At 41.1% G+C, this 57,671-nt stretch carries 48 protein-coding genes (2 of these 48 only partly in view); 19 read left to right on the top strand and 29 right to left on the bottom strand.

All coding sequences use genetic code 11. The annotated features are described in order from the left end of the window. Positions 1-414 carry the end of a WD40/YVTN/BNR-like repeat-containing protein gene (locus tag BUE31_RS27380; protein WP_234997918.1) on the top strand. 690 nt of this gene lie to the left of the window's left edge, so only the last 414 of its 1,104 coding nucleotides appear in the window; its start codon lies off the left edge, out of view; the stop codon is at positions 412-414. 302 nt (positions 415-716) lie between these two features. On the opposite strand, the gene BUE31_RS27375 is transcribed toward BUE31_RS27380, so the two are convergent. The 3 genes from BUE31_RS27375 to BUE31_RS27365 all read right to left on the bottom strand — a co-directional run bounded on the left by BUE31_RS27375 (position 717) and on the right by BUE31_RS27365 (position 3,485). After that, entirely contained in the window at positions 717-1,277 is a 561-nt protein-coding gene (locus BUE31_RS27375; RefSeq protein ID WP_073407039.1) for a dihydrofolate reductase family protein, read from the bottom strand. 243 nt (positions 1,278-1,520) lie between these two features. Further along, complete coding sequence (locus BUE31_RS27370) at positions 1,521-2,642, bottom strand: alpha/beta hydrolase (protein ID WP_083620409.1); 1,122 nt, start codon at positions 2,640-2,642, stop codon at positions 1,521-1,523. A gap of 171 nt (positions 2,643-2,813) precedes the next feature. Continuing rightward, on the bottom strand, positions 2,814-3,485 hold the full coding sequence (locus BUE31_RS27365; RefSeq protein WP_073407038.1) for an ABC transporter ATP-binding protein: 672 nt from the start codon (positions 3,483-3,485) through the stop codon (positions 2,814-2,816). 330 nt (positions 3,486-3,815) lie between these two features. On the opposite strand from BUE31_RS27365, the gene BUE31_RS27360 reads away from it, so the two are divergent. Continuing rightward, positions 3,816-6,689, top strand: a complete 2,874-nt coding sequence (locus BUE31_RS27360) for a M16 family metallopeptidase (RefSeq protein WP_073407037.1) — start codon at positions 3,816-3,818, stop codon at positions 6,687-6,689. Positions 6,690-6,776: 87 nt separating this feature from the next. Here the strand turns inward: BUE31_RS27360 and BUE31_RS27355 are convergent, their stop codons facing one another. The 12 genes from BUE31_RS27355 to prfA all read right to left on the bottom strand — a co-directional run bounded on the left by BUE31_RS27355 (position 6,777) and on the right by prfA (position 17,943). After that, a complete protein-coding gene (locus BUE31_RS27355) occupies positions 6,777-7,580 on the bottom strand; it encodes a hypothetical protein (RefSeq protein WP_073407036.1) in 804 nt (267 codons plus the stop codon). Positions 7,581-7,596: 16 nt separating this feature from the next. After that, a complete protein-coding gene (locus BUE31_RS27350; RefSeq protein ID WP_073407035.1) occupies positions 7,597-8,100 on the bottom strand; it encodes a heavy-metal-associated domain-containing protein in 504 nt (167 codons plus the stop codon). 72 nt (positions 8,101-8,172) lie between these two features. Continuing rightward, positions 8,173-8,559: an HYC_CC_PP family protein gene (locus BUE31_RS27345; RefSeq protein WP_073407034.1), complete on the bottom strand. Its 387-nt coding sequence runs from the start codon at positions 8,557-8,559 to the stop codon at positions 8,173-8,175. A 120-nt stretch (positions 8,560-8,679) separates the two neighbouring features. Next, the gene (locus tag BUE31_RS27340) at positions 8,680-9,360 is read right to left on the bottom strand and encodes a YiaD family glycine zipper/OmpA-like lipoprotein (protein ID WP_073407033.1); all 681 of its coding nucleotides are present in this window, start codon (positions 9,358-9,360) and stop codon (positions 8,680-8,682) included. Positions 9,361-9,627: 267 nt separating this feature from the next. Further along, entirely contained in the window at positions 9,628-10,458 is an 831-nt protein-coding gene (locus BUE31_RS27335; RefSeq protein ID WP_083620404.1) for a DUF6515 family protein, read from the bottom strand. A 165-nt stretch (positions 10,459-10,623) separates the two neighbouring features. Next, on the bottom strand, positions 10,624-11,961 hold the full coding sequence (locus BUE31_RS27330; RefSeq protein ID WP_073407032.1) for a sensor histidine kinase: 1,338 nt from the start codon (positions 11,959-11,961) through the stop codon (positions 10,624-10,626). Positions 11,962-12,082: 121 nt separating this feature from the next. Beyond that, positions 12,083-12,766 (bottom strand): response regulator transcription factor, encoded by a 684-nt coding sequence (locus BUE31_RS27325; protein WP_073407031.1) that lies wholly within the window; start codon positions 12,764-12,766, stop codon positions 12,083-12,085. Between the two features lie 6 nt (positions 12,767-12,772). Continuing rightward, complete coding sequence (locus tag BUE31_RS27320; RefSeq protein ID WP_073407030.1) at positions 12,773-13,657, bottom strand: hypothetical protein; 885 nt, start codon at positions 13,655-13,657, stop codon at positions 12,773-12,775. A 30-nt stretch (positions 13,658-13,687) separates the two neighbouring features. Next, on the bottom strand, positions 13,688-14,023 hold the full coding sequence (locus BUE31_RS31505; RefSeq protein WP_073407029.1) for a hypothetical protein: 336 nt from the start codon (positions 14,021-14,023) through the stop codon (positions 13,688-13,690). Positions 14,024-14,253: 230 nt separating this feature from the next. Then, entirely contained in the window at positions 14,254-15,198 is a 945-nt protein-coding gene (locus tag BUE31_RS27310; RefSeq protein WP_073407028.1) for an FAD:protein FMN transferase, read from the bottom strand. 227 nt (positions 15,199-15,425) lie between these two features. Next, entirely contained in the window at positions 15,426-16,808 is a 1,383-nt protein-coding gene (locus BUE31_RS27305; protein WP_073407027.1) for a S41 family peptidase, read from the bottom strand. A gap of 61 nt (positions 16,809-16,869) precedes the next feature. Then, positions 16,870-17,943: a peptide chain release factor 1 gene (prfA, locus tag BUE31_RS27300; protein WP_073407026.1), complete on the bottom strand. Its 1,074-nt coding sequence runs from the start codon at positions 17,941-17,943 to the stop codon at positions 16,870-16,872. A 284-nt stretch (positions 17,944-18,227) separates the two neighbouring features. On the opposite strand from prfA, the gene BUE31_RS27290 reads away from it, so the two are divergent. Beyond that, positions 18,228-19,556 carry an alpha-L-fucosidase gene (locus BUE31_RS27290; protein ID WP_083620401.1) on the top strand — a complete coding sequence of 443 codons (1,329 nt, stop codon included), beginning with the start codon at positions 18,228-18,230 and terminating at the stop codon, positions 19,554-19,556. 9 nt (positions 19,557-19,565) lie between these two features. On the opposite strand, the gene BUE31_RS27285 is transcribed toward BUE31_RS27290, so the two are convergent. From BUE31_RS27285 to BUE31_RS27270, 4 genes are all read right to left on the bottom strand, one after another. Beyond that, on the bottom strand, positions 19,566-21,209 hold the full coding sequence (locus tag BUE31_RS27285; protein WP_073407023.1) for a M1 family metallopeptidase: 1,644 nt from the start codon (positions 21,207-21,209) through the stop codon (positions 19,566-19,568). 189 nt (positions 21,210-21,398) lie between these two features. Further along, positions 21,399-21,977, bottom strand: coding sequence for a gliding motility lipoprotein GldD (gene gldD / locus BUE31_RS27280; protein WP_073407022.1), 579 nt, complete (start codon positions 21,975-21,977; stop codon positions 21,399-21,401). Further along, a complete protein-coding gene (locus tag BUE31_RS27275; protein WP_073407021.1) occupies positions 21,974-22,774 on the bottom strand; it encodes a shikimate dehydrogenase family protein in 801 nt (266 codons plus the stop codon). The genes gldD and BUE31_RS27275 overlap by 4 nt, the downstream gene beginning before the upstream one ends. Before the next feature lie 97 nt (positions 22,775-22,871). Next, entirely contained in the window at positions 22,872-23,582 is a 711-nt protein-coding gene (locus tag BUE31_RS27270; RefSeq protein ID WP_073407020.1) for a YoaK family protein, read from the bottom strand. Between the two features lie 359 nt (positions 23,583-23,941). Between BUE31_RS27270 and BUE31_RS27265 the strand changes: the two genes are divergently transcribed. The 4 genes from BUE31_RS27265 to BUE31_RS27250 all read left to right on the top strand — a co-directional run bounded on the left by BUE31_RS27265 (position 23,942) and on the right by BUE31_RS27250 (position 29,155). Further along, positions 23,942-24,283 (top strand): hypothetical protein, encoded by a 342-nt coding sequence (locus BUE31_RS27265; RefSeq protein ID WP_143167281.1) that lies wholly within the window; start codon positions 23,942-23,944, stop codon positions 24,281-24,283. A gap of 838 nt (positions 24,284-25,121) precedes the next feature. Next, complete coding sequence (locus BUE31_RS27260) at positions 25,122-27,692, top strand: phosphatidylglycerol lysyltransferase domain-containing protein (protein ID WP_073407018.1); 2,571 nt, start codon at positions 25,122-25,124, stop codon at positions 27,690-27,692. Between the two features lie 5 nt (positions 27,693-27,697). After that, positions 27,698-28,405 (top strand): AcvB/VirJ family lysyl-phosphatidylglycerol hydrolase, encoded by a 708-nt coding sequence (locus tag BUE31_RS27255; RefSeq protein WP_073407017.1) that lies wholly within the window; start codon positions 27,698-27,700, stop codon positions 28,403-28,405. A 15-nt stretch (positions 28,406-28,420) separates the two neighbouring features. Next, on the top strand, positions 28,421-29,155 hold the full coding sequence (locus BUE31_RS27250) for an AcvB/VirJ family lysyl-phosphatidylglycerol hydrolase (RefSeq protein ID WP_159440754.1): 735 nt from the start codon (positions 28,421-28,423) through the stop codon (positions 29,153-29,155). 29 nt (positions 29,156-29,184) lie between these two features. On the opposite strand, the gene BUE31_RS27245 is transcribed toward BUE31_RS27250, so the two are convergent. The 4 genes from BUE31_RS27245 to BUE31_RS27230 all read right to left on the bottom strand — a co-directional run bounded on the left by BUE31_RS27245 (position 29,185) and on the right by BUE31_RS27230 (position 33,782). Then, positions 29,185-29,814, bottom strand: coding sequence for a hypothetical protein (locus BUE31_RS27245; protein WP_143167280.1), 630 nt, complete (start codon positions 29,812-29,814; stop codon positions 29,185-29,187). A 77-nt stretch (positions 29,815-29,891) separates the two neighbouring features. Further along, positions 29,892-31,157: a BamA/TamA family outer membrane protein gene (locus BUE31_RS27240; RefSeq protein ID WP_083620399.1), complete on the bottom strand. Its 1,266-nt coding sequence runs from the start codon at positions 31,155-31,157 to the stop codon at positions 29,892-29,894. A 281-nt stretch (positions 31,158-31,438) separates the two neighbouring features. Further along, entirely contained in the window at positions 31,439-32,194 is a 756-nt protein-coding gene (locus BUE31_RS27235) for a phosphosulfolactate synthase (RefSeq protein WP_073407013.1), read from the bottom strand. A 184-nt stretch (positions 32,195-32,378) separates the two neighbouring features. Beyond that, entirely contained in the window at positions 32,379-33,782 is a 1,404-nt protein-coding gene (locus BUE31_RS27230) for a tetratricopeptide repeat protein (protein ID WP_073407012.1), read from the bottom strand. Positions 33,783-34,020: 238 nt separating this feature from the next. Between BUE31_RS27230 and BUE31_RS27225 the strand changes: the two genes are divergently transcribed. From BUE31_RS27225 to BUE31_RS27215, 3 genes are all read left to right on the top strand, one after another. Next, positions 34,021-35,562: an L-piperidine-6-carboxylate dehydrogenase gene (locus BUE31_RS27225; protein WP_073407011.1), complete on the top strand. Its 1,542-nt coding sequence runs from the start codon at positions 34,021-34,023 to the stop codon at positions 35,560-35,562. Between the two features lie 121 nt (positions 35,563-35,683). Beyond that, a complete protein-coding gene (locus tag BUE31_RS27220; RefSeq protein ID WP_073407010.1) occupies positions 35,684-37,318 on the top strand; it encodes a S8 family serine peptidase in 1,635 nt (544 codons plus the stop codon). 165 nt (positions 37,319-37,483) lie between these two features. Next, on the top strand, positions 37,484-38,467 hold the full coding sequence (locus tag BUE31_RS27215; protein WP_073407009.1) for a pyruvate dehydrogenase complex E1 component subunit beta: 984 nt from the start codon (positions 37,484-37,486) through the stop codon (positions 38,465-38,467). 131 nt (positions 38,468-38,598) lie between these two features. Here the strand turns inward: BUE31_RS27215 and BUE31_RS27210 are convergent, their stop codons facing one another. Then, the gene (locus tag BUE31_RS27210; RefSeq protein WP_073407008.1) at positions 38,599-39,279 is read right to left on the bottom strand and encodes a response regulator transcription factor; all 681 of its coding nucleotides are present in this window, start codon (positions 39,277-39,279) and stop codon (positions 38,599-38,601) included. Beyond that, a complete protein-coding gene (locus tag BUE31_RS27205; RefSeq protein ID WP_159440753.1) occupies positions 39,251-40,780 on the bottom strand; it encodes a sensor histidine kinase in 1,530 nt (509 codons plus the stop codon). The genes BUE31_RS27210 and BUE31_RS27205 overlap by 29 nt, the downstream gene beginning before the upstream one ends. 132 nt (positions 40,781-40,912) lie before the next feature. Here BUE31_RS27205 and BUE31_RS27200 point away from each other — a divergent pair, with 132 nt between their 5' ends. The 9 genes from BUE31_RS27200 to pgl all read left to right on the top strand — a co-directional run bounded on the left by BUE31_RS27200 (position 40,913) and on the right by pgl (position 51,411). Then, positions 40,913-42,106, top strand: a complete 1,194-nt coding sequence (locus BUE31_RS27200; protein ID WP_159440752.1) for a TIGR03435 family protein — start codon at positions 40,913-40,915, stop codon at positions 42,104-42,106. 331 nt (positions 42,107-42,437) lie between these two features. Further along, a complete protein-coding gene (locus BUE31_RS27195; protein ID WP_073407005.1) occupies positions 42,438-43,193 on the top strand; it encodes an ROK family protein in 756 nt (251 codons plus the stop codon). A 14-nt stretch (positions 43,194-43,207) separates the two neighbouring features. Beyond that, positions 43,208-45,214: a transketolase gene (gene tkt, locus BUE31_RS27190; RefSeq protein WP_073407070.1), complete on the top strand. Its 2,007-nt coding sequence runs from the start codon at positions 43,208-43,210 to the stop codon at positions 45,212-45,214. Between the two features lie 115 nt (positions 45,215-45,329). Beyond that, positions 45,330-45,779 (top strand): RpiB/LacA/LacB family sugar-phosphate isomerase, encoded by a 450-nt coding sequence (locus BUE31_RS27185; protein ID WP_073407004.1) that lies wholly within the window; start codon positions 45,330-45,332, stop codon positions 45,777-45,779. A gap of 110 nt (positions 45,780-45,889) precedes the next feature. Further along, complete coding sequence (tal, locus tag BUE31_RS27180) at positions 45,890-46,984, top strand: transaldolase (protein WP_073407003.1); 1,095 nt, start codon at positions 45,890-45,892, stop codon at positions 46,982-46,984. A 5-nt stretch (positions 46,985-46,989) separates the two neighbouring features. Then, positions 46,990-47,622, top strand: coding sequence for an HAD family hydrolase (locus BUE31_RS27175; RefSeq protein ID WP_073407002.1), 633 nt, complete (start codon positions 46,990-46,992; stop codon positions 47,620-47,622). Then, the gene (gene gndA / locus BUE31_RS27170) at positions 47,619-49,049 is read left to right on the top strand and encodes an NADP-dependent phosphogluconate dehydrogenase (protein ID WP_073407001.1); all 1,431 of its coding nucleotides are present in this window, start codon (positions 47,619-47,621) and stop codon (positions 49,047-49,049) included. The genes BUE31_RS27175 and gndA overlap by 4 nt, the downstream gene beginning before the upstream one ends. A gap of 34 nt (positions 49,050-49,083) precedes the next feature. After that, the gene (gene zwf / locus BUE31_RS27165) at positions 49,084-50,601 is read left to right on the top strand and encodes a glucose-6-phosphate dehydrogenase (RefSeq protein WP_073407069.1); all 1,518 of its coding nucleotides are present in this window, start codon (positions 49,084-49,086) and stop codon (positions 50,599-50,601) included. Positions 50,602-50,688: 87 nt separating this feature from the next. Continuing rightward, entirely contained in the window at positions 50,689-51,411 is a 723-nt protein-coding gene (gene pgl, locus BUE31_RS27160) for a 6-phosphogluconolactonase (protein ID WP_073407000.1), read from the top strand. Positions 51,412-51,554: 143 nt separating this feature from the next. Here the strand turns inward: pgl and BUE31_RS27155 are convergent, their stop codons facing one another. The 4 genes from BUE31_RS27155 to BUE31_RS27140 all read right to left on the bottom strand — a co-directional run. Then, complete coding sequence (locus BUE31_RS27155; protein ID WP_073406999.1) at positions 51,555-52,769, bottom strand: glycoside hydrolase family 88 protein; 1,215 nt, start codon at positions 52,767-52,769, stop codon at positions 51,555-51,557. Positions 52,770-52,783: 14 nt separating this feature from the next. Further along, positions 52,784-55,144, bottom strand: coding sequence for an MG2 domain-containing protein (locus tag BUE31_RS27150; protein ID WP_073406998.1), 2,361 nt, complete (start codon positions 55,142-55,144; stop codon positions 52,784-52,786). 122 nt (positions 55,145-55,266) lie between these two features. Further along, on the bottom strand, positions 55,267-56,469 hold the full coding sequence (locus BUE31_RS27145; protein ID WP_073406997.1) for a DUF4249 domain-containing protein: 1,203 nt from the start codon (positions 56,467-56,469) through the stop codon (positions 55,267-55,269). Positions 56,470-56,473: 4 nt separating this feature from the next. Then, positions 56,474-57,671: the 3' portion of a TonB-dependent receptor gene (locus BUE31_RS27140; protein ID WP_073406996.1), read on the bottom strand. Its footprint extends 1,571 nt past the window's final position; only the last 1,198 of its 2,769 coding nucleotides appear in the window; its start codon lies beyond the right edge, outside the window; it ends in the stop codon at positions 56,474-56,476.

Genomic DNA, 57,671 nt, shown 5'->3' with positions numbered 1-57,671 from the left:
ACCGATGATGGTGAAAACTGGGATCGTGTGATTAGTGAAGGGGGTGCTGGCATTGCTGTGGAACGTATAGATGGAGGATTTGCTGCTATAGCCTACAACACAATAACCCAAACAAACAGCATACACATTTCACTGGATAGTGGAAAAACCTGGAATGCCATAGGCGAAGAACTTCAACCTTCCTGGAGTAGTTTATTAATGAAAAAAATAGGCTTACTTAAATCTTCATCGGGTATTTCATCAATCAAACAAATGGGTAAATATTTAATATGTGGTTGCTCAGATGGTATATTCCGATCATCTGACATGGGCAAAACATGGAAAAAACTGTTACTTCCTGCTATAGAAAATTATGGCTTCGATTTATCTGTTTCAGGCAACGTGATTTATGCCATACCAAATAAAGGATGTTAAAAAAATCCAAACTCAGAAATAATGTGTATTGCTGATTTTTAATCATTTGGTAATTATTATTAACCATATTATTTCTGTAGTATGAACAACAAGCTATCAATCTCTTACTTTATTTAATTATTGCTCCGCCCCTCTGCTAACGCACGCGTGTCGCGTGTGCACATAGACAAGTCGCTCAATATAAAAATTAGCGAGTATTACGTGATACGCATATGGTAACCTGGCACGCAGAGCACACGCGACACGCGTGCGCTAGCGATGGGACGGATTATAAAAACATCATGTATGTTGCAGGTTTTTCTTCAACTTTTCAAATATCTGAGCGCGACGCACCCCGACTTAAAAACCGTTGACTCAACAAGTTTCAATTGCAAATTCTCTTGCAGGTTGATCCCATCAAACAATCGTCTCCCCTCTCCTATAACTATCGGGTGAACCAGAATATGATATTCATCAATTAGGCCAAGCGCTGCAAGTTGTGAAGGAATGGTTACACCACCGGTTAAAATATTTTTGCCTTGTCCTTGTTTCAATTTAAGCACTTCATCCTGAAGGCCTGTGCGGACAATTGTCGTTTTTTCTCCTTCAGGGCTATCTAATGATTGTGAGAAAACAACAATTTTGTCGACGGCGTTAAATGCCTGGGCAAATTCGTAATCTGAGTTTCCTTGCTCGGAAGGGTCGTTCGCCACATCGGGCCAATAGGGAACCATCAACTGATAGGTTTTACGCCCGTATAGGAATGTGTCAGCATCCCGCGTGAGTTGTACAACATACGCAAACGTTTCTTCATCGGGATAGAATTTAGTATGGTCGCAGCAGCCATCTAAGGTGGTGTTGATTGCGTAGATTAGATTTCTCATTTGATTGCTTTTAGTTTCTTCAAAATAATAAATTTCCAAAATAGTATTCGTTCCAATGAAAACATGAAATTACTGATTATCAATAAATTATATCGACAAATTCAAAAACATCAATTTTGTATCGCCTGATTATCAGCTACTTGCATTTCGATCAAAATTAAAATACTGATAATGAGCGTGCTTCACAGCGTTCCGGGTGTTCCGTGTGAAAAGTGGAACGCTTTAGTTAAGCAAAGTGCTCCATCATTTCATACCCTTCGCCGGGCGATAATCTTTCCAAAGCCATTCCAGTGCTTCCGGAAGTGTTTGTTTTCTTACTTTATTATCAACGTGCCCGGCGTTGCGGGCAAAAATAAACTGGTATGGATAGCCTTTAGCAGCAAGCGCCTTTGCCATATTTTCATTTGCAAGCACCCAATCATGCATGCCGTCGCGCATTACGTTTGGATTAAAGAGGTCCCGATCACCCACTTCCATCCAGATTCGCAATGGTTTTGGGCGGCTTTTCGGGATGATAGTTTCATGAAATCCCCAGGCGCCTTGCGGTGTTTTCGGGTTATAAGGCCATTGCTGGTTTATGTAGGTACCTGAATAGTTGAGCACGCGGTGATACAACTCCGGATGGTACCATGCCATGATCAGGGCGCATGATCCACCCGAACTACCACCCATGGTGGCGCGACCGGCAGGGTCTTTTGTTAGTTTTACCTGGCACTTGCTTTCCACAAGCGGCAGTATTTCATTTTCAACAAATTCTGCATATACGCCGCTCATCGTATCATATTCCAGGCCCCGTTCGCTGCCCTGGGCATCGCCGCTGCCATTACCGATAGAGATGGCGATCATCGGCGGTACTTTGCCTTCTGCAATCAGGTTGTCTAATACAGTGAAAAGCAAATTGTCAGGCCCATCGGCGCCAACTATGAACGGCGCTATGGTGCCGGCAACATACTGTTTTGGAACATACACTGCCACCTGACGGGAGTAGGGAGACGGATGGCTTGTAGTGACGATTAATTTAGCCGGGTTTGCCGGATCCGGAGTGCCAAATGTATTTGGTTCCCGGGCAATACCGGGATAAATTTTGCTATCCTTTGAATATATGGTAAAGCGGTATACAGTCCCCTGAGGTACGTTAGCCTGTACCGTCGATTCTGGTGCAGGATCATGTGCAGGACCGATAATAAAATTCCCATTGGAATTGGGTGAGGGATTAACGCCATCCGGTAATTCCGTGACCGATACATAACCGGGCGCATGCGGGTCGCGGGTTGGTGGCTGGGCCATGGCTGAGCTTATACCCCATATCATATAAAATAACGCCCCTAACGCTATGGTGCGATTAATTATTTTAGGTAGCTTCATTTATTTTGATTTAAGGGAGGCGACCGGGATGCCTGCGTTTTAAATTTAGGGTTTATAAGCAAATATCGCAAATTAACCTGCGAGCTCCTTTAAATCTTGCGAAAAATGGTTCGGGATGCGTCCATTAAGGCACCAAAGCGAATAGCCGTTGGTTATTCGCTTTTTTGCAGACTATTGTTTTTTTATCGATACCGGAATATCAGGCAACCGGATAACCCGGTGACTATATTTGGCATCATTTTCAGAATGGGTAACCATTATGATAGTCGCCCCGTCTTTATTCAGCTCGTTCAGTAAGTCCATAACTTCTTTGCCGTTGTCATGATCTAAATTTGCTGTTGGCTCGTCTGCAAGTATCAATTTAGGACTGTTCACCACGGCCCTTGCCAATGCAACCCGCTGCTGCTGCCCACCCGATAATTGCCGTGGATAAGTTTTCCGGCGCTGATCGATATGCATTTTATCCAATATTTCCTCGGTCCTCTTTGCACGTATTGAAGTTGATAAACCGGTGTAGATCATAGGAAGCTCTACATTTTCAAATACGGTCAGATCATCGATCAAATTAAAATTCTGGAATAAAAAGCCGACATTTTGCTTACGCAGGGCTGCGCGTTTACGCTCATTAAAATGGGTTACTTCAACGCCGTTGAAAACATAGCTTCCGCTATCGGGATCGTCAAGAAATCCTAAGATATTCAGCAGGGTTGATTTCCCGCAGCCTGATGGGCCCATGATTGCCACAAATTCCCCTTCATCAACTTCGATAGACATTTTGTTTAATGCCACGATATCCAGCTCATCGGTATGGTAGCATTTTTCGATATTAGAGATCTTTATCATATGCTTCAGATTTTAGAGGGTTAAAATCATTATAAAGCTGACGTTATTCTGTCTTCTATTCTTTTTTTAAATCTACGAAGTAAAATAGATAAATACTACAAATTCAGGTTATTATAATATCAAAATCACCCTTAAAGGGTGATAAAAAATATAACATACAAGTGCGTTGAATAATTCTTTTGGCAGTTTTTTAATTCAATTAAAATTAATTCCCTCAAATCATCTACGAAATGGTTCGAAAACTACTTGTAACCAAAAATAATCAACCATTACAATTTGTAACTAAGGCATTCGTTTTGCATCTTAGCAGAATATCCCTGATTAAAGAAGATGAAATTAAACTATAAAATTTCTGTAGCGGCTTTGGCCTTGCTTATGGCATCTGGCGGAGCGTTTGCTCAGGTCAAAAAAAGGCCCGTTCCATCACCCAAAAACAAACCGGGAACTGCCGAGCAAAAGCATATTGTTAATACCAATGCCGCTGTTTTACCGGTTGACCCTGAAGTGATAATCGGCAAGCTCCCCAACGGCTTAACCTACTATGTTCGCAAAAATACAGAGCCCAAAAACCGGGCTGAATTGTACCTGGTAAACAAGGTTGGCTCAGTGCTGGAAGCAGATGATCAGCAAGGGCTGGCGCACTTTACCGAGCACATGGCTTTTAACGGTACGCGCGATTTCCCAAAAAACGACCTGGTAAGCTACCTGCAGAAATCAGGAGTAAAGTTCGGCGCCGATCTGAATGCTTATACTTCATTTGATGAAACTGTTTATCAGCTTCCTCTGCCCACAGATAGTGTTGTGGTGTTTGAAAAAGGCTTTAACATACTGGCTAACTGGGCAGCCTACCAAACATTCGACCCTAAAGAAATCGACTCCGAACGCGGTGTAGTATTGGGCGAAAAGCTGGCAAACGGGAAGAATGCACAGGAGCGTTTAAGTAACCAAACATACCCGGTATTGCTTAATAACTCACGCTATGCGTTGCGTATCCCGATAGGTAAAGAAGACATATTAAAGACTTTTAAACCCGAAACAATCAAAAGCTTTTATCATGATTGGTATCGCCCTGATTTGCAGGCGATAATTGCCGTAGGTGATTTTGATCCTGAGCGTGTTGTGGAACTTATCAAAAGGAACTTTTCTTCGCTGCAAAACCCTGCTAACGAAAAACCTCGGACTATTTATTCAGTTCCTCCTACACCAGGCACGGTTGTTAAAATTGCAACAGATAAAGAATTTCCATATACCCTGGCCGAAATTATTGTAAAGCATCCGCAAACAACTATTAAAACGGCGGCTGATTTTATGCAGAGCATTCGCATTCAACTATTTAACCAGATGCTGGGTGACCGAATTAGCGAATTAACTCAAAAACCAACACCTCCATTTGTTTATGGGCAAAGCAGCTACGGTGCGTTTATTGGCCGGCAGGATGCATTTACTACTATTGCAGTAGCTAAACCTGGTGGCCTTGAAACTGCCATTAAAGCCGCAGTTGCCGAAACTGAGCGTGTACGCCGTTTTGGCTTTACTTTAACCGAATTGGAAAGGGCCAAACAAAGCGCATTATTAGGAATTGACAATGCTTACCGCGAAAGAGATAAAACCAGGTCGGCTAATTTTGTTGGCGAGTACCAGCAAAACTTTATAACAGGCGATGCTATCCCCGGCTTGTCATTCGAATACAATTTTTATGTGAACAATATCAATAAGATCAGCCTTGAACAGATGAATGCTCTGGCCGGTAAATTTGTAAGCGACCAAAACAGGGTTATAATTATTGAAGCACCAGATAACGAGAAGGACAAATTGCCAAATGAAAAAACTATATTGGATTGGATAGGCTCTGCCGGTAAGGGCGTAACTGCATATGTTGATAATACCAGCGACAAGCCACTACTTGATAAGCTGCCAACTGCAGGCAAGGTCACCGACTCAAAAGCAGATAGCCTTATCGGGACTACTACATTAACGCTTAGCAATGGCATAAAAGTAATATTAAAGCCAACCCAGTTTAAAAATGACCAGGTGCTGATAAACGGCTACAGCTTTGGCGGCACATCACTGGCGAGCGACGACGACTATACTTCGGCAGAACTTGCAGGCGGCATTATAGGGAGCAGCGGTATAGCTGATTTTACGCAGATCCAGTTAAATAAGATCTTAAGCGGCAAAAATGTAAGCGTTTCACCATATATCAGCAATGTTGCACAAGGGATAACTGCAGGCACAACACCAAAAGATTTTGAAACTGCAATGCAATTAATTTACCTGTACTTTACGCAACCTCGCAAAGATGCTGACGTGTGGCAGGCAAATATTAGCCAAACAAATGCCCTGCTGGCTAACCGTGGCCTTAACCCGGGCAGCGTTTTCCAGGATACAATTTCTTCTACGCTAAATAATCATAATTTCAGAGAAATGGTGGTAACGCCGGAAAGGCTTAACAAGGCCAGTTTGGATAAAGCTTATTCTTTTTACAAGGACCGCTTTGCTGATGCCAGCTCATTTGTGTTCACTTTTGTAGGTAATTTTGACGTTAATGTATTAAAGCCTTACATAGAAGCATATTTAGGCAGCTTACCATCAACCAACAGAAAAGAAACCTATAAAAATTTAAATATTTTTCCTCCGGCTGGTCAAATCACCAAAACGGTAAATAAAGGTATTGGCGAAAAAGGCAGTGTGCAATTAGTATTTAGCGGCGCTTATGATTATAATGATGCCAGCAACATACAAATAGATGCCCTCGAAGAAATTTTGCAGATCAGGTTGTTAGACAGGCTGCGTGAAAAAGATGGAGGCACTTATGCTCCTGGTGTTAGGGCTAATTATAAAAAGATCCCGAATAGCAGGTATAGCTTTACAATTTCTTTTGAATGCGCACCTGCTGATGTTGATAAACTAACAAGCGATGCGCTTGACGAGATAAATAAATTAAGGCAAACCGGCGCTTTACAGGCCGATATTGACAAATTTGTTGCCGAGGAAGCGCGCTCAACGCAGGTACAATTAAAGGAGAATGTTTTTTGGGCCGGATATTTAGGTGCCGCATCACAAAACCAGGATGACCCTGACGCGATATTGCGCCATGTTAGCAACCTTAGCAATATAACCACGCAAAGCACTAAGGATGCCGCCAACAAATATCTGAGCGGTAATAACTTGATTAAATTTATTTTACTGCCCGAGAAGAAGTAAAAACAATAAAACAACCTTGCAGCTAATAACTGCAAGGTTGTTTTGTTAACAAGCAGGTTGCGATAACAAAAGTTACCCTACAGGCCTTTACAGATTAAACAAATTATACTCCACCCTTACCAGGTACATATCCTTTGTATTTCGCACCATTGAATTATAAATGGGAATCCGGTATGAAAAGTCGACTCTAATGGTACTGTTAAAAATTAGCTGAACAGCAGGGGCCGCATCCAGGTAACTTTGCCCATAACCGGGGTTTATCTTTCCTAAAAACTCAGCGTACAGATTTAAGTTTGTCTGGCTGTAGCTTTTATACGCTTTTGGCAAAAGCAGGTACCCTGATGAAAGGGTATAGCCAATTGCATCTTTAGCATTTGCCACCGGGATATTATTATTCCCTCCGTTATCCCATGCATGTAAATAACTTACTGAGCCAGAAAGCGCCAATTTATGCAAAAGCTGGGTAAAAACCACACCGCTCTGCAAACCAGAATTATCGCCTTCCAAAGTAATTTCCTGGTTAACTATCGGGTTGTTAATGCCTGATAGCTTTGCAAAAAACGCCCCGCGGAAATGCTTCTGCACTGAGTCGACAGATAAAAAGCGGTATTTGGCATAAACACTGCCGCCCTCAAAATGCTGCTGGTTTTGGTAATAATCAGAAACATATAATGATCCATGCACCATTAAGTGTTTGCTGGCTCCGTACATTAATTCAAGCGTACTCCGGTTTTTGTAAGTAGGATTAAAATAGCCCTGATTCTCCAGCCTGATGCCAAGAGAATGGGTTGCCATATTGCTGGCAGGTTCGGTATTTACATACAGCTCCTGTGAAAATACAGGGCAAGCCATGCCTGCAAGGCATAGAGCCGTCAATATAAAATGCTTCATAAATTATTTATAAAGCTTATATAGCTACGTGATAAAGCCTGCCTGTGGTTGATTTATTCACATCGGCTATTTGGCCAAGGTATTTTTTAGATACTGATTTTGGTGCAAAGCCTTTGTCGACTATGGTAACAGCAACCTGGCCTTCGGGCTCTTTGCTGGTTCCGTTCATTACCTGGAAGGTATCGCCGCCGTAGCTAAAATGATTGTCGGCAACTTTTACATTGGCAAAATCAAAGGTAGCTTTAAGGCTGTTCACAAAGAATCCGGCATCCTGCACTTTTTTGCTAATCAGGTCGAAATTTACCGGTTCGCCGCTTTTAAAGGTTAGCAGATAGGTATTCCTGATCAGATCAGTTTTTATTTCGCCGATAAATGGAAGTGTTTTTAAAGCTTTTTCAGTGGCTTTGGCACATAATGCACAGGTAAGTCCGCTAACCTGTAATTCAGCTTTTGTAAATTGAGCTTTGGCAATTCCTGTAGTAAGCACCAGCAGGATCATAAATATTTTAAGAGTTTTCATGTCGATCAAAAATTAAAGTTAAAAATTATAAACTAATTATTCATTGCTGCAAAGGCAGCACATTAATATTGATCAGATCAAGAGCTTGCAGGTCTTTAAAAATGTGGGAATATTATTTAAAGGCGGATCGGGCAGATCTTTGTATACTAAATCTGACAGGGACCCTTGTTTTGCAGTAAGGTAAGCACCAGCATAAGGTAATATTGGCAGATCCAGGCTGAATGTTTTGGCTAAATAAGAAGTTGCCTGGGCCTGGTGGGTATCTTTTACTTTTACCTCAAAGTGCTTATCATGACAACACCTCATTTTTCCGGCTAACAGCTTACTACAGCTTTTAGCCGGTGTATTTATATTTACAGAATATACAGAATTAAAGCAGTAATGCAGATTAAGCGCAAAGCCCGTTACTGTAACTAAATACAATAGGGTTAATATAAATGCGCCTGATCTTTTAATCATAAACAAAAATAACGTTTAACTTATTGATTACAAACATTTTTAAGCCATATAAAACAATAAACCCTGCCGGGTTTAGGCAGGGTTTTACTACATTTTATAATTAATTGCTAAAACGCCAGCTTATTGACCGGTTGTTTTAGCCTCTGTTTTCATTTGATCATTAGCTACAATAACAATTTCTACACGGCGGTTTTGTGCACGACCATCAACCGTGTTGTTATCGCCAATTGGCTCTGTTTCACCTTTTCCCTGTACAGTTAATCTTGAACCGTTTATATTATCAGCAGTAATTATTGATTTTACGGCCTGGGCTCTTCTTATAGAAAGATCCATATTGTGGGCATCAGACCCGGTATTATCTGTATGGCCAACAATAAGAATATTGGTTTCCGGATTATTTTGTAAGGAATTAGCAAGATTTTGCAGGTTAGTTTGAGCAGCCGCTTTTACGTCGGCCTTATCCGTATCAAACAATATTCCTGAACTAAAATTTACAATAATACCCTCACCGGCTCTTGTAACAGTAGCTCCGGGAACTGTGTTTTTAATTTCCGCAGCTTGCTTATCCATCTTATGGCCTATTAAAGCACCTGCTGTACCGCCTACTGCACCGCCAATTATAGCACCTAATGCGGTATTCCCGGCAGCTTTACCTATCAGAGCACCTATAACACCGCCACCGCCTGCTCCAATGGCCGCGCCTTTTTGGGTTTTAGTTAAAGAATTACAGCCTGCTCCTAAAATGCCTGCCATTGCCAAAGCTATACTGAATGTAGCTATTTTGGTTTTTAAAGTTTTCATAATTTATTATATATATGTGTGCCTACTTGCAAAGTAAATGCCAAAAAGAAGAAATGAGACAAATAATCCGTTTGTTTCCCTATTGGTTAAATTAATTACTCTGGCGAAATATTTTTTAATGAACAGCCCGCTGGTGTCTAAATAATTTGAATATTAAGCATCGAATACGCCCAATATTTGATACACTTAATAACTTTACAGGAATATAACAAAAATAAAAAAGGCCCCAATCACCAGGGCCTTCAAATTTCATACAGATATCAGCTGTTAAATACCTTTATCATCAGTTGGTAAGCTTGCTATCCGGTAAGCTACGTTTCCATCAGGACCGGTTACTTTTTCGTAATAAATATTATTAGGAGATACGTAATATTTTTTTCCGTTTAATGATACCTTGCGGCAATCATCAGGCAGTTGATTTACAATATCGCCAACCTGGGGCGCTGTAACGGCCGCATTTGGATCAGTAACCTCATCACCTGTATTTAAAACACCATCTTTACCGGCTACTACATAAATCTTTTTGCCTTTATCATCAGCACTTTCTTTGTAATAAACGCCATCAAGCTCGTAATACTGTACACCGTCAATTTTTATGGGCTGAGCATCTTTCGGCAAATCAGGAACACCTGCGCCAACCGGAGGTTCGGTAACCTGGTAGCCGCCATTATCATAAGGGCTGTAAAAAACGCCGCCATAATAATAATATAGTGATGATCCCCAGTAAAAAGGATAGTAACCAAAAGGTAAAACACCTAAATAAAAGCCCAGGTGCGGATAACCATAGTAACCTAAGCCGGTACGGTAAAATGCGCCTCCATGGTAACCAGTTGTGCCACCCAGGTAACTACCTGTACGGCCCCTGTAACCAACTGCGGCCATATTACTGCGTGCACTTACGCTGGCTCCATTTAAGCCTGTAGCCGTGCGCGTTACGCCAAAGCTACCGCTGCGAAAGCCGCCGCCGCCACCGCCACTCATCCTGATACCGCCGCCGCCATGACTTGCACCACGCTGTGCGCTGGCTGAAGTAACCAAGAGCACAGAAAGCATCCCTGTTAAAAACAAACCGGATGCATATTTATATAACCTTTTCATATTTTTATTATAACTAATTAACAGAAATTTTCTACTTTAAGTATATAGCCCTTTTAAAATAAATTCAACCATTATTAGACAAAGAAACAGTGCAATGGTTTAATGCATTGATCAAAAATATTCATTAATCAATCAAATTCCTAATTACCTGTTTTCTAACGCTTTTCAGGCTTTAATTTCAATAGCTCCTGGCGGAAAAATAAGTTTAAACGCGCTGCCGCTTCCTTTTTCCGACTTCACCTCTATCCTGATATGATGAAACGCGGCTATTGATTTTACAATAGGCAGCCCCAGGCCAAAGCTATCCTGTTGAAGGGATTGCCTGAATTTTTTAAACCGGTTAAAAATGTAAGGAATATCTTCCGCATTGATCCCGATGCCCGTATCAATTATGCTAACCGTGAAAGTGTTGTTCTCTCGGGCAGCAGCTATCTTTATCTGACCATTGGGATTGTTATATTTTATGGCATTATTAATAAGGTTAAAGAAAAGGTTAAACAGCAGAAATTTATTTACGCTAACTAAATACCAATCGGTAGGCAAGGTTGCTTCATAGCTGATATTTTTATCCTGCAAACGGATAGAGATCTCATCATAAACATCCTGCAGCATTGCAGATAGTGAAATATTATCCTCCTTTAAAAACTGCTCATTTTCAATTTGCGAGATCAACAGCAGGGTTTTGGTGATACTTTTTAAGCGGTTCAGGATCTTTTGCATCTCCAGCAGCCGGGCTTTAACCTCATCAACAATATCTTCCTGCTCAAACATGTTCTCAATTTTTGATTGCAGAATAGATATAGGCGTCATCAGCTCGTGCGAGGCATTTGAAATAAATTCCCTTTCTTTCTGGAAAGTGCTTTCAATAGTTTCAATCATTTTATGGATACTGAGATCCAGGTGCTGAAAATCGGAAGTGGTTGTTTTTACCTCTTTAAAGGGGCCAAAATTTGGGAATTTGTGGCCTACCAGTTTTGTTCTGATAATTAAGCTCAGGGGCTTAAGTACATAATTTGAATAAAGCTGGTCGGCCAAAATAGTAAACAATATCATTCCTAATAAAACCAGGAATGCTATATTTTGCAGCGGCCGGGTAGTTTCAGTAATGGCATCAACACTGATGGCAATTTCAAGCAGGTATTTTTTATTGTCGGCTTTAAAGTTGTGGCTCAGTATGCGGTATTCAATAGTATCACCCTGCAGTATGCGCTTTTCATTTTTAATAGTATCAATATTCCCTGGCAGTGAATCAACATCAAGGCTAACATAATCTTCTTTAAGCGGAGTGTAATAACTGGCATCGCTCTCGCCAGCCTGGATGTAACTTTTTATGCCCTGAGTTTCTACTATCCGAAGTAGCTTATCTTTTTGTTTCCTAAGTTTACTATCGGTGTAGGTTTGGTTAATATTTTTGATCAAACTGGGCAAAAGCAACACAAAAATGGTTACAATTACCAGTTTGGAAATGGTATTAAACAGCGTAAGTTTGGTTTTAAGCTTCATTGTAGATGCAAGATATCAAGAGTCAAGAATCAAGATATGGGGAATCAAGATATGGGAGTCGGAAAATATCCGCTTTAAATTCTTGACTCTTGACATCTTGATTCTTGACTCTCTTCTTTTTCTAACTGTTTATTTTTATTTTATAACCTAAGCCACGCACGGTTTCAAGCCAATCGGGCGAAGCATGGGCATTTAGCTTTTTGCGGATATTTTTAATGTGCGCATCAATATAGTTAGAGTCGTAATCATCATTTATAATACTTCCCCAAATATGCTCGCTCAATTGCGAGCGTGTAAGCGTACGGTTTTTATGCAGAATTAAGTAAGCTATAAGATCAAACTCCTTTTTGGTTATGGTGTTTACCTCGGTATTATAATAGGTAATGGTACGTTCGGTTAAATTTATTAAGAACCCGCCCAGGTCAACAAGGCTTTGATTTAGTCCAAAGCGCCTGCGGGTTATGGCCTGCATACGGCTTTGCAGTTCTAATAAAGAAAATGGTTTTGGTAAATAATCGTCAGCACCCAGGTCCAACCCTTTTATGCGGTCGTAAACTTCGGCCCTGGCAGTCAGGATAATGCATATGGCCTCGGGGTTGCTTTTTTTAGCTTCCTTAAGCAGGTCAAGGCCATCATAATCCGGCAGGCCAAGATCAATCAAAATAAAATCGTAAAGATTAACAGCAATTTTTTCAGAGCCTGATGTTCCGTCAAAGCACACTTCGCAGATGTAGTTGTAATTGGTCAGAAAAATCTCCAACTCGTCTGCCAGCGCCTTTTCATCTTCAATTATCAAAACATTCATACTTGTTTAAAAAAATAGGTAATAAAATGTCAGGTTAAAAAAAACCTCGTGCCTGTTTTTTAATTCACCCTCCACATTAACCGGGATGGAATACTTCCACGATGCTTCAAAAGTATAATGAGGCCTGTTATAAGCAATAGGCAACTTTATGCTGTAATTAAGCGCGTTAAACCTTCCATTATTATAGGGATGCAGAGGCGATCCCTCCAGTGATTCGGTTATAGCGTATAAGGCAAACCTGTCCGGATGATCACTTGAAAATTTTTGAACAAAGTTCTGTGTGCCAAATATAGCGCTGATAGTAGGATTGAACGATAGGTAGTCTTTATCATCAAAAACGCTCCAGCTGGGCTCAATATACTTTGAGGTACTGAAGGTTAGAAAAAAGTCGCTTGATTTGCCAAAAAGATAATCAGAAGTAATACTTGTTTTCGCTATTTTCCAATCGAAGCTGTTTTTAAAATTTATATCGTTTGAGGAGGCTGATTTTATTACATCGGCTGCAGCTTTTGCAAACAGGAATCTTGAATAGCTTAGGGTACCGGATACATTTTTGGTGTATTTATAAAAAAAGCCTGTTCCAACGTCAAATTCATCAACAAGGGGATTGTACCCTAATACTTTTACTGCCGAACCGTAAACAAAAAAGCCTGATTTTGCATTGTAAACAAAATCAGTACTTATAAAAGGATATTTAATAGGCCCGGTACGCCCGAAAAACTGCACATCGCTGCCATAATTAACCCCAACAGAAACAGACTGTTTCCTGAAAACAGTATCAGTATCAGCCACCGCATATGTTGCACGGCCTTTATATAGCAATGGCTTTAGCGTAGCCGCATTTACAGCAGTACCAATTATAAGCAAAAGCAATACAAAATAGTATTTCATTAATGTTTAGTAATGTGAGGGTTGAGTTTGTTAGTTGCCATTTCGTCTTGGTATTTCAGGCGGTCTTTCCAAACCTTCCGGCCTCCGTTGTCGTTTTGGCTTTATTTTAGGTGTTGCCTGGTTGTCTCCCGGTTCAATTTTCTCTGGCTTCGGCTGTTTTTTTGCTTTGGCTACTTCTTTAATCTTCTTTTTGTCTTCCTGTTCCTGTTTTTTTGTTTTGGTAGTATCAATCAATATCTTATTCAAAGACAAACTTATCTCCAATTTATTACAAACAAAATCAAAATGGTTATTTTTTATTTTAGCAGACGATAAACGGGGTGCAAATATTAATAACAGGACAATATACGCAAACCACTTTATCATTGAAGAGTAGGAAATGTTAAAATTCTTTTCAAATAGTATTCAATTAAACTTTTGGCCATTTAATTATCTGCCCGGCGGACAGTAAATAAATAGCATTGCGCGCTACGAAATCTAAACTGATCGGAATTATATAATTGAGGTTTATTTCAATAGTATTATGAGTGTTAAATATACACCAACATGGATTAAATTTAGCTTTTATTTATTCATACTGAAATGAAAAACAAAATTTAATTGATGTTTATGTTTTTTGAGGTATAAACACGGTCATGATCATCAATTATCACGGCGCCTATTTGGTTTAATTGATTTATTAAATATAAGCCTGCATTAATGCCTATTGCCAGCACAGGCGTCGCCATGGCATCCGCCAATTCGGCAGTTGTGCTTATAATGCTTACACTTTTAATTTTGCTTACCGGAAAGCCTTTTTTAGGCGTAAATGAACCTAAAAGTTTTTTATCAATTATAGTAACATACTTTTCGTTATTTACAGAGGTTGCCACAGCCATATTGCTGATAGCAATGTTTGCAAAAGATTGTTTTTCCTGTGATGGGTCAGCTGTTGCAATGGTCCAGGGTTCATTATCGGGCTGAGCACCCCAGGTAAGTAAATCGCCGCCGGCATTAATAACACCGCTACTTACTCCCTGTAATTGTAATATATATTTTGCCCTGTCGGCAGCGTATCCTTTACTGTTTGAGGCAAAACCAATGCGCATACCTGTCTCTTTCAAAAAAACAGTTTGTTCAATTGCATTAAGCTCAACACTTTTATAGTTCACATTGCTAACCCCGGCTTTTACAGCTGTATTGCTATTTTGAACCGTATCAAAGTTTGAATTGTCTTTATCGGCAGTGTAATAAGTAATATCAAATGCCCCGTGGGTAAGTGCAGATATTTGCAGGGAGCGATCAATTAATCTGAAAATTTCGGCGTTTGCTTTTACCGGCTTAATACCGGCATTGCGGTTTATTTCATTAATGCAGCTATCTTCACCAAAAGCGCTTAATAGTTTTTCAATCCTGTTGATCTCGGCCACAGCATCATCAAAACGATCTTCGGCCCATGATGGGTTATTGCCAACAATACTAATTTCAAACTGATCACCCATCAACCGCACTGAACGCCTAAAAATGATTGAATTATGAGAAATGGTCTTTATTGCTAACATACGCTTACAATTTAAAAAAGCATTAAAAATAACTTCAGCTAACCCCCCTTTTATACAGCATTTTGTTTGATAAATGCAGAATATGGCTAAAGTTTACGTTGCTAAAGTAACGGGGCTTTATGAAAATGAGATGAAATGGCAATTTGGATAATCGTAAAACAGCGATTATATGCCACACAATAAAGTAAAAAGACTTAAGGATGACAAGAGCAGAGACGGAAACTTATTTAGTTTACTTTTTCAAGCACACTGTTTATCAGCTCATGTTTGTTATCTGTTAGCTTAACCTGTAAATCGGGCCTCAGCAGGTTGTCTTTTAAATCGCCGCTTGGCCTTATCCATTGTTTTACGCCAAAAAGTAAGTTTATTTTAGTGTTGGGAAGCTTGGTATTATACAGTTCACCAAAGCCATTTGGGTGCCCTATCCTGGGTGTTTCGCCGGCTATTACAGCCAAATGGTTGTCTTTTATCCATGTTGCCATCATCATGGCGCTGCTAAAGGTACCGTTGCCTACTATAATAAACACTTTTCCCTTAAATCGTTTATCGTTATGCTCAGGCGGAAATGTGGTATCTGACGAAAAGTGAAATACTTTGCCTTCGGGCGCGGCCTTATAATAATCATCCGCCTCAACCTTCCATGATTTTAAAAGGTTAATGTAATCCTGGCTCTTCTTAAAATTTGAGCTGAACCCGCTATAAGGTTTATCATTAAATCCATCAATCAACATCCGGCCTACAACAGACTGCCCGCCGCTGTTTTTGCTGATATCGATAAAAAGGTAATCGGGCTTGTCTTTGTTTACCTGTTCAAACACCGCTTCAATCTTAGCATGGATAGAATCCAGTTGTTTTGGCGGGATATTAAATGAGCACGCGGTAATATAACCGGCGTTGTCAATTTTTTGATAGGAGATCTTTTCATCGCAGGCTGAGCCCCAGCCTGTTTGCCGGTTCAGCTCATCCTCCCAGGTTTTTAGTGAAACGCCCGCTACTATAACGTTCCGGCCAGCCGCTGTTTTAATAGCATAACTGCTCTGAATGCCCGGCAATGTCCAGGTATACAAGTAGCCGAATTGCAGGAATGCCTTTTCCAAGCGTTGATCGGCATAACCCGAAGAGAATAAGGCGCATTGATCAAGCAGCTCTGTAATTGGTTTATTATCAATTCTGGTTATGATGTCGCCGGGGTTGATCCCGGTCCCCGTAGATAATACCTTTTCAACCCGGTAAGCGCTTCCTTGTCTTGAAAGAGTGATCGGCAAAAACACATCCTCCTTCTGATAGCTTGCCCAAAGCAGTTTTTCGGGCAAATCAGCCCGCGCGTGTTCATCACATAAGCGTGCAATAACCGGCTTAATCATTTTTAAAAAGGCGGTCGCTGTAAGCGAGTCGGCTAGTTTTTTATCGATGGCTTCAAAAAGCTGGTCGTATTGCGCCTTGCTGAATTCCGTATACGGATCAACATGTACGGTGTACAACTGGTTTTTTAAATACGCGAGATCGCTCTTTAACTCAGTTGCAGAAAATTTAGAGTCGTTATGATTTATCTGCCCGTAAGTACACAGCGCAGCCAGGGAGATCAACAGCAGGGATGTAAGTTTTTTCATTGCGTAGTAGACGCTTAATTTACAAAAAACGTTGCATCACAAATCCGGATGGCTTCAAAAATTACGCTACCGTTCCTTCTTTCAGCTTCTCGGCGTTTTCAGCAAATTGCAGGGCTTCCATTATGTCCTGTAAGTCGCCGTTCATAACGCCAACCAGGTTATATATGGTTAAGCCTATCCGGTGTTCAGTCAAGCGGCCTTGCGGGTAATTGTAGGTACGTACTTTGGCAGAACGGTCACCGGTTGATACCATTGTTTTACGTTTTTTGGAGGTTATTTCCAGGTGCTTTTGCAGCTCCATTTCATAAACTCTTGAACGCAATACCTGTAATGCCTTATCGTAATTTTTCAATTGAGATTTTTGATCCTGGCACTGTGCAACAATACCCGATGGTATGTGTGTTAACCTTACCGCAGAATACGTTGTGTTTACCGATTGCCCACCCGGACCGGATGCGCAGAACAGATCCTTACGAATATCACTCACCTGCAGATCGATATCAAACTCATCCACTTCCGGTAATACCACTACAGTAGCTGCCGATGTATGTACGCGGCCCTGGGTTTCCGTATCAGGTACGCGCTGTACGCGGTGCACGCCCGATTCATATTTTAAATTACCGTAAGCGTCTTCTGCATTAACATTGAATACAATTTCCTTGTAACCGCCTGATGTACCTTCGGTATAATCAACAAGCTCAGTTTTCCAGCCGCGTCTTTCGCAATAGCGCATATACATGCGGTAAAGGTCGCCGGCAAAAAGGGCAGCTTCATCACCACCTGTGCCACCACGAATTTCAATGATTGCATTTTTTGAATCCTCGGGATCTTTCGGGATCAGCATCAGGCGGATGGTTTCTTCCATCTCATCCTGCTTAGTCAGCAACTCGTCAAGCTCCATCTTAGCCATCTCGCGGAATTCTTCATCCTTTTCGGTAGCTAAGATCTCCTTGTTGCTTTCAATATTGCTCATGATGTTGCGGTAGATGTTGTACTGATCAACAACTTTGGCAAGGTCTTTATATTCTTTATTCAACTGGGCAAAACGCTTCATATCAGCCATGGCATCAGGGCTGCTCAGTTCAGCTTCTACATCTTTCCAGCGTTGAAATATTGCTTCTAATTTCTCTAACATAATTTTGACCGCTTATTTTATTGACTGCGGTAATTCTGCTGTTTTTACTATGATTGGCTTAAACGATAAGCAGATCTTAAAATCCTGCTATCCTATTAATCCCATAAATCCTAGTTTAAAAAGCCCACAAAAGTACGGAATTTTGGTCGATTATTTTTCATTGCCGTGTAAAGAGAACCGCTGATTAAAAATGATTAAGGGATTTCGCTGATTTTCTATCCGAACCCATAAATAAAAACTTACTAATATTGCATGGTCTATTTATGAATCAAAATACCGTCGTGATGAAAAAAACAATGCTGCTGATCCTTTTTTGTTGGTTATCTGTTTATTGCCGAGCTCAAACGCAAACTGATCCTAAAGCCATTAAAGAGAAAATGGAATGGTTTGCCGATGCCAAATTGGGCATTTTTATTCATGCGGGCATCTATTCGGTAAATGGTATTGATGAATCATGGAGCTTTCATAATAAAAAGATCAGCTATGCTGATTATATGAAACAGCTTAGCGGGTTCACACTCAAAAAATATGACCCGGCAAGTTGGGCTGACCTGGTTAAGGAAAGTGGCGCCCGATATGCGGTTATTACTACCAAACATCATGACGGGGTAGCTATGTACGATACGAAACAGGATAACTTGAGCATAGTAAAGGCTGCGCCCGCTAACAGGGATATGGTAAAACCTTTTTTCGAGGAATTGCGCAAACGGGGCATTAAGTGCGGCGCCTATTTTTCATTAATTGATTGGTCACATCCCAACTATCCGGGTTTTTTAAAAGATAGTTCGCGTTATGCAGTGCAAAAAGATTATGACAGATGGAATAATTTCAGAACCTTTTTCCAGGGGCAGATCACCGAAATAAACAATATGTTTAAGCCCGATCTGTGGTGGTTTGATGGCGATTGGGAGCACAGCGCCGAAGAGTGGGAGGCGGAAAAAGTACGGCACATTATACTTTCTAAAAACCCCGCTGCAATTATTAATGGCCGTTTGCAGGGCTATGGAGATTATAATACACCTGAACAAAATTTCCCCGTTACCCGGCCGCCATTTAACTGGTGGGAGCTTTGTATGACGATTAATGATAACTGGGGCTATCAGCAGGCAGATCAGAACTGGAAGACACCTTACGAGATCATAACCATTTTTGCAGATGTGGTTGCCAATGGTGGGAACCTGCTTTTAGATATAGGCCCAAAAGAAGACGGAACTATTCCCGACCAGGAAGTTAACGTGTTGAAAGAGCTGGGGGCATGGAATAAAAAGCATGCAGAAGCTATATTTAATACTACAGGAGGAATCCCGGCCGGGCATTTTTATGGCCCTACAACTTTATCAAAAGATTCAACCACGCTTTATTTATTTGTAGCGGGCAAAACAAGCGGACAACTGATGCTCAAAGGGCTGGATTGTAAAATTGACGAGATCTCGGTTCTAGGTAATGGCGCTAAGCTAACCTATAAAGTTGTAGGTAAAATATCATGGAGCCCTGTGCCCGGATTGGTATATATAGACCTGCCCGATGGAGTACAGGATAAGTATATGACGGTTTTAAAGCTAAAGCTGGATAAGCCGGTAAAGTTATATCGCGGGCAAGGTGGGCTGAAGTAAATCATAACCCTAATTACCCTCGCTTACCGCAAATGTTGCCAGCAAATTCACATTAGGGTCTGCGTTTACATCTGTCGGCTTTGCAGCAACTTTAAACTGAGCTGTGGTGATCCTGTCTTTTAGGCTGACAGTATGCAACTGTTTATCTATGGAAATCTCTATCGGCACTTCATATAAGTAATCCTGCTTTTGAGTAACCATTAGTTCAACCATGCCTTTGGTTGCATCGTATTTCCAGCTAATCCCCAGATCGGGATGGCCGGGGGTGTAAACCCATTGTTGAAAAAACTGTTTCAGATCCTTTCCACCGGCCTGCTCCATTATTTTTTGCAGACCGCTTGTATAAGCGTTACCGCCATTGTATTTAGCATAATAGTTCCTGATGCCATTCCAAAATGCCTGATCACCTAATTTTCTGCGGAGCATGTGTAATACCCAGCCGCCCTTTTGGTAGCTATTGGCGTTTAGCAATTGCATGTAATTGTCTTTTACGGCAGTATCAACAATAGGCGTATGTCTCCTCTTTTCGAAGCCGAAAACAGTTTCCCGGTCTTCAACTAAACGCTTTTTTAAGGTGTCCGCACCATATTTGTTTTCAAGGTAAAGGTTGGTCATGTAGGTGGCAAAGCCCTCGCTCAGCCAAACATGCCCAAAGTTTTTTTCGCTGGCAGCATCGCCAAACCATTGGTGGGCAATTTCGTGCGCCATTAGCTCTTCAATCCCTTTTGTGGTGGTGGAGTTTTCAAAGTAGAAGATGGCCCCAGCATTTTCCATACCGCCAAATATGGTTTTTGACTGCACGTTGGCCAGCTTTTTATAAGCAAAAGGACCAACATGCTTTATGTAATAAGGCAAAATTTCAGTTGCAACCGCATAGTTTTTAAAACCGGCATCCTTATTTTCCGGGAATACATAGGTGTATACAGGAATGCCATCTGCATCTCCGGGATGATCTATCGCAAAATCCGCGATGCCAATTACCATTACTTTGGTTGGAAGCAATGCGGTTTCTTTCCAGTGGGTAAGCTTAAAATGGTTTGGCAAAACGGTTTCTTCAACCTTTAAACCATTTGAAACAACACCATAATGATCTGGCGCGGTAACTACAAAATCAACCTGCGCCTTATCGCCCGGATAATCAGCACAAGGAAGCCAGTTATGGGCACGATTAGGCCAGTTATCACCAAAAAAAGTACGGTGCCCAAATTTATTGGTTGAGATGATGAGCCCATCGGCAGGAATGCCACTGTAAGCTATTGTATAGCTATGGATGCTGTTATTTGCCGCGCCTGCCTTAATGGTAATAGCTTCAGCCTCCTGTATAAAGGGAACAGCTTTATCATCTTCGGTTACGGAAGACACCAGCATGCCTTTACCGTTGTTATTTGTTTTTTTATTATTTCTTACATGCTCACTGCTGGCATTACCGCCTGAATCAGCTTTGGAGCCCTTTTGTTTAACAAGATCAAGCTGAAACGAATTTACATCCTTCAAAAACTTGATCCGCACTTTAGCCTGACCTTTAATGGTATCGTTGGCATCGTTAAGCTGGATAGCGAAGCGGTAGTGCTGCACATCAAAAGTTGGCGTCTGTGCCTTGGCTAATAAGCAGCTCATCAATCCAAAAGCAAAAAATAAAAAGGCTTTATACATGGCGGTAATATTTAAATTCTAAATATAAAAATCTTAAACAATTCTGATATCAAATAGTGATCGCAAGGCTATCCCTTTTCATGCAATGGCGTAACACACCCCTTCACCCCTCTCAAGAGGGAAATCGCACTACTCCATGCTTTTTAGAACCCCACTTTCCTTCTTCCGGACTTTCGGACTCTCCACCCCTCACTTCCACTTAAAGCTCTTTATCATCAAATCCACATCCTTTTTCACAAAAGTAAGCACAGGCTGGATGGAATCAAGCCGGGGCTCAGAATTAAAATAAAGCGCTCCTCGAATGTAATTTTTGGTGCTGTCAGTCAAATAAAACTGTACGGATGATGCCGCGTTGCCATCAATAGTATAATAAATGCCGTAAACCTTACGGTCGGGATAACTGATAACACCCTCGTCAATACCTGTTGCTTTTACGGTGTGCTTAAAGCTTAGCTTATGGGCATCTTCCACCAGTTCATTAAATTCTTTTTTCGACAGGATATGCTCATAGCTCAGGTGCAGCGTTCCTTTAAACTGCGGAAATTGCATATTTAACCAGCAAGGTTTTGCTTTAGGGTTTTTATCGGGCTCAATTACTGCATATTTTGGATATTGAAAAGTGAACGGACAACCCGATATATAAGGCTGATAAGCCTTTTCCGGGAAAACAATGCGGTAATATCCCCTTGGCTTTGGCGAAAAATCATGATTACCACTACAAGCGGCAAAAAGCAGGATGGCTAAAATGGGCAATACAATTTTTTTCATGGATGGATGTGTTTGTCTGTCCATATTTCCCAGCTCTTTTCGGCTTGCAGGATTAACATTTCGTAGCCGTTTTTTATTGCCGCTCCCTGTTCTTCGCCTTTTTTTAAAAATAAGGTTTTTTCGGGATTATACACCAGGTCGTAAAGTAAATGATCTTCGGTTATGGCTTCATACGGAATAGGGGGGCATTCATTAACATTAGGCGAAGTTCCCAACGGGGTTGTATTAATGATAAGGGTGTGCAGCTTTATATGGTGCGGTTTAATATCTTTAAACAAAAGATTGTCGCCAAGCGGCTTGCGTGTAACCACTTTATATTTAATACCAAGGTTCTCCAATACACACTTCACTGCTTTTGCAGCACCACCATCACCCAAAACCAATGCATGGTCATGCGAGTCTTTTAATAACGGCTTTAATGACATTTCGAAACCATAAATATCAGTATTGAAACCTTCCAGTCTGAAATCATGATCTTTTATGCCTAACTCACCTGAAAATGCAGCCTCAACCGGGCTTTCGGCGCTTATACGGATACAGTTAACAGCGCCGGCATTTTTTGCATCATGTTCAATCCAGTCAAGATATTTGAGCACCTCTATTTTGTGCGGAACGGTAACATTAAGCCCGCAGATGTGGGGATGGAGGTCTAACAGATCCTGCAGATCTTTTATATTTTCAAATGGATAAAGCTCATATACCGCATCAGTGATATTTTCCTTTTCAAACTTTTCAGTAAAGTATTTTTTTGAAAAAGAATGTGAAAGTGGATAGCCGATAAGCCCGTAATGTTTCATGCTGTAATATTAAGAATTCGAATCAAGAGTCAAGAACCAAGAGCCAAGAAAAATAGCAGTGAGAGGCAAAACTCATTAAAAGAAAAAAAATACCCGGTTATGGCAGGTAGAGGACCTTTGCTTTTTGCCTCCGCCAGCAAATAGCAAACGCTACGCTTAGCAAACCGGCTGGGATAAGAAGGGCATAGTCATGCAGCTTTAAAGTAGTTAAAGCTGCTAAAATAGCCCCGGTTAAAAAGCTGAGGCAAACCAGGCCGAATAAACGGGCTTCGCGAAATGAAACCGGGTCATAACCCGGCATAGTTCCCCTAAAAAATGCTTCCGCAAACCTGCGCAGGTTACCGGTGGTCATCACGGAGTTATAAGTCCATGATTCCAGCCTGGTAAAACTTGAATTTTGCATGGCAGCAACCAGTGATATTGACAGCACTAATAAAATATCAGGAAATGATGCCGATAAAAACGAGGCGGTGATAAGGACAATAATTTCAAGCCCCAGGCAGGTAAGTGCGGGTTTGGGAAAATGTTTCAAAACAGATGGAAAATGCATTCTGTAAGCGATAAACACCCCGGTTAAGAATGCTAAAATAGCCGGAATATGCCGCATGCTCTGATACCAGTTCCCGGTTGCAATATCAATTCCAAGGAACACGATGTTCCCTGTCATGGAGTTCGCAAAAACGCGGCCATGGCCCACATAAGTAAAAACATCCAGAAATCCGCCGGAAAGCGTGAGCAATACCGCTACCTCTATTGAATTATCGGAATATACCTGTACCGGATTGTCAGCCTTTGGTTCTAAAGCCATTATGCAATTTTCATTAATAGTTTTCTGAAAAGGACGAAAGGATCATACGTGCCTGTCATCTAACAGGATGTAAAAATATCAAGAAAACAGGCAATTATGATTATTGATTTATCTTATTATCCCGTTTTGTACTTTCTTTCCCGCAGGCCTTCGACCTGCGTAATAAGGAGTGTTTAAGTTCTGAAAGCCATTTCCATGGCAAAGAGGTTGAAGTTTGCACACCATTGCTATTAATAACTATATTGCTCTATCACTTATATCAAATGAAAAAAACAATCTTCCTTTGACTATTCGTGTTTGCCCTTACAAAAAGTTACGGGCAGGCACATTCTGCCTCCGCCATTAAACCTCCTGCCTACATGACTGGCAGCTTTGAAGATGATTACCAGATCCGTTATAAAATAAATGATACGCTTTGGCTGCAATTGCCTAATACCCGTTTTCACATTATTAAATGGAACCCGGAGAAAATGTACCTTATTGCAAAAAATGATGCTAAAAACCCGGGCGAGGGAAATCTTTATACCCGGATAGATTATATGACCTTTGATAATATGGGCGCATGGAAGTGGGGCTATTGCCTTACTGCCTACAACGCCGCAACTGATGCTATTGCCGAGGCAACCGCCGCCGCCGACAGGGGTAACCCGATGAAAGGTTGCAATGGCTATCCTTTTTCAAGGATGAAGAGGGTGAAATAATTTTCGAAGGCTTGTTTTTTTAACCCTCCTATTTTTGCTGAAGATGCTCCTTTATTTATAGGCTTTGAGGGCCTTTTTGCAGGATTGAATATTAATCAGGCATATTCTATAATTTAACTATAGGTATTAAATAATGGCGTTTATATTTTGAAATGTAATTTTTGTTTAAGAAATTTAACTCAGTAATTAATATTACAGTATTAACCACAAAATTTTAAACCGAAGAAAAATGAAAAAACCAAGTCTAAAACCTTCAACCTTTCAGAAAGGAGAAATGCTTACAAGAGAGCAAATGAAAAATGTTATGGGTGGTGGTATTACTCCCCCTATACTGTGCTTTAGATGCTGCCCAAGTGATCCGTGTTCTCCCATCCGTCATATGTGTCCGGAAATACTATGCGGAGAAATATAAGCAGGCAGGAAAGGCTGTATTAAAAACAAAAGAGCAAAACATGTTCCGGAACTTTTAATACGGCCTTCTTTATATTACAGGCTCTAATATTCTATCAAAGTTTTGAAATGTGGCATGACACCCCAGCAATTAGCCCCAATTTTTAGATTATAAAAGATATCGCCCCAAAGCATGCCCATTTAGGCTTATTAGCATTTTAACCATAAAACTCTTTTACAGGTGTAGCACAAGCACCGTGTTATCCGTAATGTATTTCATCTGTTTGTAAAATCTCACCTTTAAAGTTACGTGGAGGCACTGTGTGTTGTTATATTAAATGAATGTAACGAAAACTTTACCAATTTTGAGGAAGATTTAAAATAGGGGTTGCCTTTGAATGGTTAGGTGGCCTTTCAAACCATTAAATAAAGTTACGTTTCTGAATACATGTTTAAAAAGCTTTTTATAAAACCCAGGCTATACCTGAGTGAAATTACTGGTGTACTGTTGCTGATTCTTGCTATTTATTTTATCAGAAGCCAGGGAGAGGAGCTTAGAAATGTAGGCAATTATATTCGCTCTGGTAATCCTTTGTGGATTATTACCGGAATTATAATTACGGCTTTGTATATCTGTTTACAAGCCCTTATGTACCAGGCCAGCTTTCGGGCGCTTCAGCTAAAATTAAGCCTGTGGAAATCAACTGTCCTGTTCTTAAAAAGAAATCTTATCAGTATTTTCTTACCTGGAGGAAGCATAACTTCGCTAGCCTTTTTTACGAAGGATATCCAAAAAGAAACCAGCGAAGAAAACCGGACCCGGATCCATTTTGCAAGTACTATATATGGTTTTACAGGTATTGTTTCAATAATTATCCTTTCAGTTCCGGTTTTAACCTATTTAGCACTAAGCGGCGATAGCTGGAAAAAGGCTAACCAGGCAGTTGCTATTATTATTTTCCTCCTGATATTAATGCTTTATGTCTTAACTTCTTTTTTTAGAAAAGGGTGGGTATATCGTTTATTAAGCCGGTTTATACCAAAAATAAGTACGGAATTTAAAGATCATCCTGATTTTAAGTTATGGTTCTCCCTTGTGAACATTTATGCCATCTTAATAGATTTTGCCGGTGTAGCACACCTCTACATCGCCATGCTGGTTATGGGGGCGGATGCAAGCTGGAAGATAGCGCTGATAGGCTATGTTATAGCAACCTTAATACTTGTTATTTCTCCGTTTTTAAGAGGAATTGGGGCCATTGAATTTTCTCTTACCGTAATATTAAAACATTATGGGTATTCCACTTCAGAAGCATTGGCCATAACGCTTATTTATCGCTTGTTTGAGTTTTGGCTGCCGGTATTTGCAGGCATTGTTAGCTTTATTCTCAGAAAAGGAAATATGATACTTCGGGTGATCCCGGCACTTTTACTTTTGGGATTAGGCTTGATCAATATTATTTCAGTTTTAACCCCATCTCTGGGGTATCGGGTACGGTTGTTAAAAACCTTTTTACCGGCTGATACCATTTCAGCATCCAATTACCTGGTATTTATAGCAGGCTTGCTTCTTATTATCACTTCAACATTTCTTTTTAAAGGATTAAAGAACGCATGGCGGTTTTCTATTTTGCTTTGCGTTTTATCATTAATTGGTAATATAACCAAAGCCTTTGATTACGAAGAGGGAATACTAGCCCTTATTGTGTTACTGGTGTTATGGTTTACCAAAAAACAATATTATATAAAGCATAGTATCCGCCTGCAAACCATTGGGATAGAATCCTCTATATTGATATTCAGCGGAATTATTATTTATGGGGTTACCGGTTTTTATTTTTTAGATAAGAGGCATTTTGGCATCGACTTTCATCTTCTGGACTCAATCAAGCACACCTTTTATAATTTTGTTTTGCTGGATGTAAAGGACCTGGCTCCCCAAACAAAATTCGCCTCTGTTTTCTTAAGTACCATCCGCATTAGCGGGACTTTATCACTCGGTCTTATTTTTTTTACGGTGCTTAAACCATACTTTATTAGCATTGAACATGATGATGAAGATTTTATTAAAGCCGAGGGCCTTATCAAAAAGCTGGGATCATCGCCTGTAGATTATTTTAAAACTTATGAAGATAAGCTATTGTATTTCGGCAAGCGGCGTGAAGGCTTGATCTCCTATCGAATGGCAGGTAGTTTCGCTGTTGTACTGGAGCAGCCGGTTTGCGCAAACAGACAGGACGAGATGACGCTGCTGGAAGAGTTTGAAGAGTTTTGCATTGAATCGGGTGTGCGATCAGCCTATTACAGGGTTGAAGAAGAAAGCCTGCGCCTTTTTCATTCCCTTGGAAAAAAATCGCTCATCATTGGACAGGAAGCTATAGTTGATCTTGATAAGTTCACTTTAGAAGGCAAGAATAAAAAGTCTATGCGGAATGGTTTAAACAGCCTTCAAAAAAACGGGTTTAAAACCAATATTTATCACGCACCCATCAAGGATGGCTTGCTTCAAAAGCTGGAATACGTTTCTAACGATTGGCTTAAAAGTACCAACCGTGAAGAAATTGTATTTACACAAGGAATGTTTGACTGGGAAAAGCTAAAAAACCAAACCATTATCACGGTAGAAAATGATGATGAACAAGTTTTTGGCTTTTTAAATATAATCCCTGATTTTGCCCCCAATGAAGCAACATATGACCTGATCCGAAAAAGCAGCGAGGCCCCGGGCGGAGTAAACGATGCACTTATTATAGCCTTAATAGACTATTGCAGGCTTAATAATTATAAATACCTTAACCTGGGTTTGGCGCCCTTATCCGGCATTGACCAGGCAAAAGACCTGCCTGAAAAAACGCTAAAGTTTGCATACGAAAAGCTTCAGCAATTCAGACACTACCGGGGGCTTAGAGATTTTAAAGAGAAGTTTTTGCCTGCATGGCAAAATAAGTATTTGATCTATGAAAATCATTATGATCTTATCAGTCTGCCAAATGTGCTTAATAAAGTAATGAAACCATAATTTCAATGAAGCGCATAAGACTCTTAATACTGTTATTGCTAACCGGGACATTATGCGCCGGTAACGTTAACGCAATTATTCCACATCATGATGGCTCAACGATCATTGCGGATCTTCCGGTAATTATTACTAAAGCCAAAATAGATAAGGAAGATAAACTGGTTCTTTTTATTTCAGGAGATGGCGGGTGGAATACCTTTAGCCAGAAACTTGTTGATTGCTACGCTTCAAACGGATTCAATGTTATTGGATTGAACAGTTTAAAATATTTCTGGAAAAAGAAAACTCCCCAGGAAACTGCTAATGACATTGCTGAACTGTTGAATAAATATGCAGGCGAATGGCATAAAAAGAAGATTGTAATATGTGGGTTTTCATTTGGTGCGGATGTTGCTCCTTTTATTTACAGGCGATTGCCGGATGATTTAAAAAATAAAATAGTTTTAATCCAGTTAATTTCGCCCTCTTCGTTTACAGATTTTGAAATTCACGTTATGGACCTACTTGGCTCACATAACTCTGTACGCTCAATGAATATTGCTTCAGAAGTTAAATTAATGGATGTGCCTGTAGCGTGTTACTATGGCGACCTTGAAAAAGAAAAGCCGCTAAGTGAACTCAAAAAAGCTGATTTTAAGGTAATTATTTTGAACGGAGACCACCATTATGCAAAAAGCTATCCGGAAATAGCAAAAATAAGCCTATTATTATAAATGCTTTTGCGTGTTATGCTTAACGTGTATAAATATAGGTGGAAAGAAATTTTTACATGCCTGTTTATCCTGTTTTTTTTTAGCAGTTGCGGCCTTTTGCTAAAGAGGAGGACTGTAGCAAACAGGGGGATTGAAACAGAAGAATTTGGGCTCCCGCTAATTATTTATCACCCGTCAAACCCAATGGCCTCAAAAATGATCGTGCTGCTTTCTGGCGATGGGGGCTGGCTTGGTTTTAATGATACACTGGCGGTTCAGTATACAAAAAGAGGATACCATGTTGTAGGTTTTAACTCCAGGACGTATTTCTGGCATCAAAAAACCCCGGATGAAACCGCGAATGATTTTATCCAGGTGATCAGAAAATACAGTGAAGAGTGGAAGTCAAGGAGAATTGTTTTGAGCGGTTTTTCTTTTGGTGCAGATGTTGTTCCGTTTATATATAACAGGCTCCCTGCTGATTTAAAAATTAAAGTCAGCCAGCTTCAGTTACTGTCGCCATATTTATCCTCTGATTTTAAGGTTCGTTTAACAGATCTGATTAGCACCGGTGATGACAACAGGACCTATAAGGTAAAGGACGAAGTGGAAAAAATAAATATCCCGGTCTACTGTTTCTACGGAGAGCTGGAAAACCCGAAACCACTGGCCGATATCATGATGAAGAACTTTTTTCTTAATTTCCTTCCCGGAGACCATCATTACCAGAACAGCTATACGCAGATTGTTTCGTCAATGCGAAAAAGATAACAGCCCAAAGTATTTAAATTTTTAGGTAGCTATTTCAAATTCACCTTCATACCTATTCGGTAAGCTAAACCACGGGGGTTTACATCTTCGTTATTAAAAGACATGTGCACACCGGTAAACCCGGTGCTGGTATATAAGCTTGCATTGCGGCTCAGTTTTAGCAATAAACCAAATCCGCCAAATGTGTAAAGGCCCTTATCTGTTACATTACGGGTAGCTTCAATATGCTGAGGGTCCTCCTGTTCATACTTTATAAAAGTTGAGTATCCAACATCTGCAACCGCAAAAGGAGATACGGTCCATTTAGGAAAAGGCATGTAACGAAAATCGGCCAGAACCGGGAATATTTTCATATGCCAGAGGTTATAGCCGTTATCTACATGCAATCTGCCATAATCATAAGCAATGCCCAGCCCCATAGAGAAGCTGGTTGTTGGGTTATACACCACAAATGCATACCCGCCATTAAAATGGCTGTGGTGCACTGTTATGAAGTGCTGATATTCAGCAATAACAGAAAGTTTTTTATACCAGGGCGAATCTGTTTTAATACTATCGGTAAACTGCTCTTTTAAAGGATTTGCCAAACAATTGAATGAAACGGAAAGAAAGATTAGTAAAAGTAATATTCTATAGTAAAGTTGTAAATGCTTAATCATCGTATATGTTTTTATGTTATTCTTTAATTATATAATCTGAAAGTTCTTCATCATTGCGGCTTATATTACCCGGGCGATCAAAATACTTCATTTAGCCCTATAAACAGTCCTTTTGCACCATAGTTGCCTACCCCGTAGTCTATGCAAATATTTGAACGTGTATACTTGTTAAGTAACAGGCGAAGGCCTAGTCCTTCCCCTGAGTTCCATTTTTCAAATAGGGTTATTCTCTGCTGATTACTGCCGGTTTGAATGTTTACAAATACGACGCCGCTTAATAATTTATTTTCAGTGATCGGGTACCGGTACTCCAGCTCGTTAAAATAAAAGGAGGTGCCTTTAAATCGTCCAATGGTATAAGGCCGGCCACCTCTTTCTTCCGCATCAGTACCGGTACCCGGTAATTCAAGATACGGAATAGATCCTTTTAACAAGTAATTGCCCCAGAGCCAAAAGGCTAAAACATGTTCAGGGTTGGTGCTTGATAATGACCAGTATTTTTTAAATTCTGTTTTCAATTGAGCCGCGCCGTGTTCGCTCCCCAGCGCTTCTGAATTTATGCGAAGGACAACATCCGCATAAATGCCCTTATAAGGCCTGTTAGGATGATCCAGTGAATTGTACTGCAGGTTAAATAATATCCCATTCGCCCAATATCCCCCTAGTGGATAATTGTTTCTTACGCTATACGCGATATTATGGCTGCGCCTTCTTGCAAATCCTTTTGGTGGTTTATCAATATTTTGATACCCATCAACAATGAATCCCATTCCTGCATAAAAATCATCAAATAATTTATGGTACACCTTTTCATACAATTTCACATAGGTAAACTTGATAGATAGAATATCGGGACTATTATCAAGTGGCAATCCATTGAGTACGAAATTATCATCGCTTTGCCGGGCATGGCCGGTTCCTACTCCGTAATCCAAAGCAACTGTTCTTCCAAACTGGTAACCACCCTGGAAATTCCACCTGTTATGATTGCTAAAAGCATTGTGTTTAAACTCGGCCGATGCAAGGCCATTGGTTGAAACAAAGACATTTGTATTGAAAATGGAAAAAGTTGTGTTGGCCGGATCGCCAAAAATTTTGCCTTCGGAGAGTACAATTCCAAACTCCAAACCATAACTTGGGCTGTATCCAACAGAGGGCAGAAGCGAGAGATTAGAATGTGACTGGGCGGTATCGCTATAACTTTTAATCTTAAAAAAAGATCTGATAATATCTTGTATATCTTTCGTTTTGTACAGCGAATCGACCGGCGCCTTTTTAACGCCGGCAAATGCTACCTGATTGAAAAAACAAAACAGCAACAGCATGTTTCTGCTAAGATGCATACAAAAATAGTGGCTTAATAGGGCGCGAAGATAAATACATGATTAGTAGCTTCAGTGAAAACATTTGGCACCTTTATTACTTCAGCTATCTTTATTTCTCCGCTTTTTTACAGCTACAAAATCTTAAGTAACTGTAAATCTTGTATTTAAGTCGAAGCAGAAATTAAAAAGCAGCTTATAGCTGCTGGTTGTAAAAAATTACTTATTTAAAAAATTACCGGGAGATGACGGCCGAAAGGTGGTCAGAAGGCCTTTTATAAATATGCGGGCACAATTCTATCTTACAAAAAATGATCAAAAGTATCACTCCTGATGCCAAGGCGAAGCGTTTCCAGCGGGATCACATCAGCAGGGGCTATATTGCCTAAACTTACATTGGCGCCAATTAATTTGATGAACCAAACCTGCTGCGCTTTTTGGGGAGCCTCCCAGATAATGGTCTCTTCGGGGATCTGGGTAAGGATCTCATCAACCAAACCCTGCCTAACCTCTCCCGAATCGCGGTAGATGCCAACATTGCCGCTTTCGCGTGCCTCGGCAATTACCTTCCATGAGCCGGCCTCAATTTCGGCCTTCATCAAATTGATCCATTTATAAGGGGCAAAGATCTTTTGCACATCTTTTGAGCCAACTTCGGATATTACAGTAGTTAGCTTTGAAAGCTTTTGAATATACTCACATTTTATATCATGCTCCAAAGTGATGGAACCATCCGATACCTCGGCGTAATCCATTTTAAATTTATCAAGCAGGCGGCAATAATCATCAAACTGATTCCTTACTATCATCGCCTCAAATAATGTACCTCCAAAATAAACAGGAAGCCCGGCATCACGATATATCTTTAACTTTTCTGTAAGGTTAGGGGTAACGTACGATGTAGCCCATCCCAGTTTAACCATATCAGTATAAGTACCCGCAACTTCCACAAAATCTTCAGCCTGGCGCAGGCTAAGCCCTTTATCCATAACCATGGTTATGCCGCTGTTACGTGGTTTTGCTACCCGTTCGGGAAGATTATTGATCTGATAATTCATAAAATACTCACAGGTTATAGACTATAACTAAAAGTTTTAACGGCGCAAAGGTCGTAAAAAAAGCCAAAATTGGTAGAAATTTTGGCTTTTTTTAGAGATTAGAGGTTAGTGATCAGAGATTAGTTGTTCCGGATGATTCGAAATCAAGTTTTTTTCCTAATCTCTAACCTCCAGCCTCTAATCACTATTTAGTATACCTATTAATAATATCCACAATCACTTTGTTCTTCTGCAGCTGTGGTAAATAATCAAACAGGATGTAATGTTTTTCCGGGTCTGACGCCAGGGCCATTTCAAGGTGGCTTAGGGCTTCGTTGTACTCGCCTTTAGCAAATAAATAGGCAACCATACGATAGTAAAGCTCGGCAGCATCGGGATTGTTTTTTATAGCCTGTGATATTACTTCAATGGCATCAACCAGCCTTTGCTGTTCATATAATATTGATGAATAGTCAAGCCACGCATCCACATCAATAGGGTTAAGCTCCACTACCTTTTCATAGGCTTGTTCGGCTTCGGGCAGGTGGCCCAGCTTATATTCGGCGTCGGCAATAGCAAACCAGTAATCGGCATTGGCAATGTCCAGGTCCAGCGCTTTTTTGTAGAAGTGCAGGGCTTCAAAATATCGTTCTTCAAAATCAAGCGTAACGCCTATCCCAAACCAGGCATCAGCCAGCTTAGGGTCCATTTTAACCGATTTTTTGTAGAAAGCACGCGCATCGTCCATCTGCTCCAGCTTTTCGTAGCATTCGCCTATGGCACAATAAGTATCGGCATTAGGCTGCTCATACTCAAAGGTGTGGCGATATACTTCAATAGCCTCGGCATATTTTTCAAGGTTCACCAACGCATTGCCTTTATTAAAATAGGCTGATGCAAAGCTGTCCTTAATTAATATGGCATAATCATAAGCATCAATAGCTTTTTCAAACAAGCTAAGCTTGGTAAATGCGTTGCCTAAATTATACCATGCGGCATAGCTGTAAGGCTCGTTATCAATATATTGCTGGTAAAACAAAACGCTCTCCTGCTGATTGTCAAGCACATCGTAGCAAAACGCCAGCTCATACAAAGCATCCTGGTTCTCCATATTTTGCTCAAGGCAAAGTTTAAGGTAGGTTATGGATGTTTCATAATCGCCCATGTTTTGGTACACGTAGGCAATATGCAGCAGCACCTCGTCGGTTTCTTCGGCAAGGTCAAGCGCTTTTTCATAATTTTCCAAGGCTTCGCCGTAGCGTTCCATGCTTTCATACATGTTACCGCGGATAAGATAAATATCAGGGTCTGACGCTTCCAGCATGGCGGCTTTTTCAAGCGCTTCAAATGCCTCGGTAACCTTGTTGGTTATCACTAAAAGCTGGGCCTGCTTTATCAGGAAAACGGCAGCAAACGGATGCTGGTTACGTGCATATTCTGCAACCTGTAAGGCTTTCGGCGGATCGTTCTTTTCGATATAGTAGTCGATAATGTTCTCAAACGCCTGGGCATCAAAAAAGTACTGATCATGATTACGAATCATCTCTTCGTACCGCTCTACCGAAAACTTTGGGTCTTCGGTAAAACCAAATTCAAATTCTTCTTCCATTCAATTTTGTTTCAGAACACATACTCTGTTGAAGCCTTCAAAATCGCTCTTAGGGCCTAAACCGAGATTAAATTACAAGTAATAAACATCCATAATACAAATTAGTTATCAACATCCAAACATTGTTAACAGGGATAATTGCAAAGCCTTGATAATTAATGTGAATCATTTTGCCGGCAAAGCGTGGGTTGATAATAATTTGCCTTAAAGATTTTTACCTTTGGCAAAAGTAACAATTATGAGCCTTAATATTTCAGATATTCTTAATCGTTTACATATAAACGACATAAACGATGCCTTTAGTACAGGTAGTAACTGGGTAAGCAGCCCTGATTCTGCTATAAAAGATATAGTATCGCCAACTGACGGTAAAAAAATAGCATCGGTAAAATTTGCTACGGCAGATAATTACAACCAGGCAGTTGAGCAAGCGCAAAAAGCATTTATTAACTGGCGCACGGTACCCGCACCAAAACGTGGCGAAATTGTGCGCGAAATAGGAAATGCCCTGCGTGCTAACAAGGAAAGCCTGGGTGCGCTTGTATCCTATGAAATGGGCAAAAGCCTGCAGGAAGGTTACGGCGAAGTACAGGAGATGATTGATATTGCCGACTTTGCCGTTGGCCTTAGTCGCCAGCTATATGGCCTTACCATGCACAGTGAGCGTGTGCAGCACCGCATGTATGAGCAATACCATCCGTTGGGTATTGTGGGGATCATCTCTGCATTTAACTTCCCGGTAGCCGTGTGGAGCTGGAATGCTATGCTGGCCTGGGTTTGCGGCGATGTTTGCATTTGGAAACCATCAGAAAAAACACCGTTAACGGCTATTGCCTGCCAGCATATTGCACAGGAAGTATTTAAAAAACATAATATTGACGAAGGCGTATCATGCCTTGTTATTGGCGACAGGGAAATTGGTGAGCTAATGGCTAATGACCCGCGTGTGCCGCTTATTTCTGCAACCGGCTCAACCCGCATGGGCAAGTCGATAGGTGCTGCTGTAGGTGCAAGGCTTGGCCGGAGTTTGCTGGAGCTTGGCGGCAACAATGCCATTATCATCAGTGAAAATGCCGACCTGGATATGTCATTGATAGGTGCGGTGTTTGGCGCAGTGGGCACGGCCGGGCAGCGTTGTACCAGTACCCGCAGGCTCATCATCCACGAAAGTGTTTACGATGCCTTTAAACAAAAGCTGGTAAATGCCTACAAACAGATCCGCATTGGCGATCCGCTTGATGAAAATAACCACATGGGGCCGCTAATTGATAAAGATGCGGTTAGCCTGTACCTTGATTCAATTGAAAAATGCAAAGCTGAAGGTGGTAAATTTGTTGTTGAAGGCGGCAAGCTTGAAGGAGATAAATATGCATCAGGTTGTTATGTAAAACCCTGTATAGCCGAGGTTGAGAACCATTACAAAATTGTACAGCACGAAACCTTTGCACCCATCCTTTATTTAATAAAATATAAAACGCTGGATGAAGCCCTCGCCCTGCAAAATGGCGTACCACAAGGCTTATCATCAGCTATAATGACAGGAAATTTGCAGGATGCGGAACAATTTTTATCATACGCCGGTTCTGATTGCGGAATTGCGAATGTTAACATAGGCACATCCGGTGCAGAGATAGGCGGCGCATTTGGCGGCGAAAAAGAAACAGGCGGTGGCCGCGAGTCGGGCTCAGATGCCTGGAAAGTTTATATGCGCAGGCAAACAAATACTATAAACTATTCAAAAACGTTACCCTTGGCTCAGGGAATTAAATTTGATCTGTGATTAGGTTGAAGGTTGTAAGGGTTGTAGTTGTTGTAAAGGTTGAAAATTAACTATACTTTACACGCTGCAATTTTTAATATTGCAACTTTTACAACCCTTACAACTTCTACAATTATATAAAATGCATAAATTACGTAAGTACGCTTTAGGCTCCCTGGTATGCGGAGCAATGTTTCTAAGTCTGAATGCCACAGGGCAGCAACTACCTAAGCAAGCACCTGATCCGCCAAAGAATTGGCATACGCTTGATTTAAAAACTGATGGTTTTTATGGTATCAGCCTTAAACAAGCTTACCTGTTTATAAAAGGCAAAAAAAGTAAAACTGTAATAGTTACTACTATTGACAGTGGTATTGATACTTCGCAAACCGATTTGAAAAGTATTTTGTGGGTAAACCCCAAAGAAATCCCAAACAATGGAATTGATGACGATAAGGATGGTTTTGTTGATGATGTGCATGGCTGGGACTTTTTAGGCGGCAAAGGCGGAAAGGTTGATTTTACCGAAACTACTGAAGAAGTGAGGCAGTATCATAAGCTTAAGGGTAAATATGCAACTATCACCACTGCACCTGCAGGCCAGGAAAAGGAGTTTGCATTTTGGCAAAAAGTAAAGACCAATTACGATAGCACCATGAGCAAATCACAGGCCGAGGTGAAAGACCTTACAATGGAGGTTAACGTATTATCGGCCACAAATTATTATATAAAAAGAGAGCTTAAGCTGCAGTCGGACCAAACTTTTACCCTGGCCGACCTTGGGAAAATAAAGACGGCTAATGACACCATAAACCAGAGCAAAACGGTTTGGGAATCTGTTTTTTCGCAAATCGGCGATGACACCAACAATGCCAAGGTACTTAAAGACCTTACAGAGTATTTTGCCAAACAAAACAACAACATTACTCCTGACCTGGATGCCCGCGCACGTATAGTGGGTGATGACCCGGATGTGAATGACGGAAAACCTTATGGCAATAATGTGCTTAAAAACCCCGATGCTTCGCACGGCACCGGTGTTGCAGGTTTAATTGGGGCTGTACGCAATAATGGCTATGGCATTGATGGTGTGGCAGATAATGTAAGGATAATGTCTATCAAAGCAGTGCCCAATGGTGATGAATATGACAAGGATGTTGCTAACGCGATCCGTTTTGCGGTTGACCATGGTGCGCAGATCATCAATATGAGCTTTGGCAAAAAGATCTCGCCGCATAAAGAATGGGTAGATGACGCTTTTAAATATGCTGCCGCAAAAGATGTGCTGCTGGTAATGGCATCGGGCAATGACAACCAGGATGTTGATGCCAAACCCGAATTTCCGAATGATACTTACCTTGATGGCTCAACTACTGATAATGTGATCAATGTTGGTGCATCTGGCCCTAAGCCAGATACAAGCCTGGCTGCTTCGTTTTCTAACTACGGCAAAATTCATGTTGATGTTTTTGCACCGGGTGTTAAGGTTACCTCTATAGATACCGATGCCGAATTTAACACAGCCGACGGTACAAGCTTTTCATCGCCGATAGTTGCAGGCATTGCAGCGCTGTGCCTGGAATATTATCCAAGCCTTAGCGCAAAACAGCTGAAACAAGTAATTTTAGAAAGTGCAACGCCTATTGTGGGCAAAATGGTTAATAAGCCCGGCACTAAAGAAAAGGTCGATTTTGCCTCGCTCTCAAAAACGGGTGGAATAGTAAATGCCTATAAAGCGCTGGAGATAGCTTCGAAAATGAAGGGGGAAAGGAAGTAAAGGAAGTTGGCAGTTTGTAGTCGGCAGTGGGCAGTGGTTTGCTGTACACAAGTAACAACTTTTTACATCGAACCGTAAAAACCTTGTTGTAGTTATAACACTAATTGCAAATAACACATTGTTGATTATATTTGCGTTCGCAAAAAACATCATTTTAATAATACGATGAGAGAAATACAATTCAGAGAAGCGCTTCGGGAAGCAATGAACGAAGAAATGCGCAAGGATGATAAAATATACCTGATGGGTGAAGAGGTTGCTGAATATAACGGCGCCTATAAAGTAAGCCAGGGTATGCTGGACGAGTTTGGTGCTAAACGTGTTATCGATACGCCAATCTCTGAGTGTGGTTTTGCCGGCATCGGTATTGGCTCGGCAATGAACGGTTTACGCCCCATTATCGAGTTCATGACGTTTAACTTTTCGCTGGTTGCTATCGATCAGATCATAAACGGAGCAGCCAAGATCATGTCGATGAGCGGAGGCCAGTTCACGGTGCCAATTGTTTTCCGTGGCCCAACCGGTAATGCGGGGATGCTTAGCTCGCAGCACAGCCAGTGCTTTGAAAGCTGGTATGCCAACTGTCCGGGCTTAAAGGTAGTAGTGCCTTCAAACCCTTATGATGCAAAAGGTTTATTAAAATCAGCTATAATTGATCCCGATCCGGTTATTTTTATGGAATCGGAGCTGATGTATGGCGATAAAGGTGAAGTACCTGAAGAAACCTATTATATTCCGCTAGGCAAAGCAAATGTTACCAAACAAGGTACTGATGTTACCCTTGTAGGTTTTGGTAAAATAATGAAGGTTGTTAACGCTGCCGCTGCCGAGCTTGAAAAAGAAGGCATCCATGCCGAGGTGATCGACTTACGTACCGTACGCCCTATTGATTATGATACTGTTATTGCTTCTGTTAAAAAAACAAACCGTTTGGTAATTGTTGAAGAAAGCTGGCCTTTAGGCTCAATAGCTACCGAAGTTGCATTTAAAGTACAAAAAGATGCATTTGATTATTTAGATGCACCCGTACTGCGCATTATGGGCGGCGACGTGCCATTGCCTTATGCACCAACCCTGATCCAGGAATACCTTCCAAACGCTGAAAGAGTGATCAAAGCGGTTAAGGAAGTTATGTATGTAACCAAGTAGTTTATTTGGTTGATTAAGTGAGTGGTTGATTAGGTTAAAACAGTCTAACTTAATCAACTCAATCTAACCCAATCAACTTATTCAACTAAAAATAAAAGAAGCCCGCTACTAAAATAGCGGGCTTCTTTTATTTACACGGTAAGCTTATAACCTACGCCCCTTATATTAATAATTTCAATTGATGGGTCCTGCTGCAGGTGCTTGCGGAGTTTGGTTATAAAAACATCCATGGTGCGGGTATTAAAAAAGTTATCGTCGCCCCAAAGCTTTAACAGTACCGCTTTACGGTCGAGCACCAGGTTTTTGTGCTGAATGAGCAAGGTTAGCAGCTCATTTTCCCGGTGCGAGAGCTTGCCAGTGAGCCGGCCGCTAAACCAGAGCTCCTGCTTGTTCATGTCAAAGGTATACTGCCCTATATCAGTACTTGATGGTGTTTGGCCTGCTGCTTTTCGGCGCAAAAGTTCATTCAGCCGTAATATCAGCTCTTCCAGGCTGAAGGGCTTTCTCAGGTAGTCGTTGCCGCCGGCTTCATAGCCTTTTATAACATCCTCCGTTTGCGATTTTGCCGTTAAAAACAAAACGGGCACCTGTTTATCTGTTTTGCGAACCTGCTCAACAAAGGTAAAGCCATCCATAAAGGGCATCATTACATCAACAATACAAATATCAAAAGCACTTTTGCGAATGGCTTCCGTTCCCAAAACGCCGTTAACCACATGGGTTACTATAAAACCCCTCGTCTGCAGGCTTTCACTCACAATTTTTGCAAGCTGCAGCTCGTCCTCAAGCAACAGAACTTTGGCTTGTTTCATGGTAAATAAGTGGTATGCTGATTATAAATTCTGTTCCGCGGCCCTCTGTGCTTATCAGCGATAGAGTGCCCTTATGTTTTTCAATAATACTTTTGGCATAGCTTAGCCCAAGGCCATAACCTTTCACATTATGAATATCGCCGGATGGGACACGGAAAAACCTGTCGAACACTTTATCCTGGTATTCTGCCGGGATGCCCGGGCCATTATCGTTTACCATAATAATGATGCTGCCATTTTCAATATACTGCGCAATATTGATCACAGTACCAGATCCGCCATATTTTATGGCATTATCCAGCAAATTGGCTATTGCATTTTTTAATAATGGTTCATCAGCCATCGCAGGCAAAATTCCATCTTTATTATTATAATTAACAGTCACGTTTGCAGCATCCGACTGCGGCTTATACTCCTGTATGATCCCGTTTATTAATTGATCAAAATCTACTTTAGACAAATTAAGACTGACGCTTTCCTGCTCCGATACTACGCTTTTCAGGATCTGGTCGATCAAGTTTGTGAGATTGCCCGCCTGGTAACGGATAATACCCAGGTATTCATCAACCGACGTTTTGCTCAGGTTAAAATCCTGGATGGCTTCGGCGGCTATGTTAATGGTGGCAACTGGAGTTTTCAGCTCATGGGTCATGTTGTTTACAAAATCGTTCTTCAGTTCGGCAAGTTTCTTTTGCCTCAAAATAGTTTTTACCGTGTAGGTGAAGCAAAAAACTGTAATGGCAATAAGGATCAGGGAACTTAGCAGCAGCCATTTCATCTGCCCGAAAATAACAAGATCAGGATCCGGGAACCATGCGCTGATGGTTTTTTGGGATGAAGAAAAACCGTAATTATAAGCCAGCGTAGCAAAGCTATAGCCCTTTGCAGGTTTATTACCCTCACTGAACTTTTTAACGGAGAAGTTGGTGATATAAAAGCGATGGGGGGTGTTAATGTCTCTTTTTAAAAGTTCAGCTTTAAATAAAGAATCGAGTTGGGCAAGGTTTAAACGATCTCTTTTATAGGCATTGTTCAAGCTGTCACCTAAATTTTGGGTCACAAAATAAACTTCCTTTAATTTTAACTGGTTATAAACATTGGTTTTAAGAAAGTAATTGATAATAAAGGCTTTTGTAGCGTTGCTAATGGCACTGAGCTGTTGTTTAAAGGTATCGATACTAAACGAGATCGATTTTGACCCTGCTACTTTTTGGTGTTTATCTGCAATGGCAAACACGGTTGAATGATAGGTAGTATTTACCTTGCAGGTAATTGAAACCAGACTGGTATCAGCCAGCCATGTTTTATATTTAGTCGCAAACTCATCCCTGCGTATATTGGTTAAATGTTCAACGGCGTCACTAAGCGCGCTGTTGCTTTCACTTTTAAAGGCCTTAACAGAACCCTGGTATGCCTTGTAATTCCAATAAAGCTGCAGGCACAGCAAAAATGTTGTGCAAAAAGCCATTGATATTACCACCAGGTTTATCCTATTTTTCATTGCCGATGCAAAATAGCAGTTCATCAGCATAAACCTGCTAAACGTTAACACTAATTAACCCTTCTTAACCTTGGTTAACCTTCGCGGCCCTCAAATTAAGATACGTTTGACATGAAAATAAATCACTATAAAATGAAAAAAATAACCTTATCAATATTAACTCTTGCGTTAAGCATTTGTGCATCCGCGCAGGTAAAGGTCGGCCAAAATGTACCGGCTATTAAATTCCAAACTGTTTTAAACGCCCCGGTAAAAACCACAAACATTGAAGATTTTAAAGGCAAAGTTGTAATACTTGAATTTTGGGCAACCTATTGCGGCCCCTGTATAACAGCCATGACACATCTGCAGGAATTGCAGAAACAATTTAAAGGCAAGTTGCAGGTGATAACTGTAAGCACTGAAAAAGAGAAACGGATAAAGCAATTTATTACCACCATACCCTCAACACTTTGGTTTGCTGTTGATACGGCCGATGAGCTTCGTGCGGTTTTTCCCTATCATACTATTCCGCATACTGTACTGATTGATGGCGGTGGTAAAATTGTAGCTATTACTGAACCGGCTAACGTAACTGCAAAAATCATTACTGCTGTTATAGCCGGGAAACCCATTAATCTGCCTCTTAAAGAAGACAATATGGTAGCTGACCCTGTAAAATCATATTTTAGCGCTGCTGATACGGTGCAAAGCCGCCTTTTGATCCAGCCGGAAATTAAAGGTGTAAGCAGTATGTCGAGAACGTATCCAACTGACAGTAATTTTAAAAAGAGGCGGATAACCATGTTTAACCTGCCATTAGAAGCAATTTACCGCATTGCTTATAATGATCAGCCTTATGGGCGGGTTATTGACCTTACCCCAAAAGAAAACATCAAACAAAATAAAACAAATTATTGCATTGATTTAATTGTACCAAAAGGCCATGAAAATGAACTGATGCCCACACTCATAAAGGAGCTTCACTCCAGATTTGATTTAAAGGCTGCAATTGAAAAGCGAAGCAAAGAAGTTTACCTGCTTAAAATTGCTGATACCGCTAAAGTAAAACGGCTTAAACAATCAGCAGATAAAGAGGAAACTTTTGGCGGCAGTAGTGGCGCTTTTAGCGGGCATGCAGTAACGCTTGGTAAAATAGCAGGTTACCTTGAAGGATTCGGACTGGTAAAAATGCCTGTTGTTGACGAAACCGGATCGCACATTAAATATGATATTGAATTCAATTATCAACCCGAAAAGAAAGACTCACTTACCGATGCTCTTACAGCACTCGGGTTAAAATTGAAAAAAGGCGAAAGAGATATTGATATGCTGGTATTCAGGTAGGGTTTTTGAGTCATAATATACCCAATTGGGATATTGTATGATTTTTATCATGTTTTTTGGTGGTTATTTTATCACTTTTGTGTTAAAATAATGATTTTAATTAAAAAAAGGATTCAAAAGGTCCTTTTTTTAATTAAATAATCCTTTTTTTGCAACGGTTTTGTAAAAAACGCGAAAGCATGACATAAAAAAAACAATGGCTTAAGCTTAATGTTGTTTATTTGGCTTTGATATTTCTGCGTAATATTAATACATTATATTATATAATTATTGATATTTACAGCTCTAAAATCGTTGTCCATTTATTCATACATCTCTGCCACCCAATTTAATGAAATCAACCCCTCAGCAATTAAAAATCCTCTCCATTGATATTGGAGGCTCGCACATTAAAGGAACTATCCTGAACGAAAAAGGTGAGCTGCAAAAAAAATACGAAAAGGTAGTAACACCCACTCCGGCAAGTCCCGAAAGTGTTATAAATTCCATAAAAACGCTGGTAAAGGATTTTCCGGAGTATAATAAGATTTCAGTCGGCTTTCCGGGGTATGTAAAACATGGTGTAATAAAAACAGCGCCAAACCTTAGTAACGAACTTTGGAAAGATTTTGATCTTGCCAATAAGCTGAAAGAAGTATTGGGAGCAGAAACCCAGGTGGTTAATGATGCTGATATGCAGGGCCTGGGTGTTGTAGATGGCAAAGGGCTTGAGGTAGTAATAACCCTTGGAACCGGCTTTGGCACTGCAGTTTTACTTGATGGAAATTTATTACCACACCTTGAATTTGCGCATCAGCCTGTTGGCAAGGTAAAATCATACGATAAATATATTGGTGAGGCTGCACTTGAAAAAGAGGGTGAGAAAAAGTGGAACAAGCGGATGCTGAAAGTTTTTGAAGTTTTAAAAACCGTATTTAATTACGATTATTTATATATAGGAGGCGGCAACTCCGACAAACTCACATTTAAGCTGGATAAGAACATGAAAATTGTTTCGAACGCGGATGGAATAAAGGGGGGAGCCAGGTTGTGGGCAAATGGCAGTGCAATTCAAACAATCAAACCAATAAAAATTCAAAAGAAATAACAAACAAAACAACAATGAGCGCAACTACACAGGACATTGAAACTCTTGGAATTAATACCGCAAGGGTATTAGCTGCCGACGCAGTACAAAAAGCAAATTCAGGACACCCGGGCACGCCAATGGCGCTGGCACCAATGGCACATGTGCTTTGGTCAAAGTTTATGAATTATAACCCTAAAAGCACTGACTGGGCTAACCGCGACAGGTTTATTCTTTCGGCAGGACATGCCTGTATGCTGCAGTATGCTTTTTTGTATTTAACGGGATACGATCTTTCACTTGATGACATAAAGAACTTCCGCCAAATGAACAGCAAGACTGCCGGGCACCCTGAATATGGCTTATGCCCGGGTGTTGAGGTAACTACAGGTCCGCTTGGTCAGGGTTTTGCTAATGGCGTTGGCTTTGCAATAGGTCAAAAACATTTGGCTGCCCGCTACAATAAACCTGGGTTCGACCTGTTCAACTACAAGATCTATGTTATTTGTAGTGATGGTGATTTGATGGAAGGTGTAACTTCTGAGGCAGCTTCATTAGCCGGACATTTAGAGTTGGGCAACCTGATCTATTTATACGATGATAACCACATCTCAATTGAAGGGAGTACCGACATTACCTTTAACGAAGATGTAAGCGCACGTTTCAGATCTTACGGATGGCATGTTCAGGAAGTTAACGATGTAAATGATACCCACGCATTGGAGCTTGCAATAATAAATGCCAAAGCCGAATCACAAAAACCATCCATAATAAGGGTGCGTTCATTAATTGCCTATGGCAGCCCTAATAAATCAGGTACAGCAGGTTCGCACGGTGCTCCGTTGGGTGCTGATGAACTAAAGCTGGTTAAAGAATTTTTTGGCTTTGACCCTGAAAAATCATTCAATGTACCGCCAGAGGTATTAGATTATTACCACAAAGCTGGTGCAAGGGGCGAAAAAACCGAAGAAAAATGGAATAAGCTGTTTGCCGATTATAAAGCCAAATTCCCTGAGCTGGCAGCAGAATATGAATTACTAAGCAGCGGCGGCCTTCCAGAAGGCTGGAAAGATGCATTGCCGGTATTTAAAGGCTCTGACCCTAAAATGGCAACACGCCAGGCATCAGGCAAAGTATTGAATGCTATTGCAGGCAAGCTCCCTAATTTAATAGGTGGTGCGGCAGATCTTTCCCCATCAACAGAAACTAACTTAAAGGAATTTGATTCATTTACCTCAGAAAACAGGGCAGGCCGCAATTTCCACTTCGGGATTCGCGAGCATGCAATGGGATCGGCATTAAATGGAATGGCACTAACAAAAGGAGTTATCCCATTTGGCGCTACTTTCCTGATGTTCTCTGAATATATGCGCCCGCCAATCCGTTTGGCAGCCATTATGAAGATAAACCCGATATTTGTTTATACGCATGATAGTATTGGCTTAGGCGAGGATGGTACAACCCACCAGCCTATTGAGCAGCTGGCTTCTTTACGGTCTATCCCAAGAATCACCGTTATCCGCCCTGCTGATGCTAATGAAACCGCATATGCGTGGAAAGTGGCAGTTGAGCACAAGGATGGCCCGGTTGTTTTGGTATTTACCCGCCAGGGACTTCCTATCCTTGACCAGGATAAATACGGCAAAGCCGATGGTTTGGAAAAAGGCGCGTACATCCTTTCAGAAGGAAGCAAGGGGCCCGATCTGATCCTGATGGCAACCGGATCTGAAGTTGCTTTAATAATGGAAGCACAGAAACAACTGGAAGCTGATGGTATTTCAACCCGTGTGGTAAGTATGCCAAGCTGGGAACTGTTTGAAAAACAGGATGCCGCTTACAAAGAGAAAGTATTCCCTAAAGCAAGCAAAAAACGTTTGGCAGTTGAAATGGCATCGCCAATGGGCTGGCATAAATACACTACCGACGAAGGCGACATGCTTGGCATGACCACCTTTGGTGAGTCAGCACCGGCTGAAGACCTGTACAAGCACTTTGGCTTTACGGTTGAAAATGTTGTAAAAAGAGCGAAGGCGTTATTATAGATATGAGATTTGAGACGTGGGATTTGAGATTTTTTCTCATGTCTCACGTCTCTTAAATGAACATTATGAGGCCGCATTTTCTGTCTCATATCTCACATCTCAATACTCAAATCTAATGAAGATAGGAATAGCAGCCGATCACGGCGGATATAAATTAAAAGAGATCATTCATCCATGGCTGATAAAGCTTGGACATGAGGTAATAGACTTTGGCGCGTACAAGCTGGATAATACTGATGACTACCCGGATTATATTATCCCATTGGCAGAGGCTGTGGCTGATAAAGAAGTTGACCGTGGTATAGCGCTTTGTGGCAGCGGTGTTGGTGCTTCTGTAGCAGCCAACAAGGTAAAAGGGGTTAGGGCGGCGCTTATTAACGATCATTTTTCTGCTCACCAGGGCGTTGAGGACGATGATCTGAATGTGCTTTGCCTGGGTGGCCGCGTTACCGGCAGCAGTGCAGCCGAAGAATATATCGAGGCCTTTTTAAACGCAGAGTTCACCGGGGCCGACAGGCATATGCGGAGGCTGGGGAAGGTTGCTCTTTTAGAGACCAGAGGCTAGAGATCAGAGATTAGTTGGGCACAATGCCCTAAGTTAAAACAAAAAGTACAAACAATCTTCCGGACTTTCGGACTTTCCCGACTTTCCGGACTAATAAAAAAAAACAAATCATGGAAACTAATAAAGTAAAACAAATACACAGCTTTGGTCAAAGCATCTGGCTTGATTTTATTGACCGCGCGATTATTTCATCAGGGAAATTAAAAAGCCTGATTGATGTGGACGGCGTTAGGGGCGTAACCTCAAACCCTGCCATTTTTGAAAAAGCAATCACCAGCAGTTCAGATTACGATAACGATATCCGCACACTGGCTGAAGGCGATAAAACTAACGAAGAAATATTTTTTGGCTTAGCCGTTACCGACATTCAAAATGCTACCAAGCTTTTTGAAGGCGTTTACGATGAATCAAAAGGTGAAGATGGTTATGTGAGTTTAGAGGTATCTCCATTTTTAGCACTAGACGCCGAAGGCACTGCTAAACAGGCAGAAGAGCTTTGGAAAAAGGTAGACCGCAAAAACGTAATGATAAAAATTCCTGGTACAAAACCCGGCTTACAGGCTATCAGGAAATCAATTGGCAAAGGAATAAATATTAACGTTACCCTACTATTTGGCTTGCCGCGTTATGAAGAAGTAACCGAAGCATACATATCAGGTTTGGAAGATCACCTGGCGGCAGGTCATAAAATTGGCCATATTTCATCAGTAGCCAGCTTCTTTCTAAGCCGCATTGATGTTTTGGTTGACCCTCTGCTTGATGAAAAAGGCCTTGGTGATTTAAAAGGCGAAGTTGCTATCGCGTCAGCAAAAAAAGCTTACGAAATTTATAAAAGAGTGTTCAGTGGCCCGCGTTGGGAAAAACTGGCAGCAGAAGGCGCACAGCCGCAGCGTTTGCTTTGGGCAAGTACCAGCAGCAAAAACCCTGCATTTAAAGATACCAAATATGTTGAGGCCCTTATAGGTGCTGATACGGTTGATACTGTTCCGTTAGAAACCATTGAGGCCTTCCGCGATCACGGTATTGCAGCCAATACTTTAGAAGATGGTTTGGATAATGCTACCGCGATATTAGACAAGTTAAAAGCTGCCGGAATTGATATTGATGCCATTACCCAGCAATTGGAAGACGAAGGAATTGAGAAATTCAACAAACCTTTTGAAAAATTACTGCAGGCAATTGAAGATCAAAAAAGTAAAGTTTAAGCACCGTGGAAACATTATCCGTCAAGTTCCTGTTTTTTGATATTGGGGGTGTTTTGCTTACCAATGGATGGGGGCACGAATCGCGTGAGGAAGCCGCCAAAAAATTCGGCCTTGATTATAGCGAGGTAAAAGAGCTTCATACGTTTATTTTCAATGTGTACGAAGCAGCCGGTGTTGACCTTGAAGAATACCTTGATACCGTAGTTTTTAATCATCCCCGCGAGTTTACCCGCGAGGATTTTAAAAATTTCATGTTCGAGCAGTCAAAGGAGTTACCAAATACGCTTGCCTGGTTAAAAGAGTGGAAAAAAGATTGCGGTTTTAAAATAATGGCTATCAATAACGAGGGCAAGGAGCTGAATGATTACCGGATCAAGAAATTCAAGCTGCATGATCTGTTCGATGCCTTTGTATCATCGTGTGAAGTAGGCATCCGCAAGCCTGATCCTGCCATATTCAAGCTGGCTCTGGGTATAGCTATGGCGCAGCCACAGGAATGCGTTTATTTTGACGACAGGAAGATGTTTGCACTTGCAGCTAAAAAGCTGGGCATGCGTGCGTATCAGCACACCAGCTTTGAAACCACTAAAGAGATATTAGAAAATTTAAAAAAAGAAAATCAACCCCAAGTAAAATGAGTGCAACACCAGAAAAATATGCTTTCGGCATGATAGGCCTTGGTACTATGGGCCGCAGCTTGCTGCTTAACATGGCCGATCATGGCTATGCGGTAGCAGGGCACGATAAAGATGCCACCAAAGTAGCATCGTTAAATGAGGAAGGGAAAGATCACCATGTTAAAGGTTTTGGTGATGCTAAAGAATTTATACAAAGCTTAACTACGCCGCGCGCAATAATGATGCTGGTTCCGGCCGGTAAAATTGTTGACAGCGTTATTGAGGAATTAACCCCCCTGCTTGAAAAAGGCGATATTTTAATTGATGGCGGAAACTCACACTTTACCGATACTAACCGCCGTGTTGAAGAACTGGAAGCTATAGGCCTTCACTTTTTCGGGATGGGTGTATCGGGCGGTGAAGAAGGCGCCCGCCGCGGCCCGAGCATGATGCCGGGTGGCGATAAGGACGCATATAACGTGATGAAGCCGATATTTGAAGCAATTGCAGCCCATGTTGACGGCGCTCCGTGTGTTACCTATATTGGTCCGGGAGCATCAGGCCACTTTGTTAAAATGGTACACAACGGTATCGAATACGGTATAATGCAGCTGATAGCTGAAACTTACGAGATCCTTAAAACAGGATTAAAACTTGACAATGACGCTATTGGCACCGTGTTTACCAAATGGAATGATGGCAGGTTGAAATCTTTTCTTCTTGATATCACCAAAGATATTTTCAAATATAAAGCTCCGGGTACAGATCATTTATTATTAGATGATATTAAGGACGAAGCTAAAGCTAAAGGTACCGGTAAATGGACCTCACAGGTAGCAATGGACCTTCAGGCGCCAATCCCGACTGTTGATACTGCTGTAGCTATGCGCGATCTGTCGAAATACAAAGCGCTAAGGGTACAAGCCGGTGATATTTACAGTAAGGATGAGATCACGCTTGATGTAAATAAAGATGAGTTTTTAGCAGCACTGGAGCAAGCTTTCTACTTCAATATGATCATTAGCTATGCACAGGGCATGCACTTGCTGTCATTAGCATCTGCAGAATATAAATATGACCTGCACTTAGGCGACATTGCTAAGATCTGGCGCGGTGGTTGTATCATCCGTTCGGAGTTTTTGAACGATATTTTCAATGCCTATCAAAAGGATGCCAAGCTGGCCCATTTATTACTGGACAGCAGTGTTGCAGAACTGATAAAAGCTGCGGTACCGGGTGCAAGAAAAGTGCTTTCGGCAACAGTTGCCGCAGGTGTTGCTACCCCGGCCTATGCATCGTCATTGAGTTACTTTGATGCATTCCGCAGCAAACGGATGCCATCAAACTTAACCCAGGCACAACGCGATTATTTTGGCGCACACACTTACGAGCTGATTGGCAAAGAAGGCGTGTTCCATACCCAATGGGTTCCTAAAAGCGAGGATTAATATCATAATTTATTAGCTGATAATGTTAAATAAAATGAGCACAAGCACACACTCAGACCCTACAATATTTGTAATTTTTGGTGGTACCGGCGATCTTACCTCGCGTAAAATCGGGCCGGCTTTGTATAATTTATTTTTAGACGGATGGCTGCCAAAACAGTTTTCTATCATCGGTACGGGTCGTACCAAGTTTACTGACGAGCAGTTCAGGACCAATCTGCATAATGATATCAACCAGTTTTCCCGCAGCGGAAAGGCTGATGAAAAAAAGTGGGCAGAGTTTGAAAAAAGCATTTATTACCAGGTATCGGATATCAATGATTTTGAAACCTATAAAGAGTTTGGCAAGCGTGTTGAAAAGCACAATACCGATTGGAAAACAAAGGCCAATGTAATTTATTACCTGGCGGTGTCACCAAATTTTTTCCCAATAATTGCTTCTAATATTTCAAAGGCTAAACTGGCTGATGATTCTAAAAAGGTAAGGATAGTGATTGAAAAACCGTTCGGGCATGACCTTGAAACGGCAAAAGATCTGAACAAACTATTGTCAAGTATTTTTGATGAATGCCAGATCTATCGCATCGACCATTACCTGGGTAAAGAAACAGTTCAGAATATAATGGCTTTCCGCTTCGCCAATAGCATAATGGAACCGCTCTGGAACCGTAATTATATTGAGCATGTGCAGATCTCGGTAACCGAGCAGTTGGGCGTTGAAGAGCGCGGCGACTATTATGATGGATCAGGCGCTATGCGTGATATGATCCAGAACCATTTGCTGCAACTGCTATGCCACATAGCCATGGAACCACCAGTAAGCTTTAATGCCGATGAGGTGCGCGATCGCAAGGTTGATGTGTTAAAGGCTATGCGCAGGTTTGGTCCGGAGGACGTGCGTAATTCAGCCGTTAGGGGCCAGTATGGCAGCGGATGGATGAAAGGCAAAGAAGTGCCCGGATACCGTGAAGAGCCAAAGGTTAATCCTGAATCAAATACTGAAACGTTTGCCGCTATAAAGTTTTTTGTAGATAACTGGCGCTGGCAGGGTGTTCCGTTCTATTTGCGCACAGGCAAGCGGATGCACCAGTCGTCATCGGTTATTACCATCCAGTTTAAGGATGTGCCGCATTTGATCTTCCCTACCGAAGCTGCAGAAAGCTGGCAGCAGAACAGGCTGATCATCAGTATCCAGCCCGAAATGAGTATTCGTTTGCAGGTACAGGCTAAACGCCCGGGTATTGATATGGTTTTAAATGCTGTTGATATGGTGTTTGACTATAAAGGCACCTATACCAACCAGGCTCCTGAAGCTTATGAAACACTGATACTGGATACCATGCTTGGCGACCAGACCTTGTTTATGCGCAGCGACCAGGTTGAGGCTGCATGGGAATTGGTAATGCCGATCCTGAGCACCTGGCAAAATAAAAAGAGTTTAAATTTCCCTAACTATTCTGCCGACTCTTGGGGACCAGAATCTGCCGAGGCGCTGATTGCCCGCGATGGGTTTAATTGGTTCACCTTGCCGGTACAAGGGGGAAAGAAGTAGTTTTTTAGAGATTGGAGATAAACAAACTTACGAAGTTTTAAAAACTTCGTAAGTTTTCTTTAACCTCTGATCACAAACACAACCACCATGTTAAATATATATAATACAGCCGATGAAGTGCTGACAGCACTGGCTGAATATTTTGTAATAATAGGCAGCGAGGCCATTGCTAAAAATGGCAAATTTTCGGTAGCCCTTTCCGGCGGCAGCTCGCCCAAAAAACTTTATGAGCTACTGGCAGATTCATTTCACGATCAGCTGGATTGGGGGAAGGTTTATTTCTTTTTTGGCGATGAACGCAATGTGCCACAAACGGATAAGGATAGCAATTACCTGATGGCAAAGAACGCCTTATTTGCACCATTGATGATTGACCCTGCGCAGATTTTTGCGGTTGATACCAGCCTTGAGCCTAAAGAAGCCGCTAAAAAATACCAGGAAGAGGTAGAACAATTTTTTGACGAAACAGAACTAAGCTTTGACCTGATATTGCTTGGCCTGGGCGATAATTCGCACACAGCATCATTGTTCCCTCATACGCCTGTTTTACATGACAGGGTACCCGGTGTAAGCGATGTTTATTTAGAAGATCAGCAGGTTTTTCGCATTACCCTGAATGCGCCATTAATTAACGAGGCACAAAACATTGCCTTTTTAGTGTATGGCGAGGGAAAAGCCATAGCAGTACATCATGTATTGGAAGATGACGAAGATATTGAAGAATACCCGGCTCAGCTGATAGAGCCAATTGTTGGACAGATCCAATGGTTTTTAGATGAAGCAGCAGCTTCAATGCTGAAGAATAAGTAACCCCACTTGTCATTGCTGTAAAGGTACGAAGCAATCGCGAACTCTGCAGAGCGAATAGAAAGGTTTAGAACCTTACCTGGCCGCTTTGCATGCGTGCGATTACCACGCTGCGCTCGCAATGACATAAGTTTATAAAGTTTCCCTCATTTCGCCGAAAACTGCTTATACCGTGCCATCGCCTCCACAAAATAATAATCTGCATAGGTTAAGGGAACGTCTACTTCGCTTTTTTGTGGCAGATGGCCAACACTGTGTTTTAAAATAAAGCCTCCGTTAGCTCCAGGAGCTGCCTTGTATTCAGGGGATGACAAAGTTTTTATGATGGTTTGCGCTGTGTTAAAATAAGTTATTGCATCCTTTTTATCTGCATAGCGGCATAGCTCCAGCAATGCCGATGCCATTATTGCCCCTGCAGATGCATCACGCAAAGCACCCGGGATATTTGGAGCATTAAAATCCCAGAATGGAATTTTATCCACCGGCAGGTTAGGGTGATTAAGGATAAATTCGGCAATATGCTGTGCCTGGTCCAGGTATTTCTTATCCTTTGTTTCGCGGTACATTACGGTAAAGCCGTACAGCCCCCAAACCTGCCCGCGAGCCCAGGCTGATTCATCGGCATATCCCTGCGCTGTTTTGCGCTGCAGCACTTCGCCGGTTTGGGCATTATAGTTTACAACGTGATAGGAGCTATAGTCGGCCCGGTAATGATTTTTCATGGTGGTATTGGCATGGGTTATCGCAATTTTATAAAAGCTGGAATCCCCTGTTTCCTTTGTAGCCCAAAACAATAATTCCAGGTTCATCATGTTATCAATTATCACCAAAAAATCAGAAGGCTTTGAATCCCATGATTTGATGCATCCCACCTTTGGGTTAAAACGGGTAGATAATGATTTGGCGCTGTTAACCAGGATCTGCTTGTACTCCGGTTTGGGGTTTAGCCTGTAAGCATTGCCAAAGCTACAATACATCATAAAGCCAAGGTCGTGTGTGTGGGTGTTATACTGTTCTTTAGCTAAGCTATCCATTGAGCGGCTCGCTTCTGCAAGCAATGCTTCATCATGCCCCAGCTCATATAAATTTAATAAGGTGCCGGCATAAAACCCGCTGCACCACCAGCCAGAATTACTGGCTATAAATTTATCGGTTACCGGGTTATAGCTTCTCGGGAACTGCCCGGGAGCAAGCTTACCTGCCATAAATTCATACTGCTTACCGGCATCATCACGGTTGTGTTTAATGGTATTAAGTAATGGCGCCTGCGGTTTTAAATAGGAAATGGATTGGGAAAAACAGGGTAGGCCAAGGCTTGTTATTATTATTGTAACGAGTATTGATAAGTATTTCACTTTCATAAAATATATGCTCACTATTTAACTTCAAATGAAAAGTGCTGGCTTCCGGCATCGCCATTGGTTGTAATTCCCTGTATAACACCTATGTACTTCCCCGCCTGGTCTGATGTATAAAAGGATATTTTACCCTGGTTGTTTACTGTTGGCGCCCAGTACAACAGATTCCTGAAATCAGGGACCCTGCCGGTAGCTTGCGCCTCAGTATTATACGCAGGTGAATAAAATTGCCTGTGTAACTGTAACCCTTCGTAATCAATTACTACAGCGTGCGGATCGAGCTCTACTCCACCCAAGTCTCCTTTGTAGGTAGTAAAGCTAAAGATGCCTTCCTGTGCCGATGGGCCATAATAAAACCGTTCGCGGATAACCTCAAGCTTTTTTACTTTCAGTGGGTCAACAGAAAAAATTTTGTTTACATCAAAAACAGGAACGCCGTCAAGGAGTACCAGGGGGTCACCATCTAAAAAACCACGGTCATTAAGCACTTTAATATGAAATTTCCCCTTTGATCTTACTATATTATCTTCCGATACGTATTCGCGTAAATCCTCTTCCATTGTTGTGAAGCGGGTAAAATCATCAAGCTTATAAGTTTTATAAGGCTTGCCGTAAAATGCGCTGCTATCAACCACTGGATCATAAAAGCGCTTTATGCTATTTGCCGAATAAATATTCAACACCTGCACGCCTAAACTATGTGCCTGTAAAGCGTTTTGCATACCATTGGCAAATTCAAATTTTGGCAGCAACGTTTTTGAGTATTGTTCTGAAAAAGGGCTTAAAATATCTATCCTGTAAGTACTGTCAAGCGAGTTGTTGGTTTGGGCAACTATCTCGCCAGGTCCATAAAAATCTTTTGTGCTGTAAAACAGGTGCCCTAACGAGTCGCTCTGCGATACATATACCTGTACTCTTTTACCGGGCACCCCAATATAGGTCATTATATTTGAGGCAGGAGTATTGGTTTGGGTATTTGTAATTTTTGCAGTAACAATATGCCCGTTATATTCAGGCAGATAGTTAAATGCCATGGGCTTGTTTTCAAGCACCTGGCTCCATTGAAACCTGCGCCAGCCCTGGGTAAGCATCAGGTTATCTAACGCTTCATCCGTTTCGGCATTGGTGTTCTTAAAGTAGTAGTCAGGCGATTCAATACGACCCTTTAGATCTGAGCTTAGCCACAAGTAATCAAAAATATTGCTGTGGTCAATATCCTGCAATGAATCAATCCGGTAAACAGCCATTGACATATTCGCAGGTACAGGGTTGCTGGCCTGGTCTTTTGCCAAAACGGTTATGTTAACTTTTTTGCGCAAAGCGTATTGCGGCTGATCGGCGCTTGCATCAATAAACAGTTTTTGAGCCGGGCGTTTAAAATACAGCCTTTCGCAAACAGGTTGTTTGGCATTATTAAAAATGGTGATACTTGAGATTCCGTCACCAAGCAAATTTTTGTTTATGGCGAAATGAGCAATTCCGTTACTAATATTTGCGCTTTCGGCAGCTTTTACCATTTGCCGGGTATGCGCAAAAAGATAAATGTTTCCATCAGTACCTCTCACTGTTATAGCTAACTGCGCGCCATTATCAGTAATACTCATTACATAGCCCTGGCTATTTATGTCGGGCAGATTTTTAGTAACAACTTCGTTATTGAATTTTACAACAGCTTTGTACGTACTGTTTGCCACAGGGGTGAATGGAAAACTCCCCATGCCAAATTTTAACGGCTTAAACCGGGCTACCGTGTCATTATGCTGATCAGTAATAACGCCTGTAAAAGCAATGCCGAGGCCATTTTTATCTATAGCTTTAAAAGCCACCTTACTTGTAATACCGCCAACTAAATTACCTCCTTCCGGAAAAAACTGAATATCATAATTATTTGCGGCTTCCTTTGTTATGTTGTCAGGCGATTTTAACGGATTTAAAAAGGTGATCGTTTTTTCAAAATAATAATCCGGACTAAAATTTTTCATCCAGTTGGTATAAGCCCTGAATTTATAATTTCCATTATTTACCGTTACCGGCACATATACAGAGCCATCGCCAATGCCATTTTTCAGTGAGATTTTAGCCTGCGCTACCGGGTTTTGGCTATTATCCAAAACTTCAACATAAACAACCTTGCTCAGGTTTAACGGCTTATGAACATTCCCATCAACGCAATAAACTTTAAACCATATTATCTCACCAGGCAAATAAGTGCTTTTATCAGTATGAACAAATACTTTTTCCTGTAAAACACTTTGCTTATATAAGTTAAAGCTGTTTTGCACTTCCTGTAGAATAGCCTGGGCCCTGCTACTTAGCACTAGCATGGAAAAGGCTGAAGTCAACAGCATTATCTTAGTTGCCCGTATGGTATTTTTCATGATCAAATATTATTTTACTATTTCAAAGGGTACTTTTGTATTATGCTTATTCAAGTATTTCTTAAATTTGGATAGCATTTAACCGGTCGTTTTATTTTGCTGGTTATTTATATTTAACAACATTATTTCCAAAAATCAGGCTGCTGCTTACTACCGCGCAATGTGCAATCAACACAAAATGCACCAGATCCTGTATAACCTATAGGCACCAGACCTGCTGGCGTGTAAATGCCTGAAACAGGTATTTCTATCCCCGGGATCAAGGTTTGCGCAACCTCGTTGATGTGTGTTTTAGGGCGATCATATAAGAAAGAATCTAGGTTGCACTCATAAGGATAATTTGGCTTCCATGATTGCGGCAATTGCTCACTGGTAATAAAAATTCTTTTGGATTGAATAGTGCTGGTGCTTATATATCCAATCACTGGTTCACTTGCATCTGCTATGTTATGTATATTCCCGATAAGTTGTGATGGCTCCGCATCAAAAATACTCCCTAACTGTTCCGTATTTGTTTTCAGGCTTTCCCAAAATTTGTATCCGGCTGCTGTTAATGCATACTCATGAACAAGAATACTGTACTTTAATTCTATTTTTTCAGATGTGGATTCAATGGCTGTTAAAGGGGCCTGAAATAATAAATCCTGTGTTAGTTTGGCAGTTGAGCCTAAAATTATGGTACTGGATGTGCTATTTGCAAAGCAATAATATATCAGCTGGTCACTATTCCTGGCTACTATTGCGGTTCCGTTAGATAGGTAAGTTGAGTAATACAGCGAATGAAACTTCCAGGTTTCTGTATAATCAAAACGATAATAGTGGGTGTTGTTGTTAGGATCGTGCGTGTTGGCATAAAGTTGTAATTTATTGCCGTTAGCTATAAAGCCAACACTATCAATAGGCGGTGTGATTTTTGCCTGTTCATAATCTGAAAGGTATACCTTGTTATTATCTGATGTAGTTATCCTCAGCCTGAATTTCCTGGTATTATCAAGCGTAACGCCCGCTAATTGATAAACACCGTTGCCAACCTCGTTTAATCCATAATTACTGCCGTTATCACATTCAATAACAAGATTGGCCTGTATAGGGTTTGTAGTTACACCGCTTGAAAGATTAACCGTTCGGCTAAGCTTAATAGTTGTAACATCATTGGTGTTAATTACGCCCTCAACAACGAGGTAACTGTTGGGTGAGCTTATAACCTTTGGATTATATGGTTTTTTACATCCAATAGCTAACATAATTACAAATAATAAAGTTTTCCAGTTTCTCATATCCTCTCTTATTGGCAAAAATTTAGGGTTATTTATTTGTTCATTCATTATATTAAAACCTTATATTATAGTTAATAAACGGTATTGGTGCTGCAAAAATGGAGAGCTTATACCCGCTTATTACACCGCTTTGTTCGGTAAAAAAGGTTGAATAAGCATTTTGCCTGCCGGTTATATTATACACACCAATGGTCCATGAATTATGTGTTAGCTGATGTACCCGGTGATTACCGTCAATAATGATCGAAAAATCAGACCTGAAATAATCAGGGATCCGGTATATATTTCTATCCGAATAAAATACCCTTTCAGAACCTGCATATTCATATTTGGCAATTGGTAGTGTGATTGGCCTGCCGGTACTATATGAAACATCAAATGATACGCTATAACGGTGGGTGAAACGGTAATTACCATTAAAATTAACCGAATGTGGTTTGTCATAATTTGCCGGGTAATATCTGCCTCCGTTTATAAACTCGCCGGCATAAGGGTCATCCTGCCTTAAAAAAGTACGTGAGTAGGTGTAGCTTACCCATCCGTTTAATTTACCGGCTGTTTTTTTAAGCAAAAACTCAGCGCCATACGCTTTACCCTGGGTATTAATTACATCCTGCTCAATATGGTGGTTTAACAATAGCACCGCACCACTTTTATAATCAAGATAATTCCTTAGCCTTTTATAATATACCTCTACAGACATTTCAATAGTATTGGCTTTAGCATTTTTGAAAAGTCCTAATGAAACCTGGTCGCCATTCTCGGGCTTAATGTTCGGATCACTCAATTTGTAAACATCAGTTGGGGATATTGAAGTGCTGTTGGATAATAAATGGATGTACTGATGCAATGTATTATAACCTGCCTTTATTGATAAATTATCACTTAATAAATAACGTGCAGAAATCCTTATATCAGGTGCGCTATATGTTTTAATAAATTTGCCACTCCCATATTTCGTACTGTCAAGTATGTTGGCCGGTTCCTTTGGTAAATTTGGTGCATAGTTATTAACTGTTTGGGGCCCCAGGTAATTATAAACGTTAAACCTAACACCTGCGCTAATTGTTAAATTATCGGTAACATCAAATTTATCGCCTAAATACAATGCGCTTTCCAACGCTTTTTCAGTTGGAATAGCATCAGGCGCTATCAATGATTGCGGCCCGTTTGGCACAAATGTACCGGGATTGATTTTATATAATATAGAGCTTAAGCCAAAGTTGATGGTATGCTTGTTGCTCAGGTAA

The organism is Mucilaginibacter sp. OK098 (assembly GCF_900142915.1).
GTDB lineage: Bacteria > Bacteroidota > Bacteroidia > Sphingobacteriales > Sphingobacteriaceae > Mucilaginibacter.
This window is presented reverse-complemented; position numbering and strand designations above follow the sequence as displayed.

What these genes read in the sequence shown, in the direction of transcription:
- BUE31_RS27260 (WP_073407018.1), top strand. Translation starts at nt 25,122, where the DNA reads ATGTTTAAAAAGCTTTTTATAAAACCCAGGCTATACCTGAGTGAAATT.
- BUE31_RS27200 (WP_159440752.1), top strand. Translation starts at nt 40,913, where the DNA reads ATGAAAAAAATAACCTTATCAATATTAACTCTTGCGTTAAGCATTTGT.
- BUE31_RS27330 (WP_073407032.1), bottom strand. Translation starts at nt 11,961, where the DNA reads ATGAAGCTTAAAACCAAACTTACGCTGTTTAATACCATTTCCAAACTG.
- BUE31_RS27355 (WP_073407036.1), bottom strand. Translation starts at nt 7,580, where the DNA reads ATGAAGCATTTTATATTGACGGCTCTATGCCTTGCAGGCATGGCTTGC.
- BUE31_RS27360 (WP_073407037.1), top strand. Translation starts at nt 3,816, where the DNA reads ATGAAATTAAACTATAAAATTTCTGTAGCGGCTTTGGCCTTGCTTATG.
- BUE31_RS27375 (WP_073407039.1), bottom strand. Translation starts at nt 1,277, where the DNA reads ATGAGAAATCTAATCTACGCAATCAACACCACCTTAGATGGCTGCTGC.
- BUE31_RS27350 (WP_073407035.1), bottom strand. Translation starts at nt 8,100, where the DNA reads ATGAAAACTCTTAAAATATTTATGATCCTGCTGGTGCTTACTACAGGA.
- zwf (WP_073407069.1), top strand. Translation starts at nt 49,084, where the DNA reads ATGAGCACAAGCACACACTCAGACCCTACAATATTTGTAATTTTTGGT.
- BUE31_RS27195 (WP_073407005.1), top strand. Translation starts at nt 42,438, where the DNA reads ATGAAATCAACCCCTCAGCAATTAAAAATCCTCTCCATTGATATTGGA.
- BUE31_RS27240 (WP_083620399.1), bottom strand. Translation starts at nt 31,157, where the DNA reads ATGCATCTTAGCAGAAACATGCTGTTGCTGTTTTGTTTTTTCAATCAG.
- BUE31_RS27285 (WP_073407023.1), bottom strand. Translation starts at nt 21,209, where the DNA reads ATGTATAAAGCCTTTTTATTTTTTGCTTTTGGATTGATGAGCTGCTTA.
- pgl (WP_073407000.1), top strand. Translation starts at nt 50,689, where the DNA reads ATGTTAAATATATATAATACAGCCGATGAAGTGCTGACAGCACTGGCT.
- BUE31_RS27230 (WP_073407012.1), bottom strand. Translation starts at nt 33,782, where the DNA reads ATGGAAGAAGAATTTGAATTTGGTTTTACCGAAGACCCAAAGTTTTCG.
- BUE31_RS27370 (WP_083620409.1), bottom strand. Translation starts at nt 2,642, where the DNA reads ATGAAGCTACCTAAAATAATTAATCGCACCATAGCGTTAGGGGCGTTA.
- BUE31_RS27320 (WP_073407030.1), bottom strand. Translation starts at nt 13,657, where the DNA reads ATGAAATACTATTTTGTATTGCTTTTGCTTATAATTGGTACTGCTGTA.
- BUE31_RS27265 (WP_143167281.1), top strand. Translation starts at nt 23,942, where the DNA reads ATGACTGGCAGCTTTGAAGATGATTACCAGATCCGTTATAAAATAAAT.
- BUE31_RS27335 (WP_083620404.1), bottom strand. Translation starts at nt 10,458, where the DNA reads ATGAAAAGGTTATATAAATATGCATCCGGTTTGTTTTTAACAGGGATG.
- BUE31_RS27150 (WP_073406998.1), bottom strand. Translation starts at nt 55,144, where the DNA reads ATGAAAAATACCATACGGGCAACTAAGATAATGCTGTTGACTTCAGCC.
- BUE31_RS27235 (WP_073407013.1), bottom strand. Translation starts at nt 32,194, where the DNA reads ATGAATTATCAGATCAATAATCTTCCCGAACGGGTAGCAAAACCACGT.
- gndA (WP_073407001.1), top strand. Translation starts at nt 47,619, where the DNA reads ATGAGTGCAACACCAGAAAAATATGCTTTCGGCATGATAGGCCTTGGT.
- BUE31_RS27220 (WP_073407010.1), top strand. Translation starts at nt 35,684, where the DNA reads ATGCATAAATTACGTAAGTACGCTTTAGGCTCCCTGGTATGCGGAGCA.
- BUE31_RS27345 (WP_073407034.1), bottom strand. Translation starts at nt 8,559, where the DNA reads ATGATTAAAAGATCAGGCGCATTTATATTAACCCTATTGTATTTAGTT.
- prfA (WP_073407026.1), bottom strand. Translation starts at nt 17,943, where the DNA reads ATGTTAGAGAAATTAGAAGCAATATTTCAACGCTGGAAAGATGTAGAA.
- BUE31_RS27245 (WP_143167280.1), bottom strand. Translation starts at nt 29,814, where the DNA reads ATGATTAAGCATTTACAACTTTACTATAGAATATTACTTTTACTAATC.
- BUE31_RS27250 (WP_159440754.1), top strand. Translation starts at nt 28,421, where the DNA reads ATGCTTAACGTGTATAAATATAGGTGGAAAGAAATTTTTACATGCCTG.
- BUE31_RS27215 (WP_073407009.1), top strand. Translation starts at nt 37,484, where the DNA reads ATGAGAGAAATACAATTCAGAGAAGCGCTTCGGGAAGCAATGAACGAA.
- tkt (WP_073407070.1), top strand. Translation starts at nt 43,208, where the DNA reads ATGAGCGCAACTACACAGGACATTGAAACTCTTGGAATTAATACCGCA.
- BUE31_RS27225 (WP_073407011.1), top strand. Translation starts at nt 34,021, where the DNA reads ATGAGCCTTAATATTTCAGATATTCTTAATCGTTTACATATAAACGAC.
- BUE31_RS27255 (WP_073407017.1), top strand. Translation starts at nt 27,698, where the DNA reads ATGAAGCGCATAAGACTCTTAATACTGTTATTGCTAACCGGGACATTA.
- gldD (WP_073407022.1), bottom strand. Translation starts at nt 21,977, where the DNA reads ATGAAAAAAATTGTATTGCCCATTTTAGCCATCCTGCTTTTTGCCGCT.
- BUE31_RS27325 (WP_073407031.1), bottom strand. Translation starts at nt 12,766, where the DNA reads ATGAATGTTTTGATAATTGAAGATGAAAAGGCGCTGGCAGACGAGTTG.
- BUE31_RS27275 (WP_073407021.1), bottom strand. Translation starts at nt 22,774, where the DNA reads ATGAAACATTACGGGCTTATCGGCTATCCACTTTCACATTCTTTTTCA.
- BUE31_RS27185 (WP_073407004.1), top strand. Translation starts at nt 45,330, where the DNA reads ATGAAGATAGGAATAGCAGCCGATCACGGCGGATATAAATTAAAAGAG.
- BUE31_RS27210 (WP_073407008.1), bottom strand. Translation starts at nt 39,279, where the DNA reads ATGAAACAAGCCAAAGTTCTGTTGCTTGAGGACGAGCTGCAGCTTGCA.
- BUE31_RS27305 (WP_073407027.1), bottom strand. Translation starts at nt 16,808, where the DNA reads ATGAAAAAACTTACATCCCTGCTGTTGATCTCCCTGGCTGCGCTGTGT.
- BUE31_RS27205 (WP_159440753.1), bottom strand. Translation starts at nt 40,780, where the DNA reads ATGAAAAATAGGATAAACCTGGTGGTAATATCAATGGCTTTTTGCACA.
- BUE31_RS31505 (WP_073407029.1), bottom strand. Translation starts at nt 14,023, where the DNA reads ATGATAAAGTGGTTTGCGTATATTGTCCTGTTATTAATATTTGCACCC.
- BUE31_RS27365 (WP_073407038.1), bottom strand. Translation starts at nt 3,485, where the DNA reads ATGATAAAGATCTCTAATATCGAAAAATGCTACCATACCGATGAGCTG.
- BUE31_RS27340 (WP_073407033.1), bottom strand. Translation starts at nt 9,360, where the DNA reads ATGAAAACTTTAAAAACCAAAATAGCTACATTCAGTATAGCTTTGGCA.
- BUE31_RS27155 (WP_073406999.1), bottom strand. Translation starts at nt 52,769, where the DNA reads ATGAAAGTGAAATACTTATCAATACTCGTTACAATAATAATAACAAGC.
- BUE31_RS27270 (WP_073407020.1), bottom strand. Translation starts at nt 23,582, where the DNA reads ATGGCTTTAGAACCAAAGGCTGACAATCCGGTACAGGTATATTCCGAT.
- BUE31_RS27145 (WP_073406997.1), bottom strand. Translation starts at nt 56,469, where the DNA reads ATGAATGAACAAATAAATAACCCTAAATTTTTGCCAATAAGAGAGGAT.
- BUE31_RS27310 (WP_073407028.1), bottom strand. Translation starts at nt 15,198, where the DNA reads ATGTTAGCAATAAAGACCATTTCTCATAATTCAATCATTTTTAGGCGT.
- tal (WP_073407003.1), top strand. Translation starts at nt 45,890, where the DNA reads ATGGAAACTAATAAAGTAAAACAAATACACAGCTTTGGTCAAAGCATC.
- BUE31_RS27290 (WP_083620401.1), top strand. Translation starts at nt 18,228, where the DNA reads ATGAAAAAAACAATGCTGCTGATCCTTTTTTGTTGGTTATCTGTTTAT.